The organism is Glycocaulis sp., from assembly GCF_050485565.1.
Classification (GTDB): Bacteria; Pseudomonadota; Alphaproteobacteria; order Caulobacterales; family Maricaulaceae; genus Glycocaulis.
This window is the reverse complement of the sequence record NZ_JBJHBQ010000015.1, coordinates 1-52,793: the sequence shown is the minus strand read 5'-3', so window position 1 is coordinate 52,793 and position 52,793 is coordinate 1. Positions and strand designations below refer to the sequence as shown.

The window sequence follows — 52,793 nt, the reverse complement described above, 5'->3', positions numbered from 1 at the left end:
TCGAGGAGAGTCTGGAGATCGATCTGGGCGGACGGGCCGTACGGCTTGTTCACTTCGGCCCCGGCAATACCAAGGGAGACATCATGCTGCACGTGCCGGATGCACGTTTCATCGCCGCCGGCGACGCTGTGGTCCATCCCACCCCCTACGGCTTTTTCAGCTACCCGGAGAGCTGGGCGCAGGCGCTGCGCCAGTTGCGTCAGATGGATGTTGACCTGATCGTGCCTGGCCATGGCGATATGATGACAGACTGGGCCTATGTCGATCTTCTGATCGAGACCTTGCAGTCCATCGCGGACCAGACCGAGGCGCTGGTGGCCGATGGCCATGATCTTGACGGCGTGCGCGAGCATTTCGACTGGAGCGCGCTGGAGCCGCGCTTTACCGGCGGGGACCCGTTCTGGGCAGGCCGGTTCGATGTCTGGTTCAAACGCCCGATCCTGGAAGCCGCCTGGCGCCTTGCCACCGGCCTCGACAATGAGGAGCTCGTTCCACACGAGCACGGAGTGGACTAGGGCCTACCCCAGCTTCAGCGTTACCGGCACATGGTCTGAGGGTTTTTCCCAATCGCGGGCTTCATCCCAGATGGTAAAGCCCTCGCGGCCATGGGCCGTGGCCGCTGCCTGCAGGGAGGGTGAGACCCAGATATGGTCGAGGCGGCGGCCGCGATTGGATTTGCGCCAGTCGCGGTTGCGATAGCTCCACCAGGTGTAGATCTTTTCCGGCTCGGCAATCAGCTCGCGCGCAACATCGAGATAGCCCGCCCTGTTACGCGCGAGCTCCAGCCCTTCGGTCTCCACCGGCGTGTGCGAGATGACCTTCAAGAGCTGTTTGTGCGACCAGACGTCGTGCTCGCGCGGGGCAATGTTGAGATCGCCCACCAGCACCACATCGCCGCCCTTTTGACCGCGCTTTTCCAGATACGCGCCAAAGCGGTCCAGAAAATCGAGCTTGTGGGCAAAGCGCGGATTGATCTCCACGTCCGGCTCGTCGCCGCCAGCGGGGATGTAGTAATTCTGGAATTCCACACCGTCGACGCGCACGACATGGTGGCGCGCCTCGCCCTTGGGGCAGACCGAACAGTCTTCGAGCACGTCCAGGGGTGCACGCGAGACGGTGGCCACGCCGTGCACGCCCTTCTGGCCGGTCACATGGAAATGCGGATAGCCCATATCCTTGAAGGCCTTGGCCGGAAACTGGTCTTCCATGCACTTGATTTCCTGCAGGCACATCACGTCAGGCTTTGCCATCGAGGCGAAACGCGCGATCTGGTCGATGCGCAGGCGGACCGAGTTGATATTCCAGGTGGCAAGGGTCAGGGCGGCCATCATCGCTCCTTCAGACAGGCAAGAGGTCTAGAGAATATTGTAGGTGGATCCGGCAACGCCGACCGGCCAGCGCCCGCGCACATAAAGCCGCCAGCGGGCCAGGAAGGGGTGGGTGGGCACATCGTCCTCGGCTTCGGCGAGCAGCACCAGCACCGCGCCATTGGCCGCCTGGATCAGCCCGCCCGCGGCAATGTTGACCACGCTCTCATCATACATGTCGTCCATCGCGGCAGCGGCCTCGGCGGCTTCGCGGGCCAGCTCGCCGACAGAGGATGCCACCAGCGTCAGCGCGGCTTCGAGACCCTCCGGGTCGAGGCGTTCGAGCGCCCGCTCGACGAGACCTGCGCGCAGCATCTCCTCGGCTTCCCAGGCAAGCGGATCGGTGTCGAGCGCCTCGGCGGCAATCGCCGCCTCCTCCCAGCTGCCCAGCGGCGCAGGGTCGGCGTCGGGAAAGCCCAGCCCGTCAAGATAGGCACGGGCCAGCGTTGTCTCGCGGGTGTCCAGTCTTTCGCCGAGCCGGGAGAAAAAGGCCGGGTCGGCAATACTTTCTGCAAACGCACGCGCCTTGTAGAGGAGGGGTATCTCCTCGAGCAGGCGGGCGATCACATCATCGCTGGAATCGGGGGAGTCAGACGGAGCCATGTCTGCTGTCTAGCGCGCTGGCGAATGCCCGAACAGGGCGGAACGGCAAAAACTATGGCGCCCGATGGTGAGGGGACCATCGGGCGCCGATCGGGACCGCGTGACTGCCACATGCTGCGCCGGGAGGGGATCAACCGGAGCTGGCCTGACCCTGGACGGATTGCGGGGGACGACGCCGTGCCAGAGTGAGCGGGTCAGAGTGCTTGCGGCCCGCACGTGTATTTATGCCACAAGTGGTGGCGCTTGTTCAATTAAATTGTAGAAAGGTGTTGCGCGTTGCGAATTCGCCACAGTTTTTCTGTGCGCCAGACAGGCCGTTCCAGGCCATCAGGCGCTGGCGCGCTGTGCCCTGGATTTCTCGTCATCGGCATACTGGACAAGGTCGCACAGCGGCATCGGGCGGGCGAACAGATAGCCCTGCGCAAGGGTCGCGCCCTGTTCACGCAGGAAGGCCAGCTGCTCGCTGGTCTCCACGCCTTCGGCCACCGTCTGGAGCTTCAGGGCTCTGGCCATGGCCAGAATGGTCTCCACCACGATGCGCGCGTGAGGGTCTTTTGACATGTCGCGCACAAAGCTCTGATCGATCTTGAAGACGTCGAACGGCATGCGCGTCAGGTAGGACAGGCTGGAATGGCCGGTGCCGAAATCGTCAATGGCAAAGCCGACACCGCGGGCGCGCAGCGGCTCGATCTGCTCGAGCACGCGCTCCGGCTGGCGCATGGCCACCGACTCGGTGAGTTCCAGCTCCAGCAGGGAGGCTGGCAGCCCGGTTTCGCGCAAGGTATCGAGCACGCTGTCGGCAAAGCTCTCGTCCTCGAACTGGACAGCCGACACATTGACCGCCACCGGCAGCGCATAGCCGCGCCGGTTCATATCGGCGATTTCGGTGCAGGCGCGGCGCATGACCCAGTCACCGATCTCGCCGATCAGCCCGCATTCCTCGGCCGCCTGGATGAAGGTGCCAGGAGACAGGAGGCCGGCGGTGGGGTGGTTCCAGCGCACCAGCGCTTCGACGCCTGCAATCGAGCCATCCTTGATGGAGATTTTCGGCTGGTAGAAGACGACCAGCTGATCGTCGCGTACCGCCTCGCGCAGCTCGCCTTCCAGCACCAGGCGCTCAAAAGCGGTCTGGTTCATGCTGGATTCGAAGAACTCGTACGCATTGCCGCCCGCGCACTTGGCCGATGCCATGGCAAGGTCGGCGTGGCGCAGCAAGGTTTCAGGATCGCCGCCATCGCGCGGGAAGACCGCCACACCAACCGATGCTCCCAGGAAGACCCGGTGACCGGAAATCTCGAAGGGGCGGCGCACCGCATCAATCACGAGGCGGGCCACACGGGCCGCATCAGCCGGATCACGCAGCGCCGGCAGAAGAATGGTGAACTCATCGCCGCCCAGACGCGCCACCAGTGACGGCTCGGCCCCGTCCTCGCCCTGTGACAGATCCCAGCCACGTGCGGTTTCGCGCAGACGCCGGGCCACAGCCTCCAGCAGGCGGTCGCCCTCACCCAGGCCCAGGGAGTCGTTCACCCGCTTGAACCGGTCGAGGTCCAGGAACAGTACGGCGCCCGCCGTACCATCATCCTCTGCGCGGCGTGTCACGCGCTCGACTTCCTTGCGGAAGCGCTCGCGATTGGGCAGCTCGGTGACCATGTCGACATAGGCGAGACGGTGGATGCGCTTCATCGAGGCGTCGATACGCGCAAACATGCGGTTGAAGGCATTAGCCAGCACTTCGAGCTCATCGCCGGTGCGCACATCGATACGCATGTCCAGCTTGCGCGAGGAGGCAAGGCGGGCCGCCTCGGTGAGCTTGTGGATCGGCCCCAGCGCCGTGCGCACGACATAGGCGACAAGAGGAAGAAAAATGAGCAGCGCCACGAGGCCGACAAGCATCTGGCGTTGGAAAATCTCGGCAGCGGGGCGCGAAACCGCCGCAACCGGCACATCGATCACGACCGCGCCGGCCAGCCGCCCGTGATGCATGACAGGCTGTGCCACGCGGATCAGCTCGCCGACGATCTCGGTGCGGGTATCCACAGAGCCAAGCGCGCCATGCACGAGGGCATCGGTGCTGCGCTCGCCGGGCGCGAACGCCACATTACCAGCGCTGACCAGCACATCGCGGGCCGCATCAACGATATAGGCACCCTGAACGTCGGCGCGTTCCCCGAACGCGCCCAGCCCGGTCGTCAGGCGGCGGGCGTCACGCTGGGAGGTCTGCTCGGCCAGGTTGGACGCCAGCACCTGTGACATCAGCTCGGCATGGGCGAGCGCGGTAAGCCGGTTGTCGTGAGACTTGGACACATAGCCAATGCCGGTCATCACCGATGTTGCGGCAATCAGCACAAATGCGCACAGCACCGTGAATTTCATCACAAGCGAGCGCATCATGCGTGACAGGGCGTGACGAAGCGGAGCCATGTGTCCTCTCGTGACAAGGCCACACGGCTCCGGCTGTCGAACCGGATGGTGCGGCAAGGAGAGGCAGACTTTCAGAGCTTGCTGAAAATCGTGTTAAGCACCCGGATAGACACTATTAACCTGTTGAAACGGCTTGCCGTAATCGCTACGCGGCGGCCGGGATCACGATACCGCGCCGGGCCGCCAGCTCCCCCAGGCTCACCAGCGGACGCGCACCCACATGGGAAATCACTTCCGCCGCGGCCAGCACGCCCAGCCGGCCACAGGTTTCCAGATCGGCCCCGCGCGCCAGTCCCAGCAGGAAGCCGGCCGCAAACAGATCGCCCGCCCCCGTTGTGTCGACCAGCTTCTCGACCGGGTCAGCCGGAACCGCAACGCTCTCTTCGCCCGAGACGATCACCGCTCCCTTTTCCGAACGGGTTATGGCGGCGATGCGTGTCTCGGCGCGGATTTGCGCCAGAGCGGCAGCAAAATCGTCTGTCTGGTAGAGTGATTTCAGCTCTACCTCATTGGCGAACACCACATCGACATGGCCGGCGATCAGCTCGCGAAAGCTCGCCCGGTGGCGGTCAACACAGAACGGGTCGGAGAGGGTGAGCGCGACCTTGCGGCCCGCCTTGCGGGCAATCTGCGCGGCCGCCACGAAAGCCGCCTTGGCTTCATCGCGGTCAAACAGATAACCCTCCAGATAGGTGATCTGCGCATCCGCGATGCGCGCCGCGTCCACATCTTCGCCCGAAAACAGGGTCGAGGCACCCAGGAAGGTATTCATCGAACGCTGCGCATCCGGGGTGACGAGGATAAGGCAGCGCGCGGTAGCCGGGCCACCGGTCAGAGGCGCGGTTGAATAATCCACGCCGATCGCGCGCAGATCGTGGGCGAAAATCTCGCCCAGCTGGTCGTCGGCTACCTTGCCGATATAGGCGCCGCGCCCGCCGAGGCTCGCCACCCCTGCCAGCGTGTTGGCCGCCGACCCGCCAGAGACTTCCTGACCCGGCCCCATCGCGCCATAGATGGCTTTCGCGCGCGCTTCATCGATCAGCGTCATGGCACCCTTCTCGATGCCGTGCTGGCCAAGAAACGCGTCATCTGCGGTGGCGATGACATCAACGATAGCGTTTCCGACGCCGATCACGTCGAAGCGGGTGGAGGCCATGGGTGGTAATCCTTCCGGTTGCGGTGCGGGCGTGGGCTTAACGCCTGCACGGCGCACACTCAAGCCCTCCCCCCTCCAGCCGGACGCGTATGCTACCCGGCCCTTGACGCAAATTGCGGTGACGCTAGAGCCGGATCATCGGCGGAAGGAAGAACGGGAAATCACATGCGCGCCATTGCCTATCTCGTCTCGGCGAACGTGCTTGCGCACCGGCGCGAAGCGCGCAGCGACGCGCACGAGTTTACCGAGCAGTTCGCCGCCATTGATGCGCCCTGCCGGGATGCCGGCTTCACGATGGAGCCGGTCGTCTGGGACGAAGGGTTTGAGCCGGAAGCCTATGCAGGTGTGGTGGTCGGCCCGACCTGGGATTACTGGGACAAGACGGAGCGCTTCCTTCAGGTGCTGTCAGCGGCGAGCGCGGCAGGCCCGCTGCTAAACCCGCTCAATGTCGTGCGCTGGAACATGGACAAGACCTATCTGCGCGATCTGGCAGCACTTGGCGCACCCGTGATCGAGACGGTCTGGACCGATCTGGCCACGCCGGAGACTATCGGAGAGGCTTTCGACACGCTCTCCAGCGATGATCTGGTCATCAAGCCGGTCGTGGGCGCTGGCGCTTGGCGGCAGGCGCGGGTGAGGCGCGGCGAAGCCCTGCCGTCCGCCGATGAGCTGCCCCCCGGCCGGGCGATGATACAGGCTTTCCTGCCCGCCATTCGGGAGGAGGGCGAGTACTCGCTGCTCTTCTTTGGCGGTGAGTTTTCCCACGCGGTCATCAAGCGGGCTGCCAAGGGCGATTACCGCATTCAGGGCATGTATGGCGGGGTGGACACGCCCTATCAGCCCTCGCCTGCCGAGATCGCGCTTGCCCGCCAGTGCCTTGACGCGGCCTGCACCCATTGTGGTGTGGAGACCTTGCTTTATGCGCGCATCGACATGGTACGCGGACAGGAAGGCCATCTGAAACTGATGGAGATCGAGCTGATCGAGCCCTTCTACTATCCGGCGAATGCCGAGCAGTGCGGACCGTTGTTTGCCAAAGGGCTAGGCCGCCTTCTTGGCTAGCCGAACTTCGCCGGATCATAGGGCTTGTCGGACGCAGGACGGAAAATCCACGCCGAATACCCGCCCGTGACCGCCAGGACGAGGCCGATCAGGCCGATAATGATCTGGCCGGCGGTCAACGCCCAGCCTGCCAGCACCATCCCCGCAACACCCACAGCAAGTGCGGGCAGGAAGGCTGTCAGCCGCGCTTTGAGCGGTGCGCCCTCGACATAGGCGACATCCTCGCGATCTTTCAGCGCGCCATGAAGCGCCCGCAGGAAGAGCGCAAACTGGTCAGCCTGATTTTCCCATTTGAGGATGCCGGTGGAGCGCAGGGAGGAGAAACTGATCGTCTTCGCCCCGGCGCTGACCCGGCAGATGATCTGGGCGGGATCTTTCGCGCCAATGCCTGATGGCTCCACGCTCAGGCGCACCTCATCTACCGCCTCGATGGCGATCCGGCGCACCAGCGCGCCTTCTGCGGTTTCCTCCAGCCGGTCGGGCCAGAGCGTGATCTGACGGGAGGGCGAGGCAACTGAGCGGCAATCGTCCAGCCGGTCGAGCGGCTTTGGGGCGGTTGGTGAGGTTTTGCGGGGTCTGGCCATGTAAGGCAGATGACGCCCTCTTGCCGCCGCGTCAAGAAAGCGTCACGGTCGAACCATGGCGAACACGAGAAAATTCCTCCTGATTGGCGATGGCAGCGAAGAGTCCGCCGCCGCCGCCCGCTATGCCGCGCACCGGGCAAACAATACAGGCGGCAAGGTGGCCGTGCTGGCCGTGATCGAGCCGGCCAGCGTGGAGCCGTGGCTGGGTGTAGGCGAAACCATGCGCCGCGAGGCGATGGAGGAGGCCGAGGCGGCGCTGGAAAGCCTGGCCGAAGACATTGAAGGCGTGACCGGTGAGCGGCCCGAACTGCTGGTGCGCGAAGGCGAGGCGATACACTGCATCCGCAAGCTGATCGAGGAGGATGAGAGCATTTCCATCCTGGTGCTCGGCTCTGCCGTGAAGGGTGACGGCCCCGGCCCGCTTGTCACCTCGCTATCGCGCGGGCGCGGCCTGTTTGGCGAGCGCGCCATCCCCGTCACCGTGGTGCCGGGCGATCTCTCCGAGGAAACGATAAAGGCATTGACCTAAGCTCATCGGCCATACAACTTAAATATGAATTTAGTTTGTGGGCGGATTATTATGGCAGAATCTACGCAAAAGACTTGCTTCGTCATCTCTCCAATAGGAGAAGAAGGGTCTGAGACCCGAAAAAGAGCCGATCAAGTATTAAAGCATATTATTAAGCCAGCCCTGCTGGAATGTGGTTACCACGCTGAGCGAGCTGATGAAATCGACAAGCCCGGCCTCATTACCAGTCAAGTAATAACACGCGTGGTGAACGATCCACTTGTAATCGCTGACTTAACCGAGACCAACCCCAATGTATTCTACGAACTTGCTATCAGACACGCAATAAAACGACCGCTAATACAATTAATACAGAAGGGGGAGCAAATCCCCTTTGATGTCGCCGGCACTAGAACCATACATATTGACCATCGGGATTTGGACGCCGCTTCCGTCGCACGAGATTCGATAAAAAAACAAGTTCAAGCGCTTGAAGCCGATCCAACAGATATCGAAACGCCAATTTCTTTGGCACTCGACATACAAAGCTTGCGCCAATCGGACAACCCAGACGACCGAAACATTGCCGATCTAATCGAAGCTATGACATCCCTTCGCTCGACAGTACTCAAGATTGGAGAAAACACTGTAGGTCGGGACGATATAATAAATATTGTAGAGCGAATGGTAAATTCGGATCTATACAGAAAGAAAGGCATCGGCCAACAGTCCCGCGATTCATTTCATCATTTTGAACGAACTCTTTCATCTATCATGCATGCTGAAGAGGATTGGGACGGCGCTCCGATGGCATTACTTGTTATCGCCTCGGCGCTCCGAGACGATTTACCGTGGCTCGCAGATACGTTTACCGAAGCTTACCGGCAACTTGTCTATGGAACGTCACGTCAAGCTCAGCAAGCGATCCAGCAAATTGAACGCGTCATTCGTTCGAAGGAATTTAACCGCCTCGAGAACCACCCTGTCCTGTCTAGGTACCCAATTTACCCTCTAGTGGAGCGCATGTTGATGCATGTGAGTGCGCAGGCGCGTCGTTCTTCCTAGCGCCCATCTGTGCCATGACCAGCAACCCTGATGCCTGCAGGGTTGAACGCGGACGCGTTCAGGGCCAAGTGAGGGGCTGAACCCGGCACAGCCCTGCCCCGGCTTTTAAAAAGGCCCGACCCGTCATGTTTATCCAGACCGAAACCACCCCCAATCCCGATACGCTGAAATTCCTGCCCGGTCAGGAGATTGCGCCAGAGACCCCGCGCGACTTTGCCACGCCCGAAGAGGCGCAATCCTCGCTGCTGGCGCGCGAACTGTTCGCCGTTGAAGGCGTGGTGCGCGTGTTTGCCGGGTCCGATTTCGTCTCGGTGACCAAGGGGGAGGGCGTCGAATGGGTCCATATCAAGCCTGCCGTGCTGGGCGCGATCATGGATGTGCTGCAATCGGGCAAGCCGCTCTTTTCCGGCTCCGGCGAAGAGGCCGAAACCGTCTATGAGGGCGAGACAGCGGCCATCGTGAAGGAAATCCGCGAGGTCATCGATACGCGTGTGCGCCCGGCCGTGGCGCAGGATGGCGGCGATATCGTGTTTCACGCCTACGACGAGACAACCGGCATTGTCAGCCTGCATATGCGCGGCGCCTGCGCGGGCTGCCCGTCCTCGACCATGACGCTGAAAAGCGGGATCGAGAACCTGCTCAAACACTACGTGCCGGAGGTTCTGGGCGTCGAAGCGGTCGTCTAGGCGCGTTGACGGTCACAAGCGTTTTTCCCGCCCGGCGATGGTGCCGGGCGAAATCGCAACCTATTTCTCCGGGCGACGTTCCGTTTTGACGGAACCCGTCGGCCACACTCTTGAAGAAAGGGACCAGAGCAATGAGCGAACTGGTACTGGAAGACCGCCACAAGACCCTGCCCGACCACGCGCTGGACCAGATTTTCCGTGGCGCGCGCACCTTCTACACCTGGGAGGACAAGGATGTGTCGGACACGACGATCCAGGCGCTCTATGACCTTCTCAAATACGGCCCGACCAGCGCCAACAACTCGCCCGCGCGTTTTGTTTTCCTCAAAGGCGCGGCCAAGGAACGGCTCAAACCCTTCCTGATCCCGTCCAATGTCGACAAGACGATGAGTGCGCCGGTCACGGCCATCGTGGCGTGGGACTGGGAGTTTCACCAGAAAGTGCCGGAGCTCTTCCCGCATGATCCCGGGGCCAAGGAATGGTTTGCCTCCGACGATGCGCGCAAGGCCAATGGCGTGCGCAATGGCACGCTGCAGGGCGCCTATCTGATCCTTGCCGCCCGCGCGCTGGGCCTTGATTGCGGCCCGATGAGCGGGTTCGACAACGCCAAGGTGGATGAGGAGTTTTTCGCGTCCGACCCGAAAATGAAGCACTGGCGCTCGAACTTCCTGGTCAATATCGGCTATGGAACGGAGGAAAAGCTCTTCCCGCGCCTGCCGCGCCTCGCCTTTGACGAGGCTGCGCGCATTCTGAAATAGGCCCTTCATGGCAACCAATCCCGCCAATCGCCCGGTACTGGTCATCGACACGACCGGGCGATGGTGCGCGGCTGCGCTGCAGCTGGCCGATGGCCGGATCATCCAGCGCGATGAGGCGATGGAGCGCGGACAGGCCGAAAGGCTGGCGCCGCTGGTGGGCCAACTGCTTGATGAGGCTGGTATGATGCCGGGCGAACTCTGGCGCATCGGCGTAGCCACCGGACCGGGCAGCTTTGTCGGCACGCGCGCCGGCACCGCCTTTGCCCGCGGGCTGGCGCTGGCGAGCGGCGCGCAGGCGGTCGGCATTTCCAGCCTGGCGGCGATGGCAAACGAAACCGACCCTGAAAGCCGCGCGGCGGTGTTTGCCGTCCATGATGCCCGGCGCAGCGAGCTGGTCTGGCAGGTGTTCAGCCGCGGCGCTGCGAAGGGCGAGCCGGTTCGCAGCGATGTGAATACTGCCCGTGAAGCCTTTGCCGCCAGCGGCGCGGCCCACCTTGCCGGGTCTGGTGCACAGCTTCTCGACCCGTCCTCGCCATGGGCAGATCATCCGCCTCTGACGGCCCTGCTGGCGCTGACGCGTGAAGCAGACGGCCAAGCGCCTCTGCCAAGCCCGCATTATGCCCGCCCGCCGGATGCGGCGCTGCCGGGCGGCATCATCCCGTGAGTGTGGATATTCTTGCTGCCGGGCCGGAGAGCAGCGAACTGCTCGCCGCCCTGCACGCAAAAGCCTTTGATGGCGGGGAGGTCTGGGACGGACCCGCCTTTGCCAGCCTGCTGGCGGGGCCGGGCATGGATGCGCTGCTGGCGGCCAGAGGCGGCACGCCGCTCGGCTTCATCCTGATGCGCACGATAGCCGATGAGGCAGAGATGCTCACCCTGGCCGTCCTGCCATCGGCTCGCCGGGCTGGCGCTGGCCAGATGCTGGTCAAAGTTGGACTGGAAGCGGCGCGGAGGCGCGGCGCGGCAAACGCCTTCCTGGAGGTGTCGGTGAGCAATATCGCCGCTATCGCGCTCTACCGCGCGACAGGGTGGCAGGAGACAGGGCGGCGGGCGCGCTATTATCTCGACGGTTCAGATGCGCTGATTATGTCGTGCAGCCTGTAGCAGGAATGGACAGATTTGGCCTGCAGGGCTAAGGACAGGGTGTAATGGCCTTGCGCAGACGAGCGCTTCATGGAGGCTGACCCATGTCAGATCGCATTGAACAGATATGCATCGAAAAAGGTCTGCGCATGACCGATCAGCGCCGCGTGATCGCGCGCGTCCTGTCGGAAGCTGAAGATCATCCCGACGCCGAGGAAGTCCATCGCCGCGCCGCCAGCGTGGACAACCGCATCTCGCTGGCCACCGTCTACCGCACTGTGCGCCTGTTTGAGGATGCCGGGATTATCGAGCGCCATGATTTCCGCGACGGGCGCTCACGCTATGAGGAAGCGACCGAGGATCATCACGACCACCTGATCGATCTGAAATCGGGCGATATCGTCGAGTTCTATGACGAAGAGATCGAGAAGATGAAGGAAGCTATCGCGCGCCGCCTCGGCTACAAGCTCGTCGATCACCGGCTGGAGCTTTACGCGGTGAAACTCAAAGACGGCGAAAAAGGATAATCGCCTCTGCCCATGACCGCCAAACAGACTGAAACGACAGCCCGCAAGCGCCTCTTCATCCGCACCTATGGGTGCCAGATGAATGTGTATGATTCAGAGCGCATGCGCGATCTGCTGGTCCCGCTCGGCTATGAGCCGGCGGACGCGCCAGAGGGCGCCGATCTCGTCATCCTCAATACCTGCCATATCCGCGAGAAGGCCGCCGAGAAGGTCTATTCCGAGCTGGGGCGGCTAAAGCCGCTGAAAGCCGAGAAGGAAGCCGCTGGCGGGCAGATGACCGTAACGGTGGCTGGCTGCGTGGCGCAGGCCGAGGGCGCGGAAATCCAGCGCCGCGCGCCGGTCGTCGATCTGGTCGTCGGCCCTCAGACCTATCACCGCCTGCCCGAACTGATCGCGCGCGTACACCGCGAGCGCGGCGAGGCGCTGGATACCGAGTTCGAGGTCGAGGAGAAGTTCGACGCGCTGGCTGTCCCGAAGCGTCATGTCGAGGGTTTCAGCGCCTTCGTGACGGTGCAGGAGGGCTGCGACAAGTTCTGCTCCTTCTGCGTGGTGCCCTATACGCGCGGCGCGGAGTATTCGAGGCCCGCCGCCCAGATCACCGCAGAAGTGCGCGCGCTGGCGGCCCAAGGCGTGCGCGAGATCACCCTGCTGGGCCAGAACGTCAACGCCTATTCGGGCGAGGCACCTGCAGGCGAGGAGGCAGGCGGGCGCTGGGGGCTGGCCCGGCTGATCCGGCATCTGGCCATGATTGGCGGGATTGACCGCATCCGCTTCACCACCTCCCACCCGAACGACATGGATGAGGATTTGCTTGAGGCTTTCGCATCGGAAGAAAAACTGATGCCCTATCTGCACCTGCCGGTGCAGGCAGGCTCTGACCGCATATTGAAAGCCATGAACCGCAAGCACACGGCGGGAGAGTACATCGCCCTCATCGAACGGCTGCGCACGCTGCGCCCGGATATCGCCCTCTCCGGAGATTTCATTGTCGGCTTCCCCGGCGAGCAGGAAAGCGATTTTGCCGATACGATGAAGCTGGTCGAGACGGTCGGGTATGCGTCTGCCTTCTCGTTCAAGTATTCGCGCCGTCCCGGCACGCCGGGCGCGGCCATGGCAGGGCAGGTCGATGAAGCGGTGATGACCGAGCGTCTCGCCCGGCTTCAGGCCCTGCTGGATGCCCAGCAGCAGAGTTTCAACGCGTCCATGGTGGGCAAGCGCCTGCCGGTGCTCTTCGAGCGCGAGGGGCGCAATCCCGGCCAGCTGGGCGGGCGCAGCCCCTATCTGCAGGCCGTTCATTGTGACGGCCCCAAGGCGCTGATCGGCCAGATCGCCATGGTGGAGATCGTCTCTGCCTCGAAGAATGCGCTGGGCGCTCGTCTGCTGCATGGGGAGAGCTGCGCCGCGTGAGCCGGACCCCTCGCCCCAAACGCGCCGGGCGCGCGCCTGCCGAGACGCTGCATTTCGATGAAGCGGCCCATGTGCGCGCACTGGCAGGTCCCGGCCATGCCAATCTGATCGCGCTGGAGACTGAGCTTGGCGTGCATGTCGAAGCGCCCGGCGGCGGTCAGCTTTTGCTGTCTGGCGGGGAAAAGCGCGCACGCACCGATGCGGCCCGCGTGATCCATTCGCTGTATGCGCGCGTGGAATCCGGCCTTGTCATTGACCCTGAAACCGTGCGCGCGGCCTGCCGGATGGACGACACACCGGTCAGCGCCGGTGAGGAAACCATTATCCGTGTGCCACGCGGGGTGAGCTTTGCCGCCCGCACCAATGGTCAGGCAGACTATGTGCGCGCACTGAAAGACGAGACGCGCTACGACATGATTTTCGGGGTTGGCCCCGCCGGTACCGGCAAGACCCTGCTCGCAGTGGCGTGGGGCGCGGCCAAGCTGGCGCGCGGAGAGATTGACCGGCTTATCATCACGCGCCCGGCTGTGGAGGCCGGTGAACGGCTGGGCTTCCTGCCCGGTGATCTCAACGAGAAGATCGACCCTTATCTCCTGCCGATCTGGGACTCTTTGCGCGATGCGCTGACCCAGAAAGTGGTCGACAAGATGCGCGAGGAGCGCCGCATAGAGGTGGCGCCGCTCGCCTTCATGCGCGGACGCACGCTCAACCGGGCCTTCATTGTCTGCGATGAAGCCCAGAACACCACCCGTGCGCAGATGCGCATGATGTTGACCCGGCTGGGTCAGGGCTCTCGCATGGCCGTCACGGGCGATCCCTCGCAGGTCGATCTGGGCCCGCGCGAGCCGTCGGGTCTTGCGGATGCGCTGGGCATATTGGGCAATGTACCGCGCATTGCGGTCACGCGCTTTACCCGCGCTGATGTGGTCCGCCATGATCTGGTGGGCATGATCGTGGATGCCTATGAGCAGGCGGACAAGACACATGGTGGATGAACCGGCCGCCGAGATCGTGATCGAGCACGAAGGCTGGCAGATGGTCGCCGGGCTGGAGGCGCGCTGCCTTGAGGCGGTCGCGGCCGCCCTGTCGCTGATTGACGGGGCGCGGCCCGGTCCGGCCGTGATCCTGTTTACCGGCGACGGCGAGCTGCAATCACTGAACCAGCGTTTCCGGGGCAAGGACAGCCCGACCAATGTATTGTCCTTCCCGGCACCGGAATCAGAGCACTATCCCGGCGATGTCGCCCTTGCCTTTGAGACCTGTCAGGGCGAAGCCAACGCCCGCGCCATTGCGCTTGTGGATCATGCAGCCCATCTTGCGGTGCACGGCGTTCTTCATCTTAACGGTTTTGACCATAAGGAAGAGGCCGAGGCAGAACAGATGGAGGCAGTGGAGATCGCGGCCCTTGCCCGGCTGGGCATCGCGAATCCCTATAAAGAACGCATATGAGCGTGATGAGCGACGACCCGCCAAGACGAAGTCTCATGGCCCGGCTGAAAGGCGCGATACACCGGCGCCCCGTCCCAGAACTTGCCAACGGTCCTGGCACCGAGACGCAAGAGACGGGCGGAAACCAGACGGGCCAGACTGGCGAGCGGGAACTATCCTTCAACGTAAACGCGCTCGATGCGCTGCGCGTGGCCGATGTGATGGTGCCGCGCGCCGACATCGTGGCCATGGACATTGATGCTCCGCTCGGTGATGCCGCGCGCCTGTTCGCCGACGCCTCCCATTCGCGCCTGCCGGTCTATCGCGAAACCCTCGACGATCCGGTCGGCGTGGTTCACATCAAGGATCTGATTGCCCATCTCGCCGGCAGTCCTGACGGGCAGCGCCCCGAAGACTGGGCGGCGGCAAAAATCCTGCCGCAGGTGCGCCGTCCACTGCTCTATGTGCCGCCTTCAATGCGCGCGGCTGACCTGCTGGTGCGGATGAAGTCGCGCCGCATGCATATGGCGCTGGTCGTTGACGAGTTTGGCGGCACGGACGGGCTGGTAACGCTTGAAGACCTGCTCGAACCGATTGTTGGCGAGATTGATGACGAGCATGACGAGGCCGAAGGCCCGCTGATCCGGCTGCGCGGACCCAATGTGTGGGAAGCCGATGCACGCACATCGCTTGATGAGCTGGCCGAGGCGCTTGGCCGTCCGGTGGCCACCGAAGACGAGATCGAGGATGTCGATACGCTGGGCGGGCTGGTCTTCATGCTGACGGGGCGGGTGCCTGAACGCGGCGAGGTGATCGCCCACTCCACCGGGCTGGAGTTCGAGATTCTCGATTCCGATCCGCGGCGCATCCGCCGGGTACGTATCCGTTCGCGCAAGGACGGCGCGGGAGACGCCGCGAACCTGCAATAATGCGTATCCCTGATCTGGCCCGCCGCGGCATATATATCAGCGTGGCGCTGCTTGACTGGTGGCAGACTGCGCGCGGTTGGCAAGCCGGGCTTGGCCTGTTTGCGCTCGGCCTTGTCTCCACGCTGGCCCATGCGCCCTTCCATTCTGCGCCCGCCCTGATTTTAGGTCTTGTCCTGCTGGTCCTCTCTCTGGACGCCGCACGGGGGCGGGAGCGGAGTTTACGGGCTGGTTTCTGGCGCGGCTGGACATTTGCCGCCGGTTATTTCCTGGGCAGCACCTGGTGGGTCGCCAATGCCTTCCTGGTCAGCGCCGAGGAACATGCCTGGCTGATCTGGGCACCTTTGACCCTGCTGCCGGGCGGGCTGGCCCTGTTCTGGGGGCTGGCCGCCAGTCTCTACACCCGCTTTGCCCCGGATGGCCCGATGCGTATCGGCGTGTTCGCCGTGCTGTTCACCCTCGTGGAGTTTGCCCGCTCCGTACTGTTCTCCGGTTTTCCGTGGAATTTGCCCGGCCATGTCTTTGAAGCGGGCACGCCCATCAGCCAGATGGCGAGCCTCATTGGCGCGCTGGGGCTTTCCGCCTTCGTGCTCTTCGCCTTTGCCAGCCCGGCGGCCCTGTCCGGGCGCGGTCACTGGCTGGTGCGCGCCATGCCGCTGGCCCTGAGCACGGTGATGCTGGCCGGAATGTGGGGCTGGGGCAGCGCGCGCCTCGCCGGAGCTGATGACAGCCTCACTGATACGCGCCTGCGCATCGTGCAGGTCAATGTCGACCAGCGTGAAAAGCGCTACGCCAACCGGCTGGCCATTCTCCAGACCTATCTCCACCTGACCATGCAGCCCGGCCTTGAGGATGTGGACGCGGTGATCTGGCCGGAGGGCGCCATTCCTACCGTGATGCTGGAAGACAGCGCGGTTTTGATGCGCATTGAAAACACGCTGCCCGAAGGCACACGCCTGTGGAGCGGGGTGACGCGCCGGGAGCGCTTCCCCGAAGGCGAGCTTTACTACAACTCGCTCGCCGCCTTGCAGATATCGCAGGACGCAAGCGCCGTTGAAGCCATTTATGACAAGGTGCGTCTGGTGCCTTTTGGCGAAGGCAATCCGGTTCAGATGATTACCGGGCTTTTCGGCTTCACCACCCTGGCAATGAACGCGCCCTACTACACACCCGGGCCGGGGCCGCAAACTCTCTCTATTGCCGGGCTGCCCGATTTCGCGCCGCTGATCTGCTATGAGGTGATCTTCGCGCGCTTTGCACCGCGCGGGGACAACCGGCCAGCCTTCCTGCTCAATATTTCCAACGATGCGTGGTATGGAAATTCGGCTGGCCCCCGCCAGCATCTCAATCAGGCGCGCTACCGGGCAATTGAGGAAGGCTTGCCCATGGTTCGCTCGGCATCGCTGGGAGCATCCGGACTGATTGATCCTTACGGCCGGGCAGTCCGGTTAACTGATCCGCAAATGAACGAAACGCTTGACATAAACCTGCCTTCGGCGCTCCAACCAGTGGCATACGCGGTTCATGGAAACTCTCTATGGATTGCAGGCGGGCTTATATTACTTGGAGCCCTGCAACTTGCCGTTTTCATTGCCTCTGCCCGAAACCAGAGACAGCAACACCTGAGATTGTTTTCGCTTCGATAGTGAAACTCACTGTGGTATTGTTATCAAGGACATGTGGGCTTTGCTTGCTCAAGGATAGTTTTTCATGGCCCCCAATCCGCGAGAACCCAACCCGATCGACCGTCATGTCGGTTCACGCGTCCGGCTGCGCCGGCAGATGATGGAAATGAGCCAGGAGAAGCTTGGCGAAGAGCTCGGCGTCACCTTCCAGCAGGTGCAAAAGTACGAGCGCGGGGCCAATCGCATTGGTGCCGGACGGCTCTGGCATCTGGCGCGCGTCCTCGAAGTGCCGGTCTCCTTCTTCTACGATGGTGCCACCAGCACGGCGCAGCAGCCCACCGGATTTGCCGAAGGCGACCAGACGCCGATCGTCAATGACTTCCTGCAATCGCCCGACGGCGTGGCGCTGGCACAGGCTTTTTCCAAGATCACCGACCCGAAAGTGCGCCGCCGTGTACTCGAGCTTGTCCGCTCGCTGGCCGACAGCGATCAGGCCGGCGAATAAGGCGGGTACACACTTCCCCGCTTGCGTTCGCGGCCCAGATGGTCTTTAAGCCCGCATATAAAGGAAGCTTTATATGAGGTCATTTGTGGCGCGTTCATCCTATATCTTTACCAGCGAGAGTGTTTCGGAGGGGCATCCTGACAAGGTATGCGACCGTATCTCCGACACGATTGTTGACCTCTATCTTGCCAGCGACCCGGTTGCGCGTGTGGCGTGCGAAACGCTGACCACGACCAACCGGATTGTTCTGGCTGGCGAGGTGCGCAGCGCCAATGACATCTCCGGTGACGAGATCGAGGCCGCCGTGCGCGCAGCGGTGAAGGATATCGGCTACGAGCAGGACGGCTTCCACTGGGAAACGGCCGAGTTCTCCAACTATCTTCACGAACAATCCGCCGACATCGCCGCCGGTGTGGATGAAGGCACAGGCTCCTACACCGAGGAAGGCGCGGGCGATCAGGGCATCATGTTCGGCTTTGCCACCGACGAGACGCCCGAACTGATGCCGGCGCCCATCCTCTACTCCCACCAGATCCTCAAAGAGATGGCCCGCCTTCGTAAAACCGGCGCGGTCAAGCAGTTCGAGCCGGACGCCAAATCACAGGTTTCCCTGCGCTATGAGAATGGCCAGCCGGTGGGCGTGACGTCGGTAGTTGTCTCCACCCAGCACACCGCCTCCACCTCTCTTGATGAGGTGCGCGAGCTGGTGCGCCCGGTTGTGAAATCGGTGCTGCCCGAGGGCTGGTTCCCGCCAGAGGACGAGTTCTACGTGAACCCGACCGGCAAGTTCGTCATTGGCGGACCGGATGGCGATGCCGGCCTGACGGGCCGCAAGATCATCGTGGACACCTATGGCGGGGCCGCGCCCCATGGCGGCGGCGCGTTCTCCGGCAAGGACCCGACCAAGGTGGACCGCTCGGCGGCCTATGCGGCGCGCTATCTGGCCAAGAATGTCGTGGCTGCGGGTCTGGCGCGCAAATGCACCATCCAGCTCGCCTATGCCATCGGTGTGGCCAAGCCTCTGGCAGTCTATGTCGATCTGCACGGCACCGGGCAGATCGATGAAGCCAGGCTGGAAAGCGCCCTGCCGCAGCTGATGAATCTGTCGCCGCGCGGCATCCGCACCCATCTCCAGCTGAACAAACCCATCTATGCGCGCACGGCGGCCTATGGCCATTTCGGCCGCACGCCGGACGCTGATGGCGGCTTCTCCTGGGAGAAGACCGATCTTGTAGACCAGCTCAAGGGCCTTGCCTGACGCCATGAGCGAGGAAAAGCCCGCCTCCTCCCGGCGCCTTTACGGGCGGGCCAAGGGCCATGCCCTGTCGGCACGCCAGCAGCATCTGGTCGATACGATGCTGCCGGGGCTTAGCTGGGCCGATGAGGGCGCGGTTGATCCGCAGACCCTGCTGCCGGGCTTTGCCTCCCACGTGCTGGAGATCGGGTTTGGTGCGTCCGAGCATCTGATCGGACAGGCTGCACGCGCATCCGATACCGGCTTTATCGGGATCGAGCCCTTCCTCAACGGCGTGGCCAAGGCGCTGACCGGCATTGAGGAGCAGGGCCTTGCAAATGTACGCGTGAAGCGCGCCGATGCGCGTGATGAGATCGAACGCATGCCCGATGCGAGCTTTGACCGGGTCTTTCTGCTCTTTCCTGATCCGTGGCCGAAAAAGCGCCACGCCTTCCGGCGCTTCGTGCAGGCAGACACGGCGGCCCAGCTCTCGCGCATCCTGAAACCGGGCGGACGGCTGAGAGTGGCCACCGATGTGCGCGTCTATGCCGACTGGGCGCTGCCGCTATTGCTGGAGGTGCCGGAGCTTCAATGGACGGCCGCCCGCGCTGATGACTGGCGTGTCGCGCCGTCCGATCACATCACGACGCGCTACCAGTCCAAGCATCTCGGTGACATTGATCCGGTCTTCATGGATTTCGAGCGCCACGCCGCCTGACACAGTTTCTCTTGAAGCTCAGCCCATCCGGGCTTCGCTCCTCGCATAGGCTCGGGCGGGCGGTCGCCCTTGCGGCGCTGAGCGCCGGGGCCGCCTGACGCAGCTTGTCAGACCGGTTTCCCTTGAAACACACGCCCTTCCGCCTGATATATAGCTGCAAGCGTGGGTGCCTTCGCACCCGTCCGCTTCTCCTTGTTGCAATGAGGTTAGTGAGACACCCATGAACCAGTTTTCCAGACCCGCCTATGGCGCAGGCACGCTCGACACATCTGTCGATGCCGGGCTTCGCAGCTTCATGCTGGGCGTCTACAACAAGATGGCCCTTGGCCTTCTTGTGTCAGGCGCGCTGGCCTTCCTGATCGGCAGTGCGGCCATTCCGGCCCTGACACAGGCCGTGCTGACCCCGCCGCTGATCTTCATCGTCCAGTTCGGCCCCATCGCGCTCCTGTTCGGCTCGATGTTCTTCATGCGTAACCCGTCCCCCATCGGATCGGCCGTGCTCTACTGGGCCATTGTCGCGCTGATCGGTTCGGGCCTGTCCATCTGGGTGGCGCTCGCCCTGTCGGGCGTTACCGGAGAAACCATGTCGGGCACGACGCTGAACATCAGCTTCGGTACCATCGCGCAGGCCTTTGCCATCACGGCAGCGGCCTTCCTGGGCCTGTCGCTCTATGGCTACACCACGAAGACGAACCTGCAGCCCTTGCGCGTCTTCCTCTTCATGGGTGTGCTGGGCGTGCTCGCCATCGGCATCATCAACAGCTTCTTCATCCAGTCGAGCGGCATGGAAATGATTATCCAGCTGGCCGTGCTGGTGCTGATGGCAGGCGTGACCGCCTGGCAGACGCAAAGCCTGAAGCTGACCTATGCCAGCATTGCAGGCGACCAGCGCTCCATGGCCGTGATGACCAATTACGGCGCGCTGAACCTCTACATCGCCTTCGTGAACATGTTCCAGGTCATGCTGATGCTGCTGGGCAATCGCGACTAGGCTTCAAACGCCTTTCGAACATGAAAGCGCCCCGGTCATCTGGCCGGGGCGTTTTTTGTTGCCGAACTGTTGTCATGGCCCGGCTTGTCCGGGCCACCCATGCCTGAGAGCTTCGAGCTAGCGGGCTCCTTGCGGACCGCTTCGCGGTCCGAAGAGCGCGACTGTGCGCCCGCGACTTTTCGCGGAACATCGCAACGCGGATGCGTTGCGGAACTAAAAGAGGCATGGGTCCCCCGGACCGCTACGCGGCCGGAGGATGACAGAAGGAAGGGTGAAACTGTCCCTCACGCCAGCCTTAGCCGCGCCTTGTCGAAAAGCTTCAGCACCAGATGCAGCTCATGCCCGCGCTTGAGGATGACGCCGGTGGCCGAGACGATCTTCCACGCGCCCTGCTTTCGCGCGTCGGCGGGCGTCTTGACGATACGGTAGAGCGGAAATTCGGCGGCGTGGCGGAAGACGGAAAATTCCGCCCGGTCCTTGAGCCCGTCAATGGCGTAATCGCGCCATTCGCCCGCCGCCACCATCATGCCATAGACACGCAAAATCGTATCCAGCTCGCGGCGATCAAACATCACCTTCGGGCTTGAGGCTTGCGCGTCCAGTGGTGTCATGCCGGTGTCCAGATTGCGGAAAGCCCAGCTTGGGGGAATTCGCGCTGACTTACAAAGATTTCATGCGCTGCCACAGTCCCGCCTTATTCCCGCCGTCCGCGCGCCGCACCGCGTGCGCATTTTGAGCTTGCCGGCCGGTTCCGGGCAATCAAGCCTGATCTGGATTTCAGCCCCCCCAGCCCCCCGGATCCGGGCTTGCCGGGCTGGCCGGTACACCCTTTTTTCCAGTATCTTGCGCGCCAGCATCACCGAGCGGCTAGCCGCGGCGCGTCAGGCGCGCTATGGCTTTGCTTCCTCGTTTTTCCTGCGACCTGGTTCTTGCCCGCCCCATGATAGACGCGCATGACCTTGTGAAGCATTTCGGCCCTACGCGCGCGGTCGATGGCATCAGCTTTTCGGCCGGCAAGGGCGAGGTCGTTGCCCTGCTCGGCCCGAACGGGGCTGGCAAATCGACCACGATGCGCATGCTGACCGGGTGTCTGGAGCCGGATTCCGGCGCAGCCGCGATTACCGGCCACGATGTGGTGCGCGCGCGCCGCGCAGCCCAGAGCGCGCTTGGCTATCTGCCCGAAGGCGCGCCCGCTTACCCGGCCATGACGCCGCGTGCCTTTACCCGGTTTCATCTGCGTGTGCGCGGCTTTACCGGCAAGGCGCTGCGCGATGCGGCAGAGCTGGCGCTGGAGCGCGCGCGCATGGGCGACGCCGCCAACCGGCCCATCGGCATGCTCTCCAAAGGCTTTAAACGCCGCGCCGCTTTGGCCGCCGCGATTGCCCACGATCCGGCCGTTCTCGTCCTTGATGAGCCGACCGACGGGCTTGATCCCAACCAGAAGGACGGGGTGCGCGCCCTGATCCGCATGATGGCGCCAGAGAAAACCATATTGATCTCCACCCATCTGCTCGATGAAGTCGAGGCGATATGCACACGCGCGATTGTCATCACAGGCGGGCGTATTGTCAGCGATACGACGCCTGCCGGCCTGATTGGCAGCGCACCCGACCAGAGCCTTGCCGGTGCCTTCCGGATGCTGACGGGCAATAGCGCCGAGCAATCGGCTGCAAAGCTGAAACGCAGCCGCAAGAGGCCATCCGCATGACCGCGCTGTGGGCCGTCTTCAGGCGCGAGCTTGCCGCCTATTTTGAAACCCCGCTGGCCTGGGTGTTCCTGACCGCCTTTGCCATCGCCGCGCCCAGCTTTGCCTGGCATGTGGGCCGGCTTTTCGATACCGGCCGGGCCGATCTGACCCCGCTGTTTGACTACCTGCCCTGGCTTCTCATGGTGCTGATGCCCGCGCTAGCCATGCGCGCCTGGGCCGAGGAGCGCGAGACCGGAACGCTGGAAATGCTGCTGGCCGCACCGATACCGCTATGGGCCGCGGCGCTGGCGAAGTTCTTCGCCGCGTGGAGCCTTGCGGCGCTGGCGCTGGCGCTGACCTTCCCTTTATGGATGGCCGTCAATTATCTCGGCCATCCGGACAATGCCGCGATTGCCACCGCGTATTTTGGCGGGCTGCTTCTGGCCGGGGGTTATCTGGCGATCTCGCAGGCCCTGTCAGCGACGACCTCCAATCAGGTGGTCGCCTTCGTGCTGGCCATGGGGGTGTGTCTCATCCTGACGGCTGCCGGCCTGCCGCTGGTGCTGGACGCGGTGGCGGCGCATCTGCCGGGCGTGTTTGCCGAGGCGATGGCCGGCCTGTCGGCCCTGTCACGCTTTGACTCGCTGCGGCGCGGCGTTATCAGCCTGGCCGATCTCATCTATTTCCTCTCGCTCATCGCAACGGGCCTAGCGCTGGCCATGGCGCTGATCGACACGCGGCGCGGAGGCGGACGATGAACCCGGCACGGCTTCTCGCGCTCGTCACCTCCGGGCTGGTGGCAGGCTTTGTCGGCCTGAACCTGCTGGCAGGCGTGTTTGCCGATGGCGTGCGCCTTGATCTGACCGAGGGGCGGCTCTACCGGCTCAGTCCCGGCACGATTGAGGTCATCAACCGGCTGGAAGAGCCGGTCGCGCTGAATTTCTACTATTCGCGTGGAGCAGCCGCACGCTATCCGGCGCTGCGGGCCTATGGAGCGCGCGTACGCGAGCTTTTGCGCGGTGTCGCGGCCCGCTCTGGCGGACGCATCCAGCTTTCCGAGATTGACCCGCAGCCTTTCAGCCCGGCAGAGGACGCGGCCATCGCCGCCGGTCTTGAAGCGGTGCCAACCGAAGATGGCGGACAGCTTTTCTTTGGCCTGACCGGCACCAACACGCTGGATGGAACGCGCATCATCGCCTTTTTCGATCCGGCAGAAGAAGCCCGGCTGGAATACGAGATCGTCCGGGTGATCGCCGAGCTGGAGCGCGCGCGTACCCCCGTCATAGCCGTCATCTCCTCCCTGCCCTTCGCGCCGGGACCGGATGGACGCTCAGCCAATCCGATCATCGATGCGCTGGCGCAGACCTATGATGTGCGCTGGCTGGATGAGCGTTTCACCGCCATTCCCGATGCGGACGCGCTCTTCCTCCTGCACCCGCCCAACCTGACCGAGGAGCAGCTTTACCTTACCGACCAGTTTGCGCTGCGCCGGGGCCGCGTGCTGGCCGCGCTGGACCCGCTGGCCCATCTGGCACTGCGTACCGGGCCGGACGGCTTGCCGCCGGTCAATGCGCTGCGCACCTCGCGCCTGCCGCGCCTGCTGACGCGCTGGGGGGTCGGCTATGATCCAAGCTATGTGGCGATGGATCGCGAACATGGCCTGCCCGTTCAGGTCAGCGAGGCTGGGCGCACCCGCACGCGCGCCTATCCGCTCTGGTTCTCGGTGCCGCCCTCTGGCCTGTCCGACGCGATGCCGGCAACCTCAGCCCTGTCGCAAGGGGTGAATTTCGGCTCGCCGGGCCTGCTCGAACCGCTGGGCGGAGAGGCGATCTTCAATCCGCTTATCGTGACCGGGCAGGACGGGGCGCGCATGGACGGCGATATCGCGGCGACCTCGCCCTCGCCGGACGCTCTGCAGCGTGATTATGCGCCAGACAGCAATGCGCCGCTGACACTGGCCGCGCAGCTGTCCGGTCCCATCACCACCGCCTTTCCTGATGGCCCGCCTGCCGGTGAGATCCGCTTTGAGGCATCGGCGCATATCGAGGGCCCCGCGCAGGCAGAAATCATCGTCATCGCTGATGCGGACTGGCTGGACCCTGCCTTCTATCTGCGCGCTGACGGGGTGAGCGGAGACCAGATGGTCGCCGACAATCTGGCGCTGATGCTGAACCTTGCTGACACGCTGGCGGGTGATCCGGCCCTGGTCAATCTGCGCTCTCGCAGCGGATCGGCCCGGCCCATGGTGCGCGTGGAAGCCCTGCGCGCCGAAGCGGAAACACGCTTTCGCGAACTGCAGGACGGGCTGCGCGCGGAGCTGGCCGATGCCGAAGGGTCTCTGGCCCGCCTGAGCGCTGCCGGGGAGGCTTCCACGCTGGGCGGGGCCGGGGCTGCAAGCGCTGCACGCGCCGACGCCTTGAGGGAACGCATCGTCGCGGCCCGCGCCGCCTTGCGCGATGTGGAGCGCGGCTTCAGGCGTGAAATCGTGGCCCTGGAAAACCGGCTGCAGTTCTGGACCATCTGGGTGCCGCCTCTGCTGGTCATCGTGATGGCCGTCGTGACCACCCTGATCCGGCGGAGGCGGCGCACATGATACGATACCGCCTGTTTGGCCGCCGCGCCCGGCGCGCCTTTATTGTCGCTCTTAGCGGCTTCGTGCTTCTGGTCCTGGGCAGCGCAGCCCTTGTCAGCGATGCCTTGCGTGATGCGCGCCGGGACGTGTCCGGCCCGGTTCTGCCCGGCTGGAGCGACATGGCGGGCCGCGCTGCGGGTATCGAGATCATCACATCTGACACCCTGTTCCGGATGGAGCGGACAGAGAATGGCTGGACCATGCCATCACGCGGAAACTATCCGGTGCGCGCCGAGCATCTCGCCGAGCTGGATGCTGGATTGTCATCGCTGAGCTACACGGCTGCGCTGACCCAGGATCCGGCCCGGTTTGACCGGCTGGGTCTGGATGATCCGGCCCTTGGCGGGTCCGGCACCAGCCTTGTCATCACCGACGCGGATGGCAACAGGCTCGCCTCGCTGATCGTGGGCGATACGCGCGGGGATGACCGGCTCTATATCCGCACCGGCAGGCAGGAGCGCGCCTTTGCCGTTGAGGGCAGCCTGCCGGACATTGCCGATCCGGGGCGCTGGCTGGGCCTTGATTTCTTCAATCTGGAGCCGTCGCGCATTGCGCGGGCCTATATCGTGCCGGAAAGCGGCCCGGCCTATATTCTCGAACGCGAAAGCCCGGCAACGCGCAATTTCGACCTTGCCAGCCCGCGCACATGGCAGCTCATCACCGCCGGGGCCGCCAACGGTGTGGCCAATGCCGGCGCGCGCGTGCGCTTTCGCGATGTGGGTGAAGCGGATGATGATGCAGGCGCGCCGATAGCGCTTCACCGGGCATCGACCTTTGACGGGCTGGTCTATGAGTACCGCTTTTTCCGCGACGAGGGCGCCATCCGCGCGCAGATCAGCGTGGAGGCCAGCAATCACGATGTGATGGACGAGGCATCAACCCTGCGCCGCCATGTGGAGGGGTTCTGGTTTGTGGTGAGCGGGGATGCGTATGAGCGCATGACACGTACGCTGGAGCAGACCGCCACGCGCTCTGTCACGCCGGTGACCGAATAATAGCCGCAGGTCCTAGTCGCGCAATCGTGACGCCGCGACCAGCCGGCCGCCCGGGCCATCCTGCACCAGCACGGCGAGACCGAAATCCTCTGCCGGACCGGCAAATTCCAGCGCGTAGCGCCCGCCATGCCAGTCATCGAGGCGCTCCAGCGCGGCCACCGTATTATGGTGCTCCATCTCGGCCCCGGCATTGCGCCCGCCATCGATAGGCACCACGATCAGGCCGGGGCGGTAGGTGACGGCCCATACCGCAGCCGGGTTTTCGCGCGCCGGGCCATCAAGCTCCAGACGAAGCCGCTCACCGGACAGGCGCGACAGGGCGATATCGCCATTCAGCGGCATCGTCCTGGCAACCCGGCCCGGCACATCATCGCGGGCGAAGCGCAGACGCTCCGGCCCGCCATTGATGACAAAATGGGGCGTGAAGACGCGGTTCGCCTCGCCCACCCGGATATAATCCTTCTGGCGGTCAGCAAAGGCAGGCTGGGCGAACTGGTCTTCCCAGCCGAACATGTCCCAGTAATCCACGCCATAGGAGAGCGCGATGACACCGTCACGCGCGGCCAGCTCACCAAAACGGCGATTGGCCTCCACACACGGAGGACAGCCCTGGCTGGTAAACAGCTCCACCACGACCGGCGTGTCCTCGGTATGATCCGGATTGGGCGCTTCGCCAATACCGGCAGGATAGCTGGCGCAGGCATCGGTGAGCGCGAAAGCGAGAAGAGCTGGGATCATCATCATGAACTAACTGTAATGCGCGAAGCTCGCACCTGCACAATCAACTCACCGTGACCATAGTCAAGAGCGTTGGCGGGAGAGCTGGATGATAGCTGGACACCATTCGGGTTCGACGGGCTTGTCGATCTCCCAACGGAGGGCAGTGGCTTCCTCCTCGGTCAGTCTGCCTGACGAAACTCCCCAGTAAAGTTCGTCGAGATCAAGAACGTCGCGCCTCTGTTCGGGCGACCAGCATACGCATGCGTCACTGCCGAAAATGCTGAAACCTCTGCGCCACCCATGATTCTGAGGGGCTTCGCCATATTTCAGAATCAGATGGTCCGGATCGAGGTCGAGCGGATCATCATCCCGCCCCACTTCCAGCCAAACGTATTCAGAAAAGAAGAAGGGCGTTAGCCCAAGGGCGTTCTGGACCACCGGGCTGAACTGGGCGCTGAAACCGTAAGGGCGCAGCAGGCTGTCCCAATGATGCACGGCATGCAGGGAGAGGGCGATCAGCAGGGCCTCGAACACGCGCAGGCCCCAGCGGCTACGTGCGCGGCGCGTGCGCACCAGATTGACGAACCAGAGGCAGGCCATCGCCCAGAACGCGATAAGGAAGAGATCAATCAGCGCCAGCCGGCCCGGCAGGGCATAGAGCCAGATCGCCGCTGTGTAGGCGCACTGATAGCTCGCGACGGTGAAAATGTGCAGAAGGCGAAAGACGAAGACCAGAAGCAGCAGGGCCAGCAGAAGCGACCAGCTGACCGGCGGCTGATAGCTCGCCAGACTGCGCCTCCACTGCCGATCCCGTGCCGCCCGCATGGAGCCAGTCTAGGCAATCCATGCAGTTGCGCCAGCGCGATTGCGCAACCGCTACTGCGCCGGGCGGGGCTCGGCGTCTGCGCCCGCGTCAGGGCTGTCATCAGCCTCGCCAGATACCTCGCCGGACGCCTCGTCAGCATCACCTTCATCCTCACCCTCGCCGGGTGCGCGCGCCCATTTCAGCGTGATCGGGATGTTGAGGGCCACGAAGACCGCGAAGATCGGATAGGTGCCCAGAAGGCGGAAATTGACCCAGAAGGCTTCCGACAGCTCCAGCCAGTCGAACATGCGCGCGGAGTCCACCACCACGCTGTCGGTGATGTGGCGCCACAGCACTTCGTTGACAGCCGCCAGGAAGATGAAAAACAGCGCCCAGCGGATCGCCAGAATGGTCCAGATGCGCTCAGGCATCTCGAACACGGACGAGAACAGCGCTTTCCACACATTGAAGCCGAAAGCAAAGCTGAACAGGATCGTGAACGCAAACAGCAGGTTGATGATGGTCGGCTTGATGAAGATGAAGATCGGGTCCTGCAGGTAGATCGTCATCGCACCAAAGAGCGTGACGATCACGAAGGTGACCACCAGCATCGGCGGGAAACGCTTCTGGGAGATCGCCGCATAGGCGAGCGCAATCGCGGTCGCGGCCATGAACAGCCCGGTCGACCAGTAGATCGCGCCCTCATCCAGCACCCGGTTGGCGATATTATAGCTGATCATGAAGACCGCGGCCGGGCCGACATCAACCAGCAGCCTTGCTCCCTGTCCGATTGTCTTGCCGTTCGTGCTCATGGCGGGGCGTTCCTGTTCAGCGCTAGTGTGACGGGTGAGAGCCTTGCCTGATTACGCAAGCCTTGGCCAGCCGGATTGGTAGCTAGCCCAGCTGCAGGAGTGCCAGACCGCCTGCCAGGATCAGCGCCAGCACGCCCCTGCGCAGGCCGAAGGGCTCTTTCAGCACGAGGGCGGCAAGGATCGCGCCGAACACGATGGAGGTTTCGCGAAGCGCCGCCATCGGTGCCACGGGCGCGATCGAATAGGCGTAGAGCGCGAGCGTGTAGGTGGCGAGGTTGAAGACCGTGCTCTTGGCCGAGCCAGGAAGCTCCTGCAGCGCCGCTGTCACGATGCGGCGCCCGCGCCGGGCAATCGCCGTGACCGACATCGTCACCGCCGAGAGCAGGAAAAACCAGACCGCATAGACGATCGGGTCACCAGCGGCGCGCACGCCCGACGCATCCACCACCGTATAGCCCGCCGTCATCACGGCCGCCGACAGTGCAAAGCCCAGAGCCGCCGCCTTGGGCACGCCATTCTTCTCCGGCCAGGCAAAAGCGACGATGGCGCCAGACGCCGTAGCAAGGCCGATAATGGCGATCAGGCTCAGCGTCTCATCGAGGAAGACAAAGGCGAAGAGCCCGGCCATGGCGGGCGCAGCGCCGCGCATCACCGGATAGACCAGATTCATCTCGCCGCGCTGGAAGGCGGCGATGAGGAACATGTTGAACGCCCAGATAATCGCTGCGCCCAGCAGCAGGAAGCGCCACACCTCCCACTCAGGGAAGGGCAGGATGATCGCCAGTGGCAGGCAGACCGGCACGCACAGCACCATGGTCACCGCGCGAAAGACCAGCGTGTCCTTTGCCTGCTTGGTGAACAGCGTCATCATCGAATGGGCCATGGCCGAACCGATCATGGCAAGCGCGGCCAGCGCTGTTACGTCCATCAGGCGTCAAGTCCTGACAGCGCCCGCGCGAAATCACGCGCAATGAAGGGCTGGAGATCATCCTCGCCCTCGCCGACACCGATGAAATGGATGGGCAGGGCAAACTTCTCGGCCACCTGCACCAGCGCGCCGCCTTTCGCGGTACCATCGAGCTTGGTCATCACAATGCCGGTGACGTGTGCCGCTTCCATGAAGGCTTCGGCCTGCGAGATGGCGTTGGAGCCGACCGTGCCGTCCAGCACCAGCACGACATGATGGGGGGCGGCCTCGTCCACCTTGGCGATCACACGCAATATCTTGCGCAGTTCCTCCATCAGCTCGGCCTTGTTCTGCAGGCGCCCTGCCGTGTCGATGAGGACAGCGTCGCTACCCAGACGCCTGCCCTCCTGCACGGCATCATAGGCAAGACCCGCCGCGTCAGCGCCGTGGGGCCGGGAGAGAAATTGTGCGCCCGCGCGCTTTGACCAGACTTCCAGCTGCTCCACAGCCGCCGCGCGGAACGTGTCACCGGCTGCGGTGATGATATTCGCGCCCTCGCGCGTCATCTTCGCCGCCAGCTTGCCAAGCGTCGTTGTCTTGCCGGAGCCGTTGACACCGACGAACAGCAGCACTTGCGGGGCCGGGCCGGAAATATCGAGCGGTGCCTGAAAGGGTTCCAGCGTCTCGGTGATGACATCAGCCAGCGCCTCGCGGATTTCGGTGTCGGTGACGTCCTTGTCGAAGCGGTCCTTTGCCAGCCGGTCGATCACCTTGGCCGCTGTCGCTGCGCCGAGATCAGCCGCGATCAGCAATTCCTCCAACTCGTCGAGCGCCTCGCTGTCCAGCTTGCGCTTGGTAAACACGCCAGACAGCTGGGCGGAGGACTTGGAGAGACCCGATGAGAGCCGCTTGAAGAAGCCTTCAGGCTTTGCCGGAACAGGCGCGGCGGGCGGGGCTTCGGGTTCGGGTGCTGGCTCCGGCTCTGGCTCCGGCTCCAAGGCAGGATCGGGCACGGGCGTGATGGCATCGCCCTGAACCGGACCGGCAACAGGCGCAGGCGTCTCCTCTACCGGAGCCGGGGCTGGCGCATCAGACTGCTCCGGCGCGGTCTCGGGCGGTGTTTCCGCCTCCGGCTTGTTCTTTTTCTTGCCAAAGCCGAACCAGTTCATGCCGCCTCCAGCGGTTCTGCGATGAGATGGGTGGTGTCATGGCCGGTAATGCGCGCCCGCACCAGCGCGCCGGGCCGGGCGGGGCTGTCCATGCGGGCGGGCGCGAAATTGGCGGCGCGCGCCAGGCCGTCTTTCTCCACCAGCAACACCTCTTGCGTGCCCACCATGCCGGCAAGATGCGCGGCAAGCGCGGCCTCGCCCTTTTCGCGCAGGGTGCGCGCGCGCTCCTTGATGATATTGCCATCCACCTGCGGCATGCGCGCAGCGGGCGTGCCGGGGCGCGGCGAATAGGGAAAGACGTGCAGATAGGCCAGCTGGCACTCATCAACGAGGCGCAGCGAGTTTTCAAACATGGCATCGGTCTCGGTCGGGAAACCGGCAATCAGGTCCGCCCCGAAGGCGATATCGGGGCGCAGGGCTTTGAGCCTGTCGGTCAGCGCGATGGCATCGCTGCGCAAATGGCGGCGCTTCATGCGTTTCAGGATCATGTCGTCGCCTGCCTGAAGCGAGAGATGCAGATAGGGGCAGAAGCGCTCCTCGCTGGCGATCACGTCCATCAGATCATCATCAATCTCGATGGCATCGATGGAGGAAAGGCGCAGGCGTTTGAGGTCCGGCACCAGTTTGAGCACCGCCTTTACGAGGCGTCCGAGCTTTGGCGTGCCGGGCAGATCATTGCCCCAGCTGGTCATGTCGACGCCGGTAAGCACGACTTCGGTATGCCCGGTCTCGACAAGGCGGCGCACCTGATCGACCACATCGCCCACAGGGGCGGAGCGCGCATTGCCGCGCCCGTACGGGATGATGCAAAAGGTGCAGCGATGATCGCAGCCTGTCTGCACCTGCACATAGGCGCGCGCGCGGCCCTCCAGCCCGTCCACCAGATGCCCGGCGATGTCCTTTACCGCCATGATGTCACCGACCGAGACGGTCTCGCCGCCGGAGATGGCGTGCGCACGGAAGGTATCGCTTTTGAGCTTCTCCGCATTGCCGATGACCCGGTCGACTTCGGGCATGGCGGCAAAGCGCTTCGGGTCTATCTGGGCGGCACAGCCCGTGACTATCATTTGCGCGGACGGGTTATCGCGCTTCATGCGGCGTATGGTCTGGCGGGCCTGACGCACCGCCTCGTTCGTCACCGCGCAGGTATTGATGATGATCGCGCCGGAAAGCCCCGCATCGCGCGCATGATCGCGCATGACCTCGCTTTCCCACGCGTTCAGGCGGCAGCCAAAGGTGACGATTTCCACGCCTTCGGCTCCGCCCTCACGGGCGGGTGCTGCCGGATCGGCAGGCTCAAGCATCGCGTTATCGGGGCCCTGGGCGCTCATGGCCGGGATAAGTGAGCCTCCACACGCCATGGGTCAAGCCGGGCGGTGTGCGGCGCGTCACTCTGCCGGTTCGGCCTGGGGCTGGACCTCACGCACTTTCACCCCGCGCAAATCCTCCACGATCAGCACATAGGCGGGCAAAAGCAGCAGGATAAGCGCCGAGGCAAACAACAGGCCGATACCCAGCGAAATGGTCATCGGCACCAGGAATTGCGCCTGCGGGCTGGTCTCCAGCATGATGGGGAGGAGGCCAAAAGCGGTGGTCAGCGTGGTGATGAGGATGGGCCGGAAGCGCCTTGCCGTCGCCTCCGAGATCGCGTCGGCAGGCGCATATCCGCGCCTGACATTGAGATTATAGCGGTCCATCAGCACGATGGAGGCGTTCACCACCACGCCTGAAAGCGCGACCATGCCGAAGAGCGACGGGAAGGAGACATCATAGCCCATCAGGAAATGGCCGAAAATCGCCCCGCCTACGCCAAAGGGGATGGCGATCAGGATGACCAGCGGCTGCACATAGCTGCCCAGCTGGGTGGCCAGCAGGGCGTACATGATGATGACGGCAAACAGGAAGCCCTGCCCGATGGAGGCAAAATCCTCGGCCTGGTCGCGACCCGCACCGGAGAGCTCCCAGCGCAATTGGGGGAACTGCGAGACAAGGTCTGCCAGAAGGCGGTTTTCGACGATGGCGCGGGCGTCATCAGGCGTGAGGATGGAGCGGTCCACATCCGCCGTCACCTCGATGACACGGCGGCCATCGACCGAATTGATCGAGGTCAGCGAGCGTGTCTCGGTCATGCTGGCGGCAACGCTTAACGGGATGGCGGTGCCATCACTGGCGCGCACCCGGAACTGGCCGAGATCATCAAGGCTGGTGCGTTCAGCTTGCGGATAGCGCACGAAAACGCGCACTTCCTCGCTGCCGCGCTGTATGCGCTGTATTTCCTCGCCAAAGAAAGCCTGACGCGCCTGACGGGCAATGTCGGATGCGCGCAAGCCTGCCGCGTCGCCCGCCGGGCTGAGGGCGAAATCGAGCTGGCGCTTGCCCAGCTCATACCCGCTATCGATACCGCTCAAGGCATCGATATCGCGCAGGCCCGCCACCAGCTGGTTCACGGCCCGCTCCAGCTCATCAGTGTCCGGATGGGAGAGCTGGTAGGCGATATCGGGGTTCTGCGGACCGGCAGAGGCGGTGAAAGTGAGGCGCTCCACCCCCGCCAGCTGGCCGATGCGCTGGCGCCATTCACGCTCCAGCTGGGTTGATGACTGGCGGCGCTGAGAGGACGGGGTGAGGCGTATCTCGATCTGGGCAAGATGGGAGGCAAGGGAGGTGGAGCTGACCGAGCCGGGCCCGCCAAACAGGCTGGTGCGTCCGCCAATGACCGCCGAAACGGACTCAAATACCGGCTCGCCGCGCTGCGCATACTCAGCCTGCATGGCCTGGGCTTCATCCAGCATGCGGGTGGCGGCAGCGCGCGTCGCCTCGAAAGGCGCGCCGGTCGGCAGGGCAAGGCTGGCCGTGATGGAATCGGCCTCGATATTGGGGAAGAACACAAAGCGGACCGTGCCGGTGCCCAGCAGGGTAAAGCAGGCGATCAGCACGCAGAAACCGGCCACCGCAACCAGATAGCGCATGCGCCCGGCGAACTGCGTCCAGCTTTGCAAGGCGTTGTCAGCAAAACCGGCCACGACGCTGTCCACGCGGGTCTGGATCGCCCGCATGGGGCCGCGAGACCAGGTGGAACCGCCCGCCAGCTGGGTCGGCAGGACGAAAAAGGCAACGATCAGCGACGCAATCAGAATGGAAATGACCAGTATCGGGATGGGCCGGGTGATCTCGCCAAACGTGCCGGTGATGAACACAAGCGGCCCGAAAGCGGCGACCGTTGTCAGCACGCCAACAAGCACGGGCGCTGCAACACCGGTCACCCCGGCAATGGCCGCCTCCTTGTTGGATCGGCCCTTCATGCGTTCCCGGTCGGTGTTTTCGCCCACCACAATGGCCGCATCGACCACGATGCCCAGCACGATGATGAGGCCGAACGTGGTGATGAAGTTGAGCGTCACCCCGGCTGCGCCAAACAGGGTGAAACCGCCCAGAAACGCAATCGGCACGCCCAGCGCCACCCAGAACGCCAGACGCAAATCCAGAAGCAGCACCAGAAGCAGGAAGACGAGGGTGAAGCCCAGAATGGCGTTGCGCGCCAGCAACGACACGCGGTCACGGAAGACCTGGCTCTGATCGCTGGCAACGCTCAAGGAAATGCCCGGCGGCAGGACCGCTTCATCGGCATAGGCCATGGCCCGGGCGCGGACCCGCAGCAGGTCCTCGTTGCCACGCAGTTGCACATCGACAAGGGCGGCTGGCTGGCCATTGAACAGGCTGATGAGTGGGTCTTCGGCAAATCCGTCTGTAACGGTTGCCACATCACGCACACGGATGCGCGAGCCGTCGGCCTCCGCGCGCAAGACAATCTCCTCAAACGCCTCGCCGGTTTCCGCGCGCGCATTGGTGCGCAGCAGAAACTCGCCCGCGCCGGTACGTATCTGCCCGCCGGACAGGTCGATCGACGCGGCGCGAAGTGCCTGGGCCACTTCTCCAAAGGTGAGGCCATAAGCGCGCAGCGCCTCTTCGGACACCGCAATGGAAATCTCATAAGGGCGAACCCCGCGCAGCCGCACAGTGGAGATGCCGCTCACGCCCAGCAGATCGCGCTCCACCTGCTCGGCTGCGCGGCGCAATGCCGCCTCGTCCACCGCGCCGGTCAACACCAGGGTGAGCACATTTGTCGTGGGCTGGGGGATGCGTATCTGGGGCTGCTCGGCGTCGGCAGGCGGAAAGCCGGCCAGCGAATCCACCGCCGTCTGCACATCGTCGCGGACGACGCGCGGATTGGCGAACTCACTGATTTCTATCGTGATGGTGCCGACATTCTCAGCAGCCGTGGCGCGTACCTCACGCACGCCATCAAGGCCGATAACGGCCTCTTCCACACGCCGGGTGATCGATTGCTCCACATCTTCAGGCGTGGCGCCGGGATAGAGCACCGACACGATGATGGTGCGCGGGGTGAAGGTGGGAAACACTTCGGTGCGCATCGTCGCCGCGCTGATCGCGCCGCTGAGCAGCAGCAGGATCATCACCAGATTGGCCGCCACCGGATTGTCGGCAAGCCAGCGGATCAGGCCCGCGCCGGGCAGTCCCTGCTCTGCGGGCGTGTCAGGGGAACCGGAAGGGCGCGCGCCGCTCAATTCTCCCGCTCCGCGATAATGGTGACAGGTCCGCCCAGAACCGATTCAGGCAGGGGCGAGACGATTACGCCGTCACCGGCATCGAACGGCGCGGTAACCACGCGCCCTTCAGAGCGGTCCAGCACGGTGACCTCCACCGGCACAATGCGATTATTGCGCACAATGCGCACCTGGGAGAGACCGGCGAGCGCGGAGACCGGAAGACTGACCGCCTCGGAGAGCGTCGCCCCGTCTATCGAGACATTGGCAAACAGGCCCGGACGCAGGCTTTCAGGATCATCAGGCAGGATGAAGACGGTAATCAGGCGCGACCTTTCTTCCAGCCGCGCGCCCTCGCGCACAATCGTGCCTGTCATGGCGGGCGCTGCGCCAGCCTCGAAGCTGAGCTGGACGGTGCGCCCTGATGCAGGCGCAATCCTTGCCAGCTCCTCCGGGCTTAACGGCACGGCTATCTCCAGCGCGTCAATGGCGTACGCCTCGCCATAGGGCTGGCCTGCGCCGAGCGTCTGGCCAAGCTCGATACGTGCCTCGGCAATGCGCCCGTCAAAGGGCAGGCGCAGACGCGTACGGTCCAGATTGAGCCGGGCCTGCTGGAGATCAGCGCGTGTGGAGGTGACGCGGGCGCGCGCTGCATCCAGCTGTGGTTCGAGCGCGGTCAGGGGCGCGATGGGCTGGCCGGGATAGAGCGCCTCCCATTCCTCGCGGGCAAGCGCGGCTTCGGCTTCAAGGCGCTGCAGCGCGCTTTGTGCGTCCGCATAGGCCGCCCCCGACCGGTCAACCGCGAGGCGGTAATTGCGCGGATCGATCAGCGCCAGAGTCTCGTCCGCCTCAAAGCGCGCGCCGGAGCGTACCGACGGCGAAACTTCCACCACCTGCCCGCCCACTTCCGGTGTCAGGCTGACCAGTGCCCGCGCACGCACCGTCCCGGTTGTACGCACACGTACGGTGTGGGCAGCGGGACGCGGGCGCACTATCTCGACAGGAGCGGCCGTCATGTCCGCGCCGTTACCATTGGAGGCGGGCCGCGCGCTGCTGGCCGCCAGCCAGGCCGTCAAGGAAAGGGACAGGATTATGATGGCGATGATGATGGCAAGCTGCACCCAGCCCAGCCAGCTGCGCTCCTCACGAACATCCTGCACGTCACTGCCCATGGTCACCCACCCTCACGCGTCCTGGCTAACCTAGCGTGTCTACTGCGTTTGCACAGTAGCCGTGGCGGCGCACAAACATGAAATTCCGGTTAGCTTGTGTGCGCCCGCGCCATTGCCCGCTAGCCTGCAACCGGTAATGACGCCAGAGCCTTGAAGCCATAAGGTGAAAGGTGCTGGGGTAAGGCGAAACGGAACAACAATTGAGAGCAATCTTGCCCATCCGCCGGCATATCCTCCTCGCAGCCAGCGTGCTTGCACTGACAGGCGCTTCAGCGTCTGCGGTCCCGCTGGCGCGCGTCGAAGGCGTGGATGATCCGGCACTCAATGCCGCCATAGCACGCATAGTGGGTGAAGCCCCGTCCCACTCGGACAATCGCTGGCGCAACCGGGAGCGCGCCCGTGATGCTGGTGAGCAGATCCGCCGCTATCTGGATTCCCAAGGCTATTTCGCCGCCCTGATCGATCCGCGTCTTGATGACGACCAGCGTCCGCTGGTGCGCGTGCGCCCTGGTGAGCGCTTCACCATCAGCACGCTCGATATCCGCTTTGAAACGCCTGAAGGCGGCGAACAGCCCGGCGAGGATATTCTCGCGGCGGCGGCCTTGCGCACCGGCCAGCCCATGCGGGCGCAGGATGTCATCGAGGCGGAAGCCACCATCACCGAGGCGCTGCGCAATAATGGCTGGCCGCTTGCGCGCGCCGGAGAACACGCCTTCACCGCCGATCATCTCGATGCGTCGGTTACGGTCGAGATGCGCTTTGTCACCGGACCGTTCCTGCGCTTTGGCGATCCGCAGCTGGCGGGCGGTCTGGCTGATCTGCGTGAGGACTATATCGCGCAGATCGCCCCGTTCCGTCCCGGCGACCCGGTCAGCGCACGCCAGCTGAATGTCTACACCCAGCGCCTGCAGGCACTGGAGAGCGTCGCGCTGGCCGAAGCCAGGCTGGCCCCGGCAGAGGACGATAGCAGCAATATCCGCGCGGTTGACGTGCGCATGGAGCCGACACCGCGCCACCGCCTCCAGCTTTCGGCGCGTTATGCCACAACCGAAGGGGCCGGCGCCGAGGCAGAATGGGCGAGACGCAATCTATTGCGGCGCGACCAGACACTGACCCTGATCGGGCGGGTCTCGGAACTCAATACCGGGGCCGAGGCGCGGCTGGTCTTCCCGCACTGGCGCCGGTTCGCGCAGACGCTTGAGCTGGGCGGGGCGCTGGCACTGGAGAGCACCGACGCCTTCGATCAGGATTCAGTTAGTGCACGCGTGTCGCTATCGCGTCCCGTGACCGATCAGCTGTTTGCCTCGGCGGGCGTGTCCGGCCAGGTCGCCCGGATCACGGATGCTACCGGCCGGCGCACGCTGAACTCCGTCACCTTTCCGCTGGGCCTTGCCTATGATGATCGCGATGATGTGCTGGACCCCCGGTCGGGCATTGGCGCGGAGCTGGAAATCCGGCCCGGTCTAACCTTCGGCGATACGCAAAGCCAGTATGTACGCGCCGCGCTGGGCGCGCGCACCTATTTCCCGGTTAGCGAGCGTATGCTGATTGCCGTAAGGGGGCGGGTTGGCGGCCTGTTTGGTGTCGATGCGCAGTCGGTCCCGGCCGATTTGCGGTTTTACGCAGGCGGCGGCGGGTCGGTGCGCGGCTATGGCTATCAGGCCCTGTCCCCGCGCGTCATTGGCGTGAATACCGGAGAACTGGAGCCGTTTGGCGGGCGCTCGCTGGTTGAAACCAGCGTCGAGGCACGCTGGCGGTATTCGGAGCGGCTTGGCTTTGTCGGCTTTGTCGATGGCGGTGTCGCAAGCGCCACCATCGAGCCGGATTTTGACGAAATGCGCTTCGGCATCGGGGCCGGGGTCCGCTATTATCCCGGCTTTGGTCCTTTACGGGTGGATATCGCCGCGCCGCTGAACCGGCGTTCGGGCGATGCTCCTGTCCATATCTATATCAGCATCGGGCAGGCCTTCTGATGTCTGTGCTCTCCTCTTCGCGCATACGGCTGATCGCCCTGATCTTCGCCTGGACGTTTGGTATTCTCACCCTGCTGAGCGTGGTGACGGCCGGCATTGCCGTCGTCACCCTGACCGGCCAGACGGGCCGTGATCTGGTGGTGAGGCTTGCCGAAGGCCGGCAGGTGGCGGGCTATGGCAGGCTGTCCCTGTCCGGGCTTGAGGGCAATCTGTTTGACCGGCTGACCGCAAGACGCATCACCCTGTCTGATGAAGACGGCGTCTGGCTGGAGCTGGAAGACGCGGTGTTTGAATGGACGCCCGCCTCGCTGCTGGCCAACCGGCTCGATATCGCGGAGCTATCGGTACAGCGCGCCAATGTATTGCGCCTGCCCGTGCACGAGGAACAGCCGCCCGGCGGCGGGCTGCCCGATCTGGGCGTGAACCTTCAGCGTTTCGAGATCAACGCCCTGTCACTGGCCGAAGGCGTGGCCGGTCAGCCGGCCCTCATTGCGGTTCTTGGCCGCGCGCAAGGACAGGGCACGCGCTGGAATGCCCAGCTGGACGCAGACCGGATCGACAGCCCCGGAGACCGCGTGGCGCTGTCTCTCATCACCGATGGCGACATCACCTTACGCGCCGATATCGATGCCGAACCGGGCGGGCCGCTGGCCAGCCTGCTTCAGGCCGACGCGTACGGCGCAACCGCGCGCCTCAGCGTGGATGGCACCCCGGATACGGGCGGCGGAGACATGGTGCTGTTCATCGGCGACAGGCGCGCTGGCACCAGCACGCTGGCATGGTCAGGCGGGCGGCTGGGCGCAACCGGCCAGTTCAGCGCGCGGGCCTGGGAGAATTTCGAGCACATCGATGCGCTGATTGGCGGCGATATAGAGTTTGCCATCGAAATCCCGCTTGGCGAGGCAGGCGTGACCGCGCCGCAGCTGGACGCCGTGTCGGGGGAAATCCGCGCGCCGCGCCTGTCATTGACCGCCGCGCGGCAGGGCGAGGGCATCGCCGTGCAGGTGCGCGAGGCGGCGGGCCTGGTGAACGCACTACTGCCGGAGACCACGCAAGTCTCATCACTGGCTGCTGACGGCATTCTCGTACCGGCCAGCGGGGACAGTCCGCTCAGCTTTGAGGGCAGGATTGGCGCTGAAGGCATCACGCTTCCCATCGGCACTATCGCCCGCGCCACAGGGCCGGTGCGCGTGGAAGGCCCGCTGGACACGATCCGCATCACATCTGCCCTGCAGACGCGCGGGAGCGCACTGGAACCGGACATTGTGCAGACACTCGCCGGGGCAGAACCCTCGCTTCAGGCCGAGCTGGTGTGGAACAATGAAGCGCGGCAGCTGGACATCATCTCCGCGCAGCTGGACGGCGCGTCCGGCCTTGTGCTGGCGGGCAGCGGCGAGGTGGATGTGGCGCGCGAGCGCATCGCGCTATCGGCGCGCTATGACGGGCTGGCCATTGAACGCCTGACCGAACAATTGTCAGGCCGCGCATCGGGAACAGCGGAGGTGACGCTGGGCTTTGACGGGTCGGGACAGCTCGCCGCCACGGGCCGCGCGCAGAATCTCGGACGCGATCTGGGTAGCCGCATTGGCGGTGAAGCCCGCTTCAGCGCACGGGCGGAGCGCCGCGCCGACGGCGCACTGGCGCTGGAGGCGCTTGATATCGAGGCCCCCAATCTTGTCGCCGAGGCGCAAGGCCATACTGACGAACAGGGCTGGGACATGGCCGGGCAGGCGGCATGGTCGGGCGGCGCCCCTCTGGCTGCCATGGTGCTGGAAGGCACGGCCAGTCTCGCCTTCGAAGCAAGCGACCGGGATGACACGCTGCGCATACGCGCCGATATTGCCGCGCCGCGCGCCGGGGCAGGCCCGGTTGTGGTCAGCGATGCGCGCCTGCGTCTGGAAGGTGAAGGCCCGCCTGATGCGTTTGACGGCGCCTGGCGGCTGACCGGAAACGCGGGCACCGGCCCTGTGGATATTGGCGGGCGGGCATCACGCCAGGGCGAACGCGCGGACCTTTCCGGCATTGAAGGCCGGTTTGGCGCGTTCAACTTCACAGGCGGTCTGCAGGCCGAAGGCAGCCGGATGGGTGGGGCGCTGCGCGCGGTGCCTGTCAACGGGTTCGGGTCTGCTGCCATCGCCTTCCGCCTTGCCGACGGCCATCTGCGCGCGCGTATCCGCGCCGAAGACATGGTGGGTGAGAACCTGACCTATCTGGACCGGCTCGAGTTTGATGCAGACGGCCCGGTGGAGGATATCGCGTTCACGCTGGAGGCCGAAGGCGCGTATGGCGCACGCGCGCTTGTGTCTATGGATGGCCGCGTGGTTTCGGGCGATGCAGGCGGAGAACTCGGCTTCTCCCTTATCGGGCGCTATGGCGGTGTACGCGTCGCCACGCGAGAACCGGCCAGTATCCGGTTTGGCCCGGACGGCACGCAGGCCCGGCTGGCGTTCGGGCTGAACCGGGGAACGCTGGATGCGCTTCTCAATACCGGCAGTGACGGCATGGAGATCACGCTGGATGCGGTGAATATCCCGGCCATGCTGCTCAGCCACCCTTCGGGCCGCGAGCCGGTGGGCGGCACGCTGTCAGGCAATGTGGCCCTGTCGCAGACGGGCGGTGCCTGGACGGGCAATATCCGGCTGGAAGCGGCGAATATCTCACCGCCTCCCGACCAGCAGCCCGAAGGCATCGATATTGCGATCAATGCCAGTCTCTCCATGCTCCTGGATGCGGCTGGAGCGCGGCTGGAAGCGCGCGCGCGCGGCTCCAACCTGGAGGCAAGCGCCGATGTGCAATTACTGTCCGGGCCGGTGACCGGGCCGGAGAGCTTTACAGCGCCGGACACCGGGATTCAGGGCCGGGCAAATGTGACTGGCGAGATCGGCACGCTGGCCGCTTTCCGGCTTGGCGAAGGCCAGAGCCTTTCGGGAAGCGCACGCCTGAACGCGGTGCTGGCGGGCAGTGTCGGCGCGCCCGATCTTGATGGCAGTCTTGTGCTGGAAAACGGGCGCTTTGACGATCCGGCGATTGGCATTTCGGTGCGCGATCTGCGGCTGGATGCAAGGTTTGCCGAGGATGGTCTGGAGATCGATACATTGCGGGCGCGCAGCGCCGATGGTGGCGAGCTGACCGGCACGGGCAGTTTCAGCCTGGCCGGAGCGCGGCTGGACGGGCGCGCGGCGCTGGATTTCAGTGATTTCCTGATTATTGAACGCCCGGACCTGACGGCTGTCGGCGGCGGCAATGTAACATTTGCCGTCAGTGAAAACCGTATCGAGATAGGCGGCGAGACACGCCTGTCGCGCGCCGAGGTGCGTCCGCCTGAAGCCAGCCGGCCGGCGATTGCGCTGGTGGAGGTTGTCCACATAAATGCCGCAGGCGCGCGCGAGGAAACGGCCGTGCACCGGGCAGGCCCGCAGATCGTTCTGAGCTACCGCATACACGCGCCGGGGCGGATATTCGTGCGCGGTCCGCAATTTGATTCTGAATGGTCGATGGATGTGACGGCGCGCGGGCCGATCGACGATGTGCAGCTCAGGGGCCGTGCTACGCTGCTGCGCGGGCGGGCCGATCTGCTGGGCCGGCCCTTCGAGATGCGCTCGGGCTCTGTCGTCTTTGCAGGCGATCCGATGGAGGCGGCGATAAATCTGGTCGCTGCCCGTCAGGCCCGCGAGATAACCGCCGAGATCCGCGTAGGCGGCACCGTGCGCGCGCCGGAAATCACGCTGGCTTCCACCCCCAGCCTGCCACAGGACGAGATCGCGTCGCGCCTGCTGTTCGATCAGGGTGCCGGACAGCTGAGCGGAGTGCAGGCAGCCCAGCTTGCCGGCGCGGTTGCCAGCATGTCGACGGGCGGCGGGTTTGACCCGTTTGGTGCCTTGCGCAGCGGTCTGGGTCTGGACCAGCTCTCGGTGAGCACCACGCGTACCGGTGAAACGGTGGTCTCTGGCGGGCGCTATCTCACCGAAGATGTGTATCTGGAGCTGGAGTCCGGTGGCGGGTCTGCCGCAGCGACAACCCGCATTGAATGGGCGCTGACGCAGAACCTGACCCTGTTGTCACGCATCGCGCCGGACGGTGATACCGGCGTCGCCCTGACCTGGCGGCGCGAATACGACTGAGGGAGCATTGCGCCTAGGGTGCGCCGCGCGCGCCTGCATCCGGCAGGGCAATCGCCATCGCGGCCGCCCCCCGCCCGGCCAGTATCAGTGGCGACATCAAAATCTTCCGATGACCCATTGCACAGGGCAGTCCGGCGCGCTAAATAGACAAAACCGTCCAGACGGTATAGATGCGCTGCACAATAAGCTCCCCCGGCCTCGTTGCACTGCAGCATACCGTCTGGATGGACCAGATTCACCGCCTTAACCGAGACACGCCCGTGGCAAAAACACAGACCAAGGAAGCCAGAAGCTCCGCCCGCGACGTCATTCTGGACGCCGCAGAGCGCGTGGTTGAACGCGATGGCGCCGGACGGCTGACCATTGACGCGGTGGTACGTGAAAGCGGGTTTTCCAAGGGCGGCGTGCTCTACAACTTTCCCTCCAAGCTGGACCTTATCAAGGGCATGGTCGCGCGCATTGTCGATGCCGCGCATTGCGATGTGGAGCTGGCCCGCAAGGACGCGCGCGAGCAAGGACAGTCAGAGCTTTCGGCGCTGATCCGCACGGCCTGCGAGAAAGAGCCCCATAGCCAGAAATTCATGATGGGCCTTTTGGCGGCCGCCGCCGAGCACCCTGAATTGCTGGACCCGGTGCGCGGGCTGATGACGCAGATGCGCGACGATCTCCTCGCCAGCGCCGCCGATCCCGATCTCGCCCGTATCGTTTTCCTCGCGGTGGACGGGCTGCATTTCGCCGATCTGCTCGGCATGGACTTTCTTTCCCCTGATGAACGGGCCCGCGTAGAGGCCCGGCTGGTCGAACTCATTTCGGAGCCCAAGTCATGAAGACGCTCTTTCTCCTCCCCACAGCCACAGTGCTGGCCGCCACGCTGCTGGCGGCCTGCTCTGATGTTGCCGCCACGCCTGAAGAGACGCTGCGCACCGCGCGCATCGAGACCGTTGCCGCACCGACCGGGCTTGCCCGGCGCGAGTTTGTTGGCCGGGTCGAGGCCCGCTACACGGTCGATCTGGCGTTCCAGGTGTCCGGGCGGCTGGCCGAATTTGCCATTGCTGAAGGGCAGATGGTCGAGGAAGGCACGCTGATCGCCCGCCTGGAAGACCAGGACTATGAGCGCGCGCTGCGCGAGGCACGCGTCCAGCTGCAGCAGGCGCGCACCCATCTGGAGCGCCAGCAGACACTGCATGAGCGCGGGATCGCGTCTGATGCAGCACTGGAAGATGCGCGTACCGCCTTCGAGCTGCGCTCGGTGGCGCTCGATACGATGCGTCAGAACCTGGCCTATGCCACGATCGAGGCGCCCTTTACCGGGCTTCTCAGCCGCCGTCTGGTGGACAATTTCACCACGCTGAGCGCCGGTCAGCCGGTCGCCCGCCTGCAGGATCTGTCCGAGCTGCGCGTGGCCATCGCGGTGCCTGAAAGCCTGATCGGGACGCTGGAAGCGCCCGGCAGCTACGCGATCAGCGCGCGCTTTCCCTTCCTGGCCGACCAGGATTTCCCGCTGGAGTTTCGTGAGCTTATCGCCGAAGCCGATGCGGCCTCACAGACCTATAAGGTGATGTTTGCGCTGCCCCCCGGCATACCGGGCAATATCCTGCCGGGGATGACGGTGAATGTCCGCGTCCAGCTCGATCAGGAAAACATGCCCGGCGGCGATGCGGTACGCATCCCCGTGACGGCGCTCTCGGCACTGCCCGATGGCGGGTTTCAGGTCTGGGTGTTCAATCCCGAGACCAGCGAGGTTGTGGCGCGGCCCGTGCGCACACGCGGCGTTGAGGGCAGCTCGGTGCTGGTACTCGACGGCGTGCAGGCAGGCGAGCAGATCGTCACCGCCGGCGTGAGCGGGCTGAGCGAAGGCATGCGGGTGCGCCCCATGGTGCCTTCAGGGGCCGTCGCCCATAATGGCGCTGCGCGTTAGGCAGGATCAATACCATGACGGACACCACGCAGCCCGCGCCGGAAGAACCGGCGCGTACCGATGATGCATTCAACCTGGCGCGTATCTCCATCGAGAAGCCGGTCATCAGCTGGTTGATAATCCTCGCCTGCCTGCTTGGCGGCCTGTGGGGGTTCAACACGGTCGGCCAGCTGGAAGACCCGGACTTCACCATCAAGGAAGCCATCATCTTCACCGCCTATCCGGGCGCGACCGCCGAAGAGGTGGAGGCCGAGGTGACAGAGCTGCTGGAGGCCGCCCTCCAGCAGATGGGCCAGCTCGACCGCGTCACCTCCAAATCCATGCCGGGCATGTCGGAGATACAGGTCTCCATCCGCGACGATATTCTGGGCCATCAGCTGCCCCAGGTCTGGGATGAGCTGAGAAAGCGCGTGCGCGATGCGTCGGCGGGCCTGCCTCCGGGCGTGGCCGACCCGCAAGTGGTCGATGATTTTGCTGATGTGTACGGCATTCTCTATGCGGTGACGGCACCGGGCTATTCAGACCGGGAATGGCGCGACATGGCGCGCAATCTGCGCCGCGAGCTGCTGGTCGTGCGCGGCGTCTCGCGCGTCGAGGTGGCCGGTCTTCCCGATGAGCGCATCTATATCGAGATTGCCCAGGAGCAGCTTGCCCGGCTGGGCCTGCCTTTCGACGCTGTCCTGCAGGCGGTGAGCAATGAGAATGCCGTTGTGCCGGCAGGCGAAACGCCCGCCGGTGACCGCCTGTTGCGCGTGACCGTGCCGCAGCGCGTGGACGGTATTGCAGCCCTTGAGAACATTCTTATCGCGCCGCGCGCCTCGGGCGGCGTGCTGCGCCTGTCCGATATCGCCACCGTCAGCCGCGCGCCGCTGGAGCGGGAAAGTTTCTATGCCTACCACAATGGCGAGCGGGTGTTCACGCTGGGCATTGCCGCCCTGCCGGACGCCAACATCGTCGATGTCGGCCGCCGGGTGGAAGAGCGCCTGCGCCAGCTGGAAGCAGACCTGCCGGTCGGGGTCGAGCTAAACCCGATCTACGAGCAGCATGTCGTGGTTGATCAGGCGATCCGCGGCTTTCTGGTAAATCTCGCCATGTCGCTGGGCATCGTGATCGTGATGCTGTGCGTGTTCATGGGCTGGCGGGCCGGGGTGACGGTGGGGGCAACCCTGCTGCTGACCGTGCTGGGCACGATCTTCTTCATGTCGGCCTTCGACATCACCATGCAGCGCATCTCGCTGGGCGCGCTCATCATCGCCATGGGCATGCTGGTGGATAATGCGATCGTCGTCACCGAGAGCATGCAGGTCGATGTGCAGCGCGGCGTGCGCCGCCAGATCGCCGCCGAGCGGGCGGTGAAGACCACGCAGTTCCCGCTGCTGGGCGCGACCATTATCGGCATCATGGCCTTTTCCGGCATGGGCCTGTCACAGGATTCCACCGGCGAATTCATGTTCTCCATGTTCGCCGTCATCGGCATATCGCTGGGACTGTCCTGGCTGCTGGCCATCACCGTCTCGCCGATGATCGCCTTTGCGCTGTTCAAGTCTGAACGTGGGTCAAAGCCCGATCCCTATGGCGGGCGCACCTACACGGCCTACCGCACGATCCTGACGGGCGCGCTGCGCCGGCGCTGGATGACGCTGATGGCGCTGATAACCATAACCATTGCCAGCTTCTGGGCGTTCGGCTTTGTGCGGGCGGCCTTCTTCCCGGACTCCGACACCCCGCTCTTCTACGTCAATATCGAGCTACCTCAGGGTACCGATATTCTTGCGACCGACCGGGCTGTGCGCCAGGCGGCCAGCTATGTGCTGGTTCAACCCGAAACGCAGGGCGTCACCACATTTGTCGGCCGGGGCGGCACGCGCTTCATGCTGACCTATTCCTCCGAGCAGCCCAATGCCGCCTATGGCCAGCTGGTGGTCCGCGCCCATTCCACGGATGTGATACCGGCCCTGTCAGAGCGCATTGTCAGCCATATCACGGAAACCCTCCCCGAAGCAGAGGTGCGCGGTGAGCGCATCGTGTTCGGTCCCCCCGCCGGGGCGCGGCTGGAAGCGCGCTTCTCCGGGCCTGACGCCGACATATTGCGGGCGCTGGGCGAGGAAGCGGTGACCCGGCTTGCCGACACGGGAACGCTTACCGATGTGCGCCATAGCTGGCGCAACCGGGAGCTGATGCTCGAACCGGTTATCTCTGCCGATCGCGCGCGCACTACCGGCGTCACCCGCGAGGATATCGGCGAGGCCCTGCATTTTGCCACGGAAGGCACGCGAGTGGGCCTCTATCGGGAGGGCGATCTGCTGATCCCGATCATCGCACGCGCGCCGCAGGCCGAGCGGGAAAACCCGTCCGCGCTGGAAGACCGGCTGATCTGGAGCCCGTCACAGAACACCTATGTGCCGATCACACAGGCCGTCGAACGCTTCGAGCTGGTGGCGCGTGACACGCTGATCCGGCGGCGCGACCGGGTGCGCACGCTGACCGTGCAGGCCAACCCGCCAGAAGGCGAAACCGCGGCTTCCGCGTTCGGGCGCTTTTCCGGCGTCATCAACTCTATCGACCTGCCACGGGGCTATTCAGTGCAATGGGGCGGCGAGATCGAAGCCAATCAGGAAGCCAACGAGTCGCTAGGCCAGGTGCTGCCGATCAGCCTGATCGTGATGCTGGTGGTCAGCTTCCTCCTGTTCCAGAAAGTGCGCCAGCCGCTCATTATCTGGGCGATTGTGCCGATGAGCATTTGCGGGGTTACGGCCGGTTTGCTGATAACCAATATCGCCTTCTCCTTCACCGCATTGCTGGGCTTCCTGTCGCTCTCTGGCATGCTGATCAAGAATGCCATCGTGCTGGTGGACGAGCTCGATCAGCGCGTGGCCGCCGGCATTGATCCGTTCGAGGCGGTACGCGAAGGCTCGGTGAGCCGCCTGCGCCCGGTCTTCCTCGCCTCGGCGACGACCATCCTGGGCATGATGCCGCTGATTGCCGACGCCTTCTTCCAGGGCATGGCGGTCACCATCATTGGCGGACTGGCCTTTGCCACGGTGCTGACCCTGGTGGCAGCGCCTGTGCTCTACGCTCTGTTCTTCGGTATCCGCGCGCCAAAACCAGTGCCAGCGCTGAAAGGTTAACGTGTCATAAACGCAATCAGCGCGAGATGGCGGGCAAGCCGGAAGGATTCCCGCCATGCTGATTACCAGCCCCGACCGCATCGAGCCCCGCGCTGGCGAGCATGCCTATGCCTTGCGCCTGTCCCTGCCGCCCAATCGCGATCCTGCGCAGGACACCGCGCTGGCCGAGCATATCGACAGCTTTGTCCGGCTCTATCTGACGCGGTTTGATGCTAGATCGACCCGCGCCACCCGCACCGCGCCCCTGCGCTGGATGCTGGTTTCCGCCTCGCAGAAAATGGCCGAGATGGAAAAGGTGCGCGCGGAGCTGGAGACAACACTTTTCGGTACCGGGCCGTCGCATTTGCGCGGTCAGGCCGTGCTGGTGGAGATCCCGGTCGAGGACGAGGATGAAGGCGAAGCCTATGTCCCCGCCCTTGCGCAGGACACCGCAGAGACACAAGCGGCCAGCGCCGACGCCGATCCTCAAGGCGCACCTGAAAGCGCAGGCGCGCTGCAAGAGGAGCTGGCAGCCTTCCGCGCCGATATGCGCGAGATTGCCACCAGCCTGCAGGGCGTGGATGTGAAGGACGCGCTGGGCAGTTTCCGCTCGGAGCTGGATACGCTCGCGCAAAGACTGGAATCAGGCATTTCAGAAGCGGCCGGCCGGGTTGAAGGGGCCGCCGAGCGGATTGACCTTGCAACCGCGCGCCTGCCCGATGCCGACCGGCTGGAGCTGGCCCTGACGCGTAATGATGCGTCCGCCGCCCTAATCGCCAATGGCTTGCAGGAAAGCCTGAAACTGCTGCTCAAGGCGGTGGAGGGGCTGGAGCGCCAGAGCGCCGAACCCAAATTGCTGGACGGCCTGGGACGCGAAGCGGCCTGAACGCTCATTTTCTGCTTCAACATTACGGCGAAGTAATGTTAGCCTTCCCGGTGAATGGGGTCTGGGGAGGCAACCATGCGCATCGTCTTCGGTCTGGTAGCGGCGATACTGGTCTGTGCAGGCTGGATGATCTGTCCTGTCAGCCTGCGCGCGGAAGTGACCCGCACCGTCACGCCGGACGCAGAGATTGTCGAGGAAATGCGCGCCGGGGCGGACGTTATCGCGGCAGCGCTGGCCATACGCGCGCCGGACCTAAGCGATGAAAACGGCGAGGACCGGCGCCGGGACTACTAAAGCGGGCCTTCACACCGCGCTGTCATATTCGGTCGTGTCATCATCCTCATCATCGATCACCGGCTCGTCGCTGGCTCGCGCCTTGGGCGGCCAGGGAATGATCGCGCTGGTGCGTGCGGCGTAGTCCGCATAGCCCGGACGCGATGTCTTCATGCCCTTTTCAAGCAGCGGCACGCCTGACCAGCGCAGCAGCGTGAAGGTGAGGAAGGCCGGGCCGATGAAGGACCAGAAGCCCAGAGCCGTTTCCGCCGCAATCAGCCAGATGCCCCACCAGGTGCATATCTCGCCGAAATAATTGGGGTGGCGCGACCAGGCCCACAGGCCCTGATCCATCACCTTGCCCTTGCTGGCCGGGTTTTCCCTGAACACCGAAAGCTGCCAGTCGGCAATGGCTTCATAGGCGATACCAAACACGGCCAGCGCAAAGCCCAGAAGGGCGATAATGCCAAATCCCACAGGCTCGGCGCTGATCTGGCCAAGCTGGACCGGCAGGCAGACGATGAAGAGCAGTATGGCCTGCGGCCCGAAAACGGCGAGCCCCGTTGCCTTGTCATAATTCCAGCCGCGCTTGTCCTGCAGGCGTCCAATGAGCGCCTTGTAGCGCTTGTCCGGCCCTTCCCGCCCCCAGCGATGGAAGAGGTGCAGGCCAAGGCGCATACCCCAGGCAATCGTCAGGCCCGCCAGGATCAGCTTGCGCTCCAGCCAGCCATCACCGGCCATGATGAAGGTTGTCAGGGCAAGGATGACCATGCCGAATGCCCAGAAGGCATCGACAAAGCTGGGGTCCTTGATTCTGCGGCTCCACAGCCACAGCCCCGCAAACACGGCAGCAATCACAAGAAAATTGACGATCAGGATAACGGCAAGAGGCATGGGCGTCCTCGCGGGCAGAGCTGGCTTTCAAAAGGAAACCTAGCGCGCACCGCGAGGAAGGGCGAGAGGGGGTTTGTGATTAATCGCGCACCAGCCAGCGCCAGCCCGCCATCCCGGCCAGCATGGCCGCCGCGAAGACCAGTGCGGGCATCGCACCGGTGCCGAGCGCGGTCAAAGCCGGTCCCGGACAGAAGCCGACCAGCCCCCAGCCGACGCCGAACATGGCCGCCCCGCCAATCAGGCGGGCATCCAGCTTCGTCGCCGTCGGCACGTTGAAGCGGTCGGCAAAGAGCGGGGCCGGACGTTTGAGGACGAAACGGTAGCCGATAAAGACCGTGCCGGCTGCGCCCGCCATCACGAAGGCAAGGCTGGGATCCCACTGGCCCGCTATATCAAGAAAGTTTAGCACTTTGGCCGGATTGACCATGCCGGAGACGATGAGGCCGAGGCCGAAAACAAGACCGGCACCAAGGGCGGAAAGAACAGCTGTCATGGTTCTCGTCCTATACAAGATGTCTGGTGACAAAGACGGTGAGAAGCGCGGCCGCCATGAAGACGCCGGTCGCCACGGCAGAACGCGGCGAGAGCCGGGCCAGCCCGCATACGCCGTGGCCAGATGTGCAGCCTGAACCGATCTGCGTGCCGACGCCCACGATCAGCCCGGCGACGATCAGAAGCGGCCAGCTATCGGTGACGGCCACTTCCGGCATCGCGCCCGTCGCCGCAAACCAGAGGGCTGGCGCGATAACCAGACCGGCCACGAAGGCCAGCCGCCAGTAGCGGTCCAGCGCGTTGAATGGTGCCGGGCCGAGCAGACCACCGACAATGCCTGCGACACCGGCGATACGGCCATTGAGCGCCATCAGCATGACCGCTGACAGCCCGATCAATACCCCGCCCGCTAGCGCGGAAAGGGGCGTGAAGGCGGTTGCTGTATCCATCATTCCTGTTGTCCTGTTGCAGGGACGGCGAGATTTCGCCGCCCAACACTTGTCATTTATCGAAAATGATATATATGTGATCGCAACGCAAGCCCCGGCGTGAAAAATGTTCGTTTAAGGGGAACGAGGAACGGAGCTTGGCCATGCAGGCAGGTCTTGATCTGGAGATGGTGCGCGCCCGCGCCGATGAGGTGGCAGGGCTGCTAAAGCTGCTCTCCCATCCCAACAGGCTGCTGGTAACGTGCGAGCTGGCGAACGGCGAGCTTTCGGTCTCGCAGATCGAGGCGCGTACCGGCGTCGCCCAGCCCAATCTCTCGCGTGATCTGGCGCGGCTGCGCGCCGAAGGCATCGTCTCCACGCGCCGTCAGTCCAAACAGATATTCTATTCCCTCAAAGACCCGCGCATCCTCGCCGTGATGCGCGCCCTGTGCGATGCGTTCGCTCCGGTGCCAGAGGCGGCCAATACCCCGCAGAAGGAAATTGTATGATGACCGGCATTCCTGACGTGAAAGCGTTTTTCGACGAGCCGACCAATACGGTCAGCTATGTCGTCTCCGACCCGGCGACGAAGAAGGCAGCCATTGTCGATTCGGTACTCGACTACGATCCCAAGTCCGGCCGCACTTCACGCGACAGCGCTGATGCCATCATCGCCTATGTGAAGGCGCAGGGCTTTGAGGTGCAATGGCTTTTGGAAACCCATGTCCATGCCGATCATCTCTCCGCTGCGCCCTATCTGAAAGAGAAGCTGGGCGGGACTCTCGCCATCGGATCAAACATCCGCACCGTGCAGGATGTGTTCGGCAAGGTGTTCAATGCCGGGACCGAGTTCCAGCGCGACGGCTCCCAGTTCGACCGGCTGGTCGAGGATGGCGACACATTCAAGCTGGGCAATATCGATGTACGCGCCATCCATACGCCGGGCCACACACCCGCCTGCATGACCTATGTGATCGGGGATGCGGCCTTTGTCGGCGATACGCTGTTCATGCCCGACTATGGCACGGCGCGGTGCGATTTCCCCGGCGGCAGTGCCGCCACGCTCTATCGCTCGATCCAGAAAATTTACGCCCTGCCGGATGAGACGCGCATGTTCCTGTGCCATGACTACAAGGCGCCGGGCCGCGACACGTTCGAATGGGAGACGAGTGTGGGCGAGCAGAAGCGCGCCAATATCCATGTTCACGAAGGCGTTTCGGAGGAAGAGTTCGTGAAGATGCGAACAACACGTGACGCAACGCTTGCCATGCCGGTCCTGATCCTGCCGAGTGTGCAGGTGAATATGCGCGCAGGGCATATGCCGCCAGCGGAGGATAATGGCACCACCTATCTCAAAATCCCGGTGGATGCGCTTTAGGAGTTCTTTCCTCCCCCGTTCACGGGGGAGGTGCCTTCGCAGAAGGCGGAGGGGGGAGTTATTGTGAAATCCCCCCCCTCGGCCCTTCGGTCGTTCGAAGCTTCGCTTCTCACCCCGCCCGCTCGCGGGGGGAGAAACCACGCCCTCGCTACTTGCCACACCCCTTCCAAGGACCCTCCCATGCCCCATAAAACCCTCACGCCTAAGGTTTCGGTTACAGGCCAGATGAGCGCAGACGAGATCCGCGCGCTCGCCGCTGAAGGCTACACGACCGTGATCTGCAACCGGCCCGATGGTGAGGAGCCGGGCCAGCCGGCTCTGTCAGAATTGCAGGCGGCGGCGAAGGAAGCGGGCATCGCCTTCCACCATATCCCTGTCTCTGGCGGGCAGTTCCCCGATAGTGCCATTTCCGCCTTTGCAGACGCGCTGGAGGGCGCGGATGGCAAGGTGATGGCCTATTGCCGGTCCGGCACGCGCTCCACCTGCCTGTGGGCGCTCTCGCAGGCGCGCAAAGCCGAACCAGCCGCCCTCATCGAGGCCGGCGCGCGCGCGGGCTATGATCTTGCCCCGCTGGCCCCGGCGCTCGCCGCGCGCCATGGCGACAATGCGTAAGGACCAGCGCCGGTGAAGCTCTCGCGCTATCTGCCCATTCTGGAATGGGGCCGGGAATACCGGCGCGAAACGCTTGTCAGCGACCTGATGGCGGCGGTGATCGTCACCATCATGCTGATCCCGCAATCGCTGGCCTATGCCATGCTGGCCGGACTGCCGCCCGAGACCGGGCTTTACGCCTCCATGGCACCGCTCGTGCTCTATGCGATCTTCGGGACGGGCCGAACGCTCGCCGTCGGGCCGGTGGCGGTCATATCGCTGATGACGGCGGTGGCCGTGGGCCGCGTCGCCGATGAAGGCAGCATGGGCTATATCACTGCCGCGCTGACACTCGCCGTGCTGTCGGGCGTGATCCTGGTGGCGATGGGTCTGTTCCGGCTGGGCTTTATCGCCAATTTCCTCTCCCACCCGGTCATTTCCGGCTTCATTACCGCAGCGGGACTTCTCATCGCGGCCGGGCAGATGCGCCATGTTCTCGGCACCGGGGCGGGCGGACATACGGGCGTGGAGATCGCCGCAAGCCTCGTCACGACCATTGGCGAGGCCAATCTGTGGACGCTGGCGGTTGCCATTCCCGCCCTTGCCTTCCTGGC

Annotated in this window: 50 protein-coding genes; 33 read left to right on the top strand and 17 right to left on the bottom strand. The window is 64.1% G+C overall.

Annotated elements, in window-relative coordinates:
- The coding region (locus ACQ5ID_RS13600; RefSeq protein WP_429912972.1) for an MBL fold metallo-hydrolase at window positions 1-515 on the top strand (515 nt) is incomplete at its 5' end.
- Between the two features lie 3 nt (window positions 516-518).
- On the opposite strand, the gene xth is transcribed toward ACQ5ID_RS13600, so the two are convergent.
- The 4 genes from xth to ACQ5ID_RS13580 all read right to left on the bottom strand — a co-directional run bounded on the left by xth (window position 519) and on the right by ACQ5ID_RS13580 (window position 5,550).
- The gene (gene xth, locus ACQ5ID_RS13595) at window positions 519-1,328 is read right to left on the bottom strand and encodes an exodeoxyribonuclease III (RefSeq protein WP_429912971.1); all 810 of its coding nucleotides are present in this window, start codon (window positions 1,326-1,328) and stop codon (window positions 519-521) included.
- Between the two features lie 27 nt (window positions 1,329-1,355).
- A complete protein-coding gene (locus ACQ5ID_RS13590; RefSeq protein ID WP_429912970.1) occupies window positions 1,356-1,970 on the bottom strand; it encodes a hypothetical protein in 615 nt (204 codons plus the stop codon).
- A gap of 327 nt (window positions 1,971-2,297) precedes the next feature.
- A complete protein-coding gene (locus ACQ5ID_RS13585; protein WP_429912969.1) occupies window positions 2,298-4,394 on the bottom strand; it encodes a putative bifunctional diguanylate cyclase/phosphodiesterase in 2,097 nt (698 codons plus the stop codon).
- Window positions 4,395-4,539: 145 nt separating this feature from the next.
- A complete protein-coding gene (locus ACQ5ID_RS13580) occupies window positions 4,540-5,550 on the bottom strand; it encodes an adenosine kinase (protein ID WP_429912968.1) in 1,011 nt (336 codons plus the stop codon).
- A 165-nt stretch (window positions 5,551-5,715) separates the two neighbouring features.
- Here ACQ5ID_RS13580 and ACQ5ID_RS13575 point away from each other — a divergent pair, with 165 nt between their 5' ends.
- Complete coding sequence (locus ACQ5ID_RS13575; RefSeq protein WP_429912967.1) at window positions 5,716-6,612, top strand: ATP-grasp domain-containing protein; 897 nt, start codon at window positions 5,716-5,718, stop codon at window positions 6,610-6,612.
- Here ACQ5ID_RS13575 and ACQ5ID_RS13570 read toward each other — a convergent pair.
- Window positions 6,609-7,196 carry a hypothetical protein gene (locus tag ACQ5ID_RS13570; protein WP_429912966.1) on the bottom strand — a complete coding sequence of 196 codons (588 nt, stop codon included), beginning with the start codon at window positions 7,194-7,196 and terminating at the stop codon, window positions 6,609-6,611. The genes ACQ5ID_RS13575 and ACQ5ID_RS13570 overlap by 4 nt on opposite strands.
- A gap of 55 nt (window positions 7,197-7,251) precedes the next feature.
- Between ACQ5ID_RS13570 and ACQ5ID_RS13565 the strand changes: the two genes are divergently transcribed.
- The 16 genes from ACQ5ID_RS13565 to ACQ5ID_RS13490 all read left to right on the top strand — a co-directional run bounded on the left by ACQ5ID_RS13565 (window position 7,252) and on the right by ACQ5ID_RS13490 (window position 20,657).
- Entirely contained in the window at window positions 7,252-7,725 is a 474-nt protein-coding gene (locus tag ACQ5ID_RS13565) for a universal stress protein (RefSeq protein ID WP_429912965.1), read from the top strand.
- Between the two features lie 51 nt (window positions 7,726-7,776).
- Window positions 7,777-8,769: a hypothetical protein gene (locus ACQ5ID_RS13560; protein WP_429912964.1), complete on the top strand. Its 993-nt coding sequence runs from the start codon at window positions 7,777-7,779 to the stop codon at window positions 8,767-8,769.
- Window positions 8,770-8,894: 125 nt separating this feature from the next.
- Window positions 8,895-9,455, top strand: a complete 561-nt coding sequence (locus ACQ5ID_RS13555; protein WP_429912963.1) for a NifU family protein — start codon at window positions 8,895-8,897, stop codon at window positions 9,453-9,455.
- A gap of 131 nt (window positions 9,456-9,586) precedes the next feature.
- Window positions 9,587-10,213 carry a malonic semialdehyde reductase gene (locus ACQ5ID_RS13550; protein ID WP_429912962.1) on the top strand — a complete coding sequence of 209 codons (627 nt, stop codon included), beginning with the start codon at window positions 9,587-9,589 and terminating at the stop codon, window positions 10,211-10,213.
- Between the two features lie 7 nt (window positions 10,214-10,220).
- Window positions 10,221-10,877: a tRNA (adenosine(37)-N6)-threonylcarbamoyltransferase complex dimerization subunit type 1 TsaB gene (tsaB, locus tag ACQ5ID_RS13545; protein WP_429912961.1), complete on the top strand. Its 657-nt coding sequence runs from the start codon at window positions 10,221-10,223 to the stop codon at window positions 10,875-10,877.
- A complete protein-coding gene (rimI, locus tag ACQ5ID_RS13540; protein ID WP_429912960.1) occupies window positions 10,874-11,317 on the top strand; it encodes a ribosomal protein S18-alanine N-acetyltransferase in 444 nt (147 codons plus the stop codon). The genes tsaB and rimI overlap by 4 nt, the downstream gene beginning before the upstream one ends.
- Before the next feature lie 83 nt (window positions 11,318-11,400).
- Window positions 11,401-11,823 carry a Fur family transcriptional regulator gene (locus ACQ5ID_RS13535; protein ID WP_429912959.1) on the top strand — a complete coding sequence of 141 codons (423 nt, stop codon included), beginning with the start codon at window positions 11,401-11,403 and terminating at the stop codon, window positions 11,821-11,823.
- Between the two features lie 12 nt (window positions 11,824-11,835).
- The gene (miaB, locus tag ACQ5ID_RS13530; RefSeq protein WP_429912958.1) at window positions 11,836-13,230 is read left to right on the top strand and encodes a tRNA (N6-isopentenyl adenosine(37)-C2)-methylthiotransferase MiaB; all 1,395 of its coding nucleotides are present in this window, start codon (window positions 11,836-11,838) and stop codon (window positions 13,228-13,230) included.
- Entirely contained in the window at window positions 13,227-14,225 is a 999-nt protein-coding gene (locus ACQ5ID_RS13525) for a PhoH family protein (protein ID WP_429912957.1), read from the top strand. Before miaB ends, ACQ5ID_RS13525 begins: the two co-directional genes overlap by 4 nt.
- Entirely contained in the window at window positions 14,215-14,679 is a 465-nt protein-coding gene (ybeY, locus tag ACQ5ID_RS13520) for an rRNA maturation RNase YbeY (protein WP_429912956.1), read from the top strand. The genes ACQ5ID_RS13525 and ybeY overlap by 11 nt, the downstream gene beginning before the upstream one ends.
- A 35-nt stretch (window positions 14,680-14,714) precedes the next feature.
- Window positions 14,715-15,587, top strand: coding sequence for a hemolysin family protein (locus ACQ5ID_RS13515; RefSeq protein ID WP_429912955.1), 873 nt, complete (start codon window positions 14,715-14,717; stop codon window positions 15,585-15,587).
- A complete protein-coding gene (gene lnt / locus ACQ5ID_RS13510) occupies window positions 15,587-17,230 on the top strand; it encodes an apolipoprotein N-acyltransferase (RefSeq protein ID WP_429912954.1) in 1,644 nt (547 codons plus the stop codon). Before ACQ5ID_RS13515 ends, lnt begins: the two co-directional genes overlap by 1 nt.
- Window positions 17,231-17,294: 64 nt before the next feature.
- A complete protein-coding gene (locus ACQ5ID_RS13505) occupies window positions 17,295-17,714 on the top strand; it encodes a helix-turn-helix domain-containing protein (RefSeq protein WP_429912953.1) in 420 nt (139 codons plus the stop codon).
- A 73-nt stretch (window positions 17,715-17,787) separates the two neighbouring features.
- Complete coding sequence (gene metK / locus ACQ5ID_RS13500) at window positions 17,788-18,972, top strand: methionine adenosyltransferase (protein ID WP_429912952.1); 1,185 nt, start codon at window positions 17,788-17,790, stop codon at window positions 18,970-18,972.
- 4 nt (window positions 18,973-18,976) lie between these two features.
- The gene (gene trmB / locus ACQ5ID_RS13495; protein WP_429912951.1) at window positions 18,977-19,666 is read left to right on the top strand and encodes a tRNA (guanosine(46)-N7)-methyltransferase TrmB; all 690 of its coding nucleotides are present in this window, start codon (window positions 18,977-18,979) and stop codon (window positions 19,664-19,666) included.
- A 220-nt stretch (window positions 19,667-19,886) separates the two neighbouring features.
- Window positions 19,887-20,657, top strand: a complete 771-nt coding sequence (locus tag ACQ5ID_RS13490; protein ID WP_429912950.1) for a Bax inhibitor-1/YccA family protein — start codon at window positions 19,887-19,889, stop codon at window positions 20,655-20,657.
- Window positions 20,658-20,941: 284 nt separating this feature from the next.
- Here the strand turns inward: ACQ5ID_RS13490 and ACQ5ID_RS13485 are convergent, their stop codons facing one another.
- Window positions 20,942-21,268, bottom strand: a complete 327-nt coding sequence (locus tag ACQ5ID_RS13485) for a DUF2794 domain-containing protein (protein ID WP_429912949.1) — start codon at window positions 21,266-21,268, stop codon at window positions 20,942-20,944.
- 329 nt (window positions 21,269-21,597) lie between these two features.
- Between ACQ5ID_RS13485 and ACQ5ID_RS13480 the strand changes: the two genes are divergently transcribed.
- The 4 genes from ACQ5ID_RS13480 to ACQ5ID_RS13465 are packed head-to-tail and all read left to right on the top strand — an operon-like array spanning window position 21,598 to window position 25,971.
- Window positions 21,598-22,365 carry an ABC transporter ATP-binding protein gene (locus tag ACQ5ID_RS13480; protein WP_429912948.1) on the top strand — a complete coding sequence of 256 codons (768 nt, stop codon included), beginning with the start codon at window positions 21,598-21,600 and terminating at the stop codon, window positions 22,363-22,365.
- Window positions 22,362-23,102, top strand: coding sequence for an ABC transporter permease (locus ACQ5ID_RS13475; RefSeq protein ID WP_429912947.1), 741 nt, complete (start codon window positions 22,362-22,364; stop codon window positions 23,100-23,102). Before ACQ5ID_RS13480 ends, ACQ5ID_RS13475 begins: the two co-directional genes overlap by 4 nt.
- Complete coding sequence (locus tag ACQ5ID_RS13470; protein WP_429912946.1) at window positions 23,099-24,937, top strand: Gldg family protein; 1,839 nt, start codon at window positions 23,099-23,101, stop codon at window positions 24,935-24,937. The genes ACQ5ID_RS13475 and ACQ5ID_RS13470 overlap by 4 nt, the downstream gene beginning before the upstream one ends.
- Window positions 24,934-25,971 carry a DUF4340 domain-containing protein gene (locus ACQ5ID_RS13465; RefSeq protein ID WP_429912945.1) on the top strand — a complete coding sequence of 346 codons (1,038 nt, stop codon included), beginning with the start codon at window positions 24,934-24,936 and terminating at the stop codon, window positions 25,969-25,971. The genes ACQ5ID_RS13470 and ACQ5ID_RS13465 overlap by 4 nt, the downstream gene beginning before the upstream one ends.
- A 12-nt stretch (window positions 25,972-25,983) precedes the next feature.
- On the opposite strand, the gene ACQ5ID_RS13460 is transcribed toward ACQ5ID_RS13465, so the two are convergent.
- The 8 genes from ACQ5ID_RS13460 to ACQ5ID_RS13425 form a co-directional block, all read right to left on the bottom strand.
- Window positions 25,984-26,715 carry a DUF1223 domain-containing protein gene (locus tag ACQ5ID_RS13460; protein WP_429912944.1) on the bottom strand — a complete coding sequence of 244 codons (732 nt, stop codon included), beginning with the start codon at window positions 26,713-26,715 and terminating at the stop codon, window positions 25,984-25,986.
- A 57-nt stretch (window positions 26,716-26,772) separates the two neighbouring features.
- Window positions 26,773-27,516, bottom strand: coding sequence for a hypothetical protein (locus ACQ5ID_RS13455; RefSeq protein WP_429912943.1), 744 nt, complete (start codon window positions 27,514-27,516; stop codon window positions 26,773-26,775).
- A gap of 51 nt (window positions 27,517-27,567) precedes the next feature.
- Window positions 27,568-28,308, bottom strand: coding sequence for an inner membrane-spanning protein YciB (locus ACQ5ID_RS13450; protein ID WP_429912942.1), 741 nt, complete (start codon window positions 28,306-28,308; stop codon window positions 27,568-27,570).
- Window positions 28,309-28,390: 82 nt separating this feature from the next.
- Complete coding sequence (locus ACQ5ID_RS13445; protein WP_429912941.1) at window positions 28,391-29,236, bottom strand: EamA family transporter; 846 nt, start codon at window positions 29,234-29,236, stop codon at window positions 28,391-28,393.
- Window positions 29,236-30,384, bottom strand: coding sequence for a signal recognition particle-docking protein FtsY (gene ftsY / locus ACQ5ID_RS13440; protein WP_429912940.1), 1,149 nt, complete (start codon window positions 30,382-30,384; stop codon window positions 29,236-29,238). Before ftsY ends, ACQ5ID_RS13445 begins: the two co-directional genes overlap by 1 nt.
- Window positions 30,381-31,688 carry a tRNA (N(6)-L-threonylcarbamoyladenosine(37)-C(2))-methylthiotransferase MtaB gene (gene mtaB / locus ACQ5ID_RS13435; RefSeq protein WP_429912973.1) on the bottom strand — a complete coding sequence of 436 codons (1,308 nt, stop codon included), beginning with the start codon at window positions 31,686-31,688 and terminating at the stop codon, window positions 30,381-30,383. The genes ftsY and mtaB overlap by 4 nt, the downstream gene beginning before the upstream one ends.
- Before the next feature lie 84 nt (window positions 31,689-31,772).
- Window positions 31,773-34,967: an efflux RND transporter permease subunit gene (locus ACQ5ID_RS13430; protein ID WP_429912939.1), complete on the bottom strand. Its 3,195-nt coding sequence runs from the start codon at window positions 34,965-34,967 to the stop codon at window positions 31,773-31,775.
- Complete coding sequence (locus ACQ5ID_RS13425) at window positions 34,964-36,118, bottom strand: efflux RND transporter periplasmic adaptor subunit (RefSeq protein WP_429912938.1); 1,155 nt, start codon at window positions 36,116-36,118, stop codon at window positions 34,964-34,966. Before ACQ5ID_RS13425 ends, ACQ5ID_RS13430 begins: the two co-directional genes overlap by 4 nt.
- Before the next feature lie 200 nt (window positions 36,119-36,318).
- Here ACQ5ID_RS13425 and ACQ5ID_RS13420 point away from each other — a divergent pair, with 200 nt between their 5' ends.
- The 7 genes from ACQ5ID_RS13420 to ACQ5ID_RS13390 all read left to right on the top strand — a co-directional run bounded on the left by ACQ5ID_RS13420 (window position 36,319) and on the right by ACQ5ID_RS13390 (window position 48,417).
- Window positions 36,319-38,091: an autotransporter assembly complex protein TamA gene (locus ACQ5ID_RS13420; RefSeq protein ID WP_429912937.1), complete on the top strand. Its 1,773-nt coding sequence runs from the start codon at window positions 36,319-36,321 to the stop codon at window positions 38,089-38,091.
- Window positions 38,091-42,212, top strand: a complete 4,122-nt coding sequence (locus tag ACQ5ID_RS13415; protein WP_429912936.1) for a translocation/assembly module TamB domain-containing protein — start codon at window positions 38,091-38,093, stop codon at window positions 42,210-42,212. Before ACQ5ID_RS13420 ends, ACQ5ID_RS13415 begins: the two co-directional genes overlap by 1 nt.
- Window positions 42,213-42,472: 260 nt before the next feature.
- Complete coding sequence (locus tag ACQ5ID_RS13410) at window positions 42,473-43,039, top strand: TetR/AcrR family transcriptional regulator (RefSeq protein ID WP_429912935.1); 567 nt, start codon at window positions 42,473-42,475, stop codon at window positions 43,037-43,039.
- Entirely contained in the window at window positions 43,036-44,130 is a 1,095-nt protein-coding gene (locus ACQ5ID_RS13405; protein ID WP_429912934.1) for an efflux RND transporter periplasmic adaptor subunit, read from the top strand. Before ACQ5ID_RS13410 ends, ACQ5ID_RS13405 begins: the two co-directional genes overlap by 4 nt.
- A gap of 14 nt (window positions 44,131-44,144) precedes the next feature.
- On the top strand, window positions 44,145-47,258 hold the full coding sequence (locus ACQ5ID_RS13400) for an efflux RND transporter permease subunit (RefSeq protein WP_429912933.1): 3,114 nt from the start codon (window positions 44,145-44,147) through the stop codon (window positions 47,256-47,258).
- Between the two features lie 55 nt (window positions 47,259-47,313).
- The gene (locus ACQ5ID_RS13395) at window positions 47,314-48,123 is read left to right on the top strand and encodes a hypothetical protein (protein WP_429912932.1); all 810 of its coding nucleotides are present in this window, start codon (window positions 47,314-47,316) and stop codon (window positions 48,121-48,123) included.
- Between the two features lie 75 nt (window positions 48,124-48,198).
- Window positions 48,199-48,417: a hypothetical protein gene (locus ACQ5ID_RS13390; RefSeq protein ID WP_429912931.1), complete on the top strand. Its 219-nt coding sequence runs from the start codon at window positions 48,199-48,201 to the stop codon at window positions 48,415-48,417.
- Window positions 48,418-48,426: 9 nt separating this feature from the next.
- On the opposite strand, the gene ACQ5ID_RS13385 is transcribed toward ACQ5ID_RS13390, so the two are convergent.
- The 3 genes from ACQ5ID_RS13385 to ACQ5ID_RS13375 all read right to left on the bottom strand — a co-directional run bounded on the left by ACQ5ID_RS13385 (window position 48,427) and on the right by ACQ5ID_RS13375 (window position 50,234).
- The gene (locus tag ACQ5ID_RS13385; RefSeq protein WP_429912930.1) at window positions 48,427-49,290 is read right to left on the bottom strand and encodes a DUF1295 domain-containing protein; all 864 of its coding nucleotides are present in this window, start codon (window positions 49,288-49,290) and stop codon (window positions 48,427-48,429) included.
- Between the two features lie 79 nt (window positions 49,291-49,369).
- Entirely contained in the window at window positions 49,370-49,783 is a 414-nt protein-coding gene (locus ACQ5ID_RS13380; RefSeq protein WP_429912929.1) for a DUF6691 family protein, read from the bottom strand.
- A gap of 10 nt (window positions 49,784-49,793) precedes the next feature.
- Entirely contained in the window at window positions 49,794-50,234 is a 441-nt protein-coding gene (locus ACQ5ID_RS13375; protein ID WP_429912928.1) for a YeeE/YedE family protein, read from the bottom strand.
- 140 nt (window positions 50,235-50,374) lie between these two features.
- Between ACQ5ID_RS13375 and ACQ5ID_RS13370 the strand changes: the two genes are divergently transcribed.
- The 4 genes from ACQ5ID_RS13370 to ACQ5ID_RS13355 form a co-directional block, all read left to right on the top strand.
- Window positions 50,375-50,719: a metalloregulator ArsR/SmtB family transcription factor gene (locus ACQ5ID_RS13370; protein WP_429912927.1), complete on the top strand. Its 345-nt coding sequence runs from the start codon at window positions 50,375-50,377 to the stop codon at window positions 50,717-50,719.
- Window positions 50,716-51,588: an MBL fold metallo-hydrolase gene (locus ACQ5ID_RS13365; RefSeq protein ID WP_429912926.1), complete on the top strand. Its 873-nt coding sequence runs from the start codon at window positions 50,716-50,718 to the stop codon at window positions 51,586-51,588. The genes ACQ5ID_RS13370 and ACQ5ID_RS13365 overlap by 4 nt, the downstream gene beginning before the upstream one ends.
- 180 nt (window positions 51,589-51,768) lie before the next feature.
- The gene (locus ACQ5ID_RS13360; RefSeq protein ID WP_429912925.1) at window positions 51,769-52,200 is read left to right on the top strand and encodes a TIGR01244 family sulfur transferase; all 432 of its coding nucleotides are present in this window, start codon (window positions 51,769-51,771) and stop codon (window positions 52,198-52,200) included.
- Window positions 52,201-52,212: 12 nt separating this feature from the next.
- A partial coding sequence (locus ACQ5ID_RS13355; protein ID WP_429912924.1) for a SulP family inorganic anion transporter occupies window positions 52,213-52,793 on the top strand: 581 nt, incomplete at its 3' end.

Bases quoted from the DNA above. Each gene is read 5' to 3' on its own strand.
- ACQ5ID_RS13590 (WP_429912970.1), bottom strand. From the start codon at position 1,970: ATGGCTCCGTCTGACTCCCCCGATTCCAGCGATGATGTGATCGCCCGC.
- ACQ5ID_RS13505 (WP_429912953.1), top strand. From the start codon at position 17,295: ATGGCCCCCAATCCGCGAGAACCCAACCCGATCGACCGTCATGTCGGT.
- ACQ5ID_RS13490 (WP_429912950.1), top strand. From the start codon at position 19,887: ATGAACCAGTTTTCCAGACCCGCCTATGGCGCAGGCACGCTCGACACA.
- ACQ5ID_RS13550 (WP_429912962.1), top strand. From the start codon at position 9,587: ATGAGCGAACTGGTACTGGAAGACCGCCACAAGACCCTGCCCGACCAC.
- xth (WP_429912971.1), bottom strand. From the start codon at position 1,328: ATGGCCGCCCTGACCCTTGCCACCTGGAATATCAACTCGGTCCGCCTG.
- ACQ5ID_RS13575 (WP_429912967.1), top strand. From the start codon at position 5,716: ATGCGCGCCATTGCCTATCTCGTCTCGGCGAACGTGCTTGCGCACCGG.
- ACQ5ID_RS13585 (WP_429912969.1), bottom strand. From the start codon at position 4,394: ATGGCTCCGCTTCGTCACGCCCTGTCACGCATGATGCGCTCGCTTGTG.
- trmB (WP_429912951.1), top strand. From the start codon at position 18,977: ATGAGCGAGGAAAAGCCCGCCTCCTCCCGGCGCCTTTACGGGCGGGCC.
- tsaB (WP_429912961.1), top strand. From the start codon at position 10,221: ATGGCAACCAATCCCGCCAATCGCCCGGTACTGGTCATCGACACGACC.
- ACQ5ID_RS13395 (WP_429912932.1), top strand. From the start codon at position 47,314: ATGCTGATTACCAGCCCCGACCGCATCGAGCCCCGCGCTGGCGAGCAT.
- ACQ5ID_RS13375 (WP_429912928.1), bottom strand. From the start codon at position 50,234: ATGATGGATACAGCAACCGCCTTCACGCCCCTTTCCGCGCTAGCGGGC.
- lnt (WP_429912954.1), top strand. From the start codon at position 15,587: ATGCGTATCCCTGATCTGGCCCGCCGCGGCATATATATCAGCGTGGCG.
- ACQ5ID_RS13405 (WP_429912934.1), top strand. From the start codon at position 43,036: ATGAAGACGCTCTTTCTCCTCCCCACAGCCACAGTGCTGGCCGCCACG.
- ACQ5ID_RS13370 (WP_429912927.1), top strand. From the start codon at position 50,375: ATGCAGGCAGGTCTTGATCTGGAGATGGTGCGCGCCCGCGCCGATGAG.
- miaB (WP_429912958.1), top strand. From the start codon at position 11,836: ATGACCGCCAAACAGACTGAAACGACAGCCCGCAAGCGCCTCTTCATC.
- ACQ5ID_RS13425 (WP_429912938.1), bottom strand. From the start codon at position 36,118: ATGGGCAGTGACGTGCAGGATGTTCGTGAGGAGCGCAGCTGGCTGGGC.
- mtaB (WP_429912973.1), bottom strand. From the start codon at position 31,688: ATGCTTGAGCCTGCCGATCCGGCAGCACCCGCCCGTGAGGGCGGAGCC.
- ACQ5ID_RS13365 (WP_429912926.1), top strand. From the start codon at position 50,716: ATGATGACCGGCATTCCTGACGTGAAAGCGTTTTTCGACGAGCCGACC.
- ACQ5ID_RS13515 (WP_429912955.1), top strand. From the start codon at position 14,715: ATGGCCCGGCTGAAAGGCGCGATACACCGGCGCCCCGTCCCAGAACTT.
- ACQ5ID_RS13460 (WP_429912944.1), bottom strand. From the start codon at position 26,715: ATGATGATGATCCCAGCTCTTCTCGCTTTCGCGCTCACCGATGCCTGC.
- ACQ5ID_RS13380 (WP_429912929.1), bottom strand. From the start codon at position 49,783: ATGACAGCTGTTCTTTCCGCCCTTGGTGCCGGTCTTGTTTTCGGCCTC.
- ACQ5ID_RS13535 (WP_429912959.1), top strand. From the start codon at position 11,401: ATGTCAGATCGCATTGAACAGATATGCATCGAAAAAGGTCTGCGCATG.
- ACQ5ID_RS13445 (WP_429912941.1), bottom strand. From the start codon at position 29,236: ATGGACGTAACAGCGCTGGCCGCGCTTGCCATGATCGGTTCGGCCATG.
- ACQ5ID_RS13455 (WP_429912943.1), bottom strand. From the start codon at position 27,516: ATGCGGGCGGCACGGGATCGGCAGTGGAGGCGCAGTCTGGCGAGCTAT.
- ACQ5ID_RS13465 (WP_429912945.1), top strand. From the start codon at position 24,934: ATGATACGATACCGCCTGTTTGGCCGCCGCGCCCGGCGCGCCTTTATT.
- ACQ5ID_RS13360 (WP_429912925.1), top strand. From the start codon at position 51,769: ATGCCCCATAAAACCCTCACGCCTAAGGTTTCGGTTACAGGCCAGATG.
- metK (WP_429912952.1), top strand. From the start codon at position 17,788: ATGAGGTCATTTGTGGCGCGTTCATCCTATATCTTTACCAGCGAGAGT.
- ACQ5ID_RS13570 (WP_429912966.1), bottom strand. From the start codon at position 7,196: ATGGCCAGACCCCGCAAAACCTCACCAACCGCCCCAAAGCCGCTCGAC.
- ftsY (WP_429912940.1), bottom strand. From the start codon at position 30,384: ATGAACTGGTTCGGCTTTGGCAAGAAAAAGAACAAGCCGGAGGCGGAA.
- ACQ5ID_RS13415 (WP_429912936.1), top strand. From the start codon at position 38,091: ATGTCTGTGCTCTCCTCTTCGCGCATACGGCTGATCGCCCTGATCTTC.
- ACQ5ID_RS13470 (WP_429912946.1), top strand. From the start codon at position 23,099: ATGAACCCGGCACGGCTTCTCGCGCTCGTCACCTCCGGGCTGGTGGCA.
- ACQ5ID_RS13580 (WP_429912968.1), bottom strand. From the start codon at position 5,550: ATGGCCTCCACCCGCTTCGACGTGATCGGCGTCGGAAACGCTATCGTT.
- ACQ5ID_RS13485 (WP_429912949.1), bottom strand. From the start codon at position 21,268: ATGACACCACTGGACGCGCAAGCCTCAAGCCCGAAGGTGATGTTTGAT.
- ACQ5ID_RS13560 (WP_429912964.1), top strand. From the start codon at position 7,777: ATGGCAGAATCTACGCAAAAGACTTGCTTCGTCATCTCTCCAATAGGA.
- ACQ5ID_RS13565 (WP_429912965.1), top strand. From the start codon at position 7,252: ATGGCGAACACGAGAAAATTCCTCCTGATTGGCGATGGCAGCGAAGAG.
- ACQ5ID_RS13450 (WP_429912942.1), bottom strand. From the start codon at position 28,308: ATGAGCACGAACGGCAAGACAATCGGACAGGGAGCAAGGCTGCTGGTT.
- ybeY (WP_429912956.1), top strand. From the start codon at position 14,215: ATGGTGGATGAACCGGCCGCCGAGATCGTGATCGAGCACGAAGGCTGG.
- ACQ5ID_RS13475 (WP_429912947.1), top strand. From the start codon at position 22,362: ATGACCGCGCTGTGGGCCGTCTTCAGGCGCGAGCTTGCCGCCTATTTT.
- ACQ5ID_RS13385 (WP_429912930.1), bottom strand. From the start codon at position 49,290: ATGCCTCTTGCCGTTATCCTGATCGTCAATTTTCTTGTGATTGCTGCC.
- ACQ5ID_RS13480 (WP_429912948.1), top strand. From the start codon at position 21,598: ATGATAGACGCGCATGACCTTGTGAAGCATTTCGGCCCTACGCGCGCG.
- ACQ5ID_RS13390 (WP_429912931.1), top strand. From the start codon at position 48,199: ATGCGCATCGTCTTCGGTCTGGTAGCGGCGATACTGGTCTGTGCAGGC.
- ACQ5ID_RS13555 (WP_429912963.1), top strand. From the start codon at position 8,895: ATGTTTATCCAGACCGAAACCACCCCCAATCCCGATACGCTGAAATTC.
- ACQ5ID_RS13400 (WP_429912933.1), top strand. From the start codon at position 44,145: ATGACGGACACCACGCAGCCCGCGCCGGAAGAACCGGCGCGTACCGAT.